Origin of the sequence: Nocardia sp. CC227C (assembly GCF_030767025.1) — a bacterium.
Classification (GTDB): domain Bacteria; phylum Actinomycetota; class Actinomycetes; order Mycobacteriales; family Mycobacteriaceae; genus Nocardia.
Genome location: NZ_JASITE010000006.1, coordinates 287213 through 342966 on the forward strand (window position 1 = coordinate 287213; position 55754 = coordinate 342966).

General features: G+C 70.4%; 57 protein-coding genes (2 of these 57 running past the window's edge). 28 read left to right on the plus strand and 29 right to left on the minus strand.

Features of this window, described 5'->3' with window-relative positions:
- The 3 genes from QMO76_RS14840 to mshC form a co-directional block, all read left to right on the plus strand.
- A protein-coding gene (locus tag QMO76_RS14840; protein ID WP_306361862.1) for a DUF3090 domain-containing protein crosses the window boundary here: on the plus strand, positions 1 to 141 show its 3' end. Its footprint begins 444 nt before the window's first position; only the last 141 of its 585 coding nucleotides appear in the window; its start codon lies off the left edge, out of view; it ends in the stop codon at positions 139 to 141.
- 4 nt (positions 142 to 145) lie between these two features.
- Positions 146 to 919 (plus strand): SCO1664 family protein, encoded by a 774-nt coding sequence (locus QMO76_RS14845; RefSeq protein ID WP_306361863.1) that lies wholly within the window; start codon positions 146 to 148, stop codon positions 917 to 919.
- A 160-nt stretch (positions 920 to 1079) separates the two neighbouring features.
- Positions 1080 to 2318: a cysteine--1-D-myo-inosityl 2-amino-2-deoxy-alpha-D-glucopyranoside ligase gene (mshC, locus tag QMO76_RS14850; protein ID WP_306361864.1), complete on the plus strand. Its 1239-nt coding sequence runs from the start codon at positions 1080 to 1082 to the stop codon at positions 2316 to 2318.
- 57 nt (positions 2319 to 2375) lie between these two features.
- Here the strand turns inward: mshC and QMO76_RS14855 are convergent, their stop codons facing one another.
- Complete coding sequence (locus QMO76_RS14855) at positions 2376 to 2954, minus strand: NADPH-dependent F420 reductase (protein ID WP_306361865.1); 579 nt, start codon at positions 2952 to 2954, stop codon at positions 2376 to 2378.
- Positions 2955 to 3147: 193 nt separating this feature from the next.
- Here QMO76_RS14855 and QMO76_RS14860 point away from each other — a divergent pair, with 193 nt between their 5' ends.
- Positions 3148 to 6111, plus strand: coding sequence for a crotonase/enoyl-CoA hydratase family protein (locus QMO76_RS14860; RefSeq protein WP_306361866.1), 2964 nt, complete (start codon positions 3148 to 3150; stop codon positions 6109 to 6111).
- A 198-nt stretch (positions 6112 to 6309) separates the two neighbouring features.
- A complete protein-coding gene (locus tag QMO76_RS14865) occupies positions 6310 to 7206 on the plus strand; it encodes an alpha/beta fold hydrolase (protein ID WP_306361867.1) in 897 nt (298 codons plus the stop codon).
- Between the two features lie 207 nt (positions 7207 to 7413).
- Here QMO76_RS14865 and QMO76_RS14870 read toward each other — a convergent pair whose 3' ends face one another.
- From QMO76_RS14870 to QMO76_RS14885, 4 genes are all read right to left on the minus strand, one after another.
- Complete coding sequence (locus QMO76_RS14870; RefSeq protein WP_306361868.1) at positions 7414 to 8070, minus strand: enoyl-CoA hydratase-related protein; 657 nt, start codon at positions 8068 to 8070, stop codon at positions 7414 to 7416.
- 10 nt (positions 8071 to 8080) lie between these two features.
- A complete protein-coding gene (locus QMO76_RS14875; RefSeq protein WP_306361869.1) occupies positions 8081 to 8683 on the minus strand; it encodes a TetR/AcrR family transcriptional regulator in 603 nt (200 codons plus the stop codon).
- 107 nt (positions 8684 to 8790) lie between these two features.
- A complete protein-coding gene (fadD11, locus tag QMO76_RS14880; RefSeq protein WP_306361870.1) occupies positions 8791 to 10608 on the minus strand; it encodes a fatty acid--CoA ligase FadD11 in 1818 nt (605 codons plus the stop codon).
- Positions 10609 to 10778: 170 nt separating this feature from the next.
- Positions 10779 to 12308: a catalase gene (locus tag QMO76_RS14885; RefSeq protein WP_306361871.1), complete on the minus strand. Its 1530-nt coding sequence runs from the start codon at positions 12306 to 12308 to the stop codon at positions 10779 to 10781.
- A gap of 206 nt (positions 12309 to 12514) precedes the next feature.
- Here QMO76_RS14885 and QMO76_RS14890 point away from each other — a divergent pair, with 206 nt between their 5' ends.
- Positions 12515 to 12811: a plasmid stabilization protein gene (locus QMO76_RS14890; protein WP_306361872.1), complete on the plus strand. Its 297-nt coding sequence runs from the start codon at positions 12515 to 12517 to the stop codon at positions 12809 to 12811.
- A 218-nt stretch (positions 12812 to 13029) separates the two neighbouring features.
- On the opposite strand, the gene QMO76_RS14895 is transcribed toward QMO76_RS14890, so the two are convergent.
- Genes QMO76_RS14895 through QMO76_RS14905 form a run of 3 tightly spaced genes read right to left on the minus strand, consistent with a single transcriptional unit; the run spans position 13030 to position 15197 of the window.
- Positions 13030 to 13689 carry a GntR family transcriptional regulator gene (locus tag QMO76_RS14895; RefSeq protein ID WP_306361873.1) on the minus strand — a complete coding sequence of 220 codons (660 nt, stop codon included), beginning with the start codon at positions 13687 to 13689 and terminating at the stop codon, positions 13030 to 13032.
- Entirely contained in the window at positions 13676 to 14428 is a 753-nt protein-coding gene (locus QMO76_RS14900) for a maleate cis-trans isomerase (RefSeq protein ID WP_306361874.1), read from the minus strand. Before QMO76_RS14900 ends, QMO76_RS14895 begins: the two co-directional genes overlap by 14 nt.
- Positions 14429 to 14456: 28 nt before the next feature.
- On the minus strand, positions 14457 to 15197 hold the full coding sequence (locus tag QMO76_RS14905) for an Asp/Glu/hydantoin racemase (RefSeq protein WP_306361875.1): 741 nt from the start codon (positions 15195 to 15197) through the stop codon (positions 14457 to 14459).
- A 133-nt stretch (positions 15198 to 15330) separates the two neighbouring features.
- On the opposite strand from QMO76_RS14905, the gene QMO76_RS14910 reads away from it, so the two are divergent.
- Positions 15331 to 16296: a D-2-hydroxyacid dehydrogenase gene (locus tag QMO76_RS14910; RefSeq protein ID WP_306361876.1), complete on the plus strand. Its 966-nt coding sequence runs from the start codon at positions 15331 to 15333 to the stop codon at positions 16294 to 16296.
- 11 nt (positions 16297 to 16307) lie between these two features.
- A complete protein-coding gene (locus QMO76_RS14915) occupies positions 16308 to 17702 on the plus strand; it encodes an amidase (RefSeq protein ID WP_306361877.1) in 1395 nt (464 codons plus the stop codon).
- 211 nt (positions 17703 to 17913) lie between these two features.
- Here the strand turns inward: QMO76_RS14915 and QMO76_RS14920 are convergent, their stop codons facing one another.
- Positions 17914 to 18411 carry a DUF3830 family protein gene (locus QMO76_RS14920; RefSeq protein ID WP_306361878.1) on the minus strand — a complete coding sequence of 166 codons (498 nt, stop codon included), beginning with the start codon at positions 18409 to 18411 and terminating at the stop codon, positions 17914 to 17916.
- Positions 18412 to 18530: 119 nt separating this feature from the next.
- Positions 18531 to 19772, minus strand: a complete 1242-nt coding sequence (locus QMO76_RS14925) for an aspartate aminotransferase family protein (RefSeq protein WP_306361879.1) — start codon at positions 19770 to 19772, stop codon at positions 18531 to 18533.
- A gap of 240 nt (positions 19773 to 20012) precedes the next feature.
- Between QMO76_RS14925 and QMO76_RS14930 the strand changes: the two genes are divergently transcribed.
- Positions 20013 to 21485: an NAD-dependent succinate-semialdehyde dehydrogenase gene (locus QMO76_RS14930; protein ID WP_306361880.1), complete on the plus strand. Its 1473-nt coding sequence runs from the start codon at positions 20013 to 20015 to the stop codon at positions 21483 to 21485.
- A gap of 83 nt (positions 21486 to 21568) precedes the next feature.
- A complete protein-coding gene (locus tag QMO76_RS14935; protein ID WP_306361881.1) occupies positions 21569 to 22624 on the plus strand; it encodes a tartrate dehydrogenase in 1056 nt (351 codons plus the stop codon).
- Positions 22625 to 22652: 28 nt separating this feature from the next.
- Here the strand turns inward: QMO76_RS14935 and QMO76_RS14940 are convergent, their stop codons facing one another.
- Positions 22653 to 23525, minus strand: a complete 873-nt coding sequence (locus tag QMO76_RS14940) for a hypothetical protein (protein WP_306361882.1) — start codon at positions 23523 to 23525, stop codon at positions 22653 to 22655.
- A gap of 777 nt (positions 23526 to 24302) precedes the next feature.
- Between QMO76_RS14940 and QMO76_RS35365 the strand changes: the two genes are divergently transcribed.
- Positions 24303 to 24722 (plus strand): endonuclease VII domain-containing protein, encoded by a 420-nt coding sequence (locus tag QMO76_RS35365; protein WP_372341981.1) that lies wholly within the window; start codon positions 24303 to 24305, stop codon positions 24720 to 24722.
- Between the two features lie 85 nt (positions 24723 to 24807).
- Here the strand turns inward: QMO76_RS35365 and QMO76_RS14945 are convergent, their stop codons facing one another.
- Positions 24808 to 25164: a hypothetical protein gene (locus tag QMO76_RS14945; protein ID WP_306361883.1), complete on the minus strand. Its 357-nt coding sequence runs from the start codon at positions 25162 to 25164 to the stop codon at positions 24808 to 24810.
- A 52-nt stretch (positions 25165 to 25216) separates the two neighbouring features.
- Positions 25217 to 25624 (minus strand): hypothetical protein, encoded by a 408-nt coding sequence (locus QMO76_RS14950; protein WP_306361884.1) that lies wholly within the window; start codon positions 25622 to 25624, stop codon positions 25217 to 25219.
- Positions 25625 to 25854: 230 nt separating this feature from the next.
- On the opposite strand from QMO76_RS14950, the gene katG reads away from it, so the two are divergent.
- Positions 25855 to 28083: a catalase/peroxidase HPI gene (gene katG, locus QMO76_RS14955; protein WP_306361885.1), complete on the plus strand. Its 2229-nt coding sequence runs from the start codon at positions 25855 to 25857 to the stop codon at positions 28081 to 28083.
- Positions 28084 to 28155: 72 nt separating this feature from the next.
- Here the strand turns inward: katG and QMO76_RS14960 are convergent, their stop codons facing one another.
- Positions 28156 to 28692: a hypothetical protein gene (locus tag QMO76_RS14960; RefSeq protein WP_306361886.1), complete on the minus strand. Its 537-nt coding sequence runs from the start codon at positions 28690 to 28692 to the stop codon at positions 28156 to 28158.
- Positions 28693 to 28777: 85 nt separating this feature from the next.
- Between QMO76_RS14960 and QMO76_RS14965 the strand changes: the two genes are divergently transcribed.
- Positions 28778 to 29572 carry a DUF2470 domain-containing protein gene (locus QMO76_RS14965; RefSeq protein WP_306361887.1) on the plus strand — a complete coding sequence of 265 codons (795 nt, stop codon included), beginning with the start codon at positions 28778 to 28780 and terminating at the stop codon, positions 29570 to 29572.
- Positions 29573 to 29757: 185 nt separating this feature from the next.
- Entirely contained in the window at positions 29758 to 31629 is a 1872-nt protein-coding gene (locus QMO76_RS14970) for a serine/threonine-protein kinase (protein WP_306361987.1), read from the plus strand.
- 65 nt (positions 31630 to 31694) lie between these two features.
- On the opposite strand, the gene QMO76_RS14975 is transcribed toward QMO76_RS14970, so the two are convergent.
- Complete coding sequence (locus QMO76_RS14975; protein ID WP_306361888.1) at positions 31695 to 32423, minus strand: hypothetical protein; 729 nt, start codon at positions 32421 to 32423, stop codon at positions 31695 to 31697.
- A 263-nt stretch (positions 32424 to 32686) separates the two neighbouring features.
- On the opposite strand from QMO76_RS14975, the gene QMO76_RS14980 reads away from it, so the two are divergent.
- Positions 32687 to 33397, plus strand: a complete 711-nt coding sequence (locus QMO76_RS14980; protein WP_306361889.1) for a metal-dependent hydrolase — start codon at positions 32687 to 32689, stop codon at positions 33395 to 33397.
- 87 nt (positions 33398 to 33484) lie between these two features.
- Positions 33485 to 33979: a phosphoribosyltransferase gene (locus tag QMO76_RS14985; protein WP_306361890.1), complete on the plus strand. Its 495-nt coding sequence runs from the start codon at positions 33485 to 33487 to the stop codon at positions 33977 to 33979.
- A gap of 92 nt (positions 33980 to 34071) precedes the next feature.
- Here QMO76_RS14985 and QMO76_RS14990 read toward each other — a convergent pair whose 3' ends face one another.
- From QMO76_RS14990 to QMO76_RS15020, 7 genes are all read right to left on the minus strand, one after another.
- Positions 34072 to 34563, minus strand: a complete 492-nt coding sequence (locus tag QMO76_RS14990) for a peptidylprolyl isomerase (protein WP_306361891.1) — start codon at positions 34561 to 34563, stop codon at positions 34072 to 34074.
- 188 nt (positions 34564 to 34751) lie between these two features.
- Positions 34752 to 35564 carry a VOC family protein gene (locus QMO76_RS14995; protein WP_306361892.1) on the minus strand — a complete coding sequence of 271 codons (813 nt, stop codon included), beginning with the start codon at positions 35562 to 35564 and terminating at the stop codon, positions 34752 to 34754.
- Between the two features lie 215 nt (positions 35565 to 35779).
- Positions 35780 to 36766, minus strand: coding sequence for a fructosamine kinase family protein (locus QMO76_RS15000; RefSeq protein WP_306361893.1), 987 nt, complete (start codon positions 36764 to 36766; stop codon positions 35780 to 35782).
- Positions 36767 to 36772: 6 nt separating this feature from the next.
- Positions 36773 to 37564 (minus strand): helix-turn-helix domain-containing protein, encoded by a 792-nt coding sequence (locus tag QMO76_RS15005; RefSeq protein ID WP_306361894.1) that lies wholly within the window; start codon positions 37562 to 37564, stop codon positions 36773 to 36775.
- 93 nt (positions 37565 to 37657) lie between these two features.
- Positions 37658 to 38509, minus strand: coding sequence for an RNA polymerase sigma factor (locus QMO76_RS15010; protein WP_306361895.1), 852 nt, complete (start codon positions 38507 to 38509; stop codon positions 37658 to 37660).
- On the minus strand, positions 38502 to 38798 hold the full coding sequence (locus QMO76_RS15015; RefSeq protein ID WP_306361896.1) for an antibiotic biosynthesis monooxygenase: 297 nt from the start codon (positions 38796 to 38798) through the stop codon (positions 38502 to 38504). Before QMO76_RS15015 ends, QMO76_RS15010 begins: the two co-directional genes overlap by 8 nt.
- 98 nt (positions 38799 to 38896) lie before the next feature.
- On the minus strand, positions 38897 to 39766 hold the full coding sequence (locus QMO76_RS15020; RefSeq protein ID WP_306361897.1) for an NAD(P)H-binding protein: 870 nt from the start codon (positions 39764 to 39766) through the stop codon (positions 38897 to 38899).
- 268 nt (positions 39767 to 40034) lie between these two features.
- Here QMO76_RS15020 and QMO76_RS15025 point away from each other — a divergent pair, with 268 nt between their 5' ends.
- Positions 40035 to 40871: an SDR family NAD(P)-dependent oxidoreductase gene (locus tag QMO76_RS15025; protein WP_306361898.1), complete on the plus strand. Its 837-nt coding sequence runs from the start codon at positions 40035 to 40037 to the stop codon at positions 40869 to 40871.
- A gap of 69 nt (positions 40872 to 40940) precedes the next feature.
- Here QMO76_RS15025 and QMO76_RS15030 read toward each other — a convergent pair whose 3' ends face one another.
- Positions 40941 to 41507 carry a sugar O-acetyltransferase gene (locus QMO76_RS15030; protein ID WP_372341975.1) on the minus strand — a complete coding sequence of 189 codons (567 nt, stop codon included), beginning with the start codon at positions 41505 to 41507 and terminating at the stop codon, positions 40941 to 40943.
- Between the two features lie 264 nt (positions 41508 to 41771).
- Here QMO76_RS15030 and QMO76_RS15035 point away from each other — a divergent pair, with 264 nt between their 5' ends.
- From QMO76_RS15035 to QMO76_RS15045, 3 genes are all read left to right on the plus strand, one after another.
- Positions 41772 to 42575 carry an SGNH/GDSL hydrolase family protein gene (locus QMO76_RS15035; RefSeq protein WP_306361900.1) on the plus strand — a complete coding sequence of 268 codons (804 nt, stop codon included), beginning with the start codon at positions 41772 to 41774 and terminating at the stop codon, positions 42573 to 42575.
- A 226-nt stretch (positions 42576 to 42801) separates the two neighbouring features.
- The gene (locus QMO76_RS15040; protein ID WP_306361901.1) at positions 42802 to 43701 is read left to right on the plus strand and encodes a TIGR03619 family F420-dependent LLM class oxidoreductase; all 900 of its coding nucleotides are present in this window, start codon (positions 42802 to 42804) and stop codon (positions 43699 to 43701) included.
- Between the two features lie 59 nt (positions 43702 to 43760).
- A complete protein-coding gene (locus QMO76_RS15045; protein WP_306361902.1) occupies positions 43761 to 44150 on the plus strand; it encodes a nuclear transport factor 2 family protein in 390 nt (129 codons plus the stop codon).
- Positions 44151 to 44160: 10 nt separating this feature from the next.
- On the opposite strand, the gene QMO76_RS15050 is transcribed toward QMO76_RS15045, so the two are convergent.
- Both QMO76_RS15050 and QMO76_RS15055 read right to left on the minus strand, forming a co-directional pair.
- Complete coding sequence (locus QMO76_RS15050) at positions 44161 to 45984, minus strand: DUF4153 domain-containing protein (protein ID WP_306361903.1); 1824 nt, start codon at positions 45982 to 45984, stop codon at positions 44161 to 44163.
- A gap of 71 nt (positions 45985 to 46055) precedes the next feature.
- Positions 46056 to 47108 carry a cell wall metabolism sensor histidine kinase WalK gene (locus QMO76_RS15055; RefSeq protein WP_306361904.1) on the minus strand — a complete coding sequence of 351 codons (1053 nt, stop codon included), beginning with the start codon at positions 47106 to 47108 and terminating at the stop codon, positions 46056 to 46058.
- A 48-nt stretch (positions 47109 to 47156) separates the two neighbouring features.
- On the opposite strand from QMO76_RS15055, the gene QMO76_RS15060 reads away from it, so the two are divergent.
- Positions 47157 to 47345 carry a hypothetical protein gene (locus tag QMO76_RS15060; protein ID WP_306361905.1) on the plus strand — a complete coding sequence of 63 codons (189 nt, stop codon included), beginning with the start codon at positions 47157 to 47159 and terminating at the stop codon, positions 47343 to 47345.
- A 130-nt stretch (positions 47346 to 47475) separates the two neighbouring features.
- On the opposite strand, the gene QMO76_RS15065 is transcribed toward QMO76_RS15060, so the two are convergent.
- Positions 47476 to 48162 (minus strand): response regulator transcription factor, encoded by a 687-nt coding sequence (locus QMO76_RS15065; protein WP_306361906.1) that lies wholly within the window; start codon positions 48160 to 48162, stop codon positions 47476 to 47478.
- A gap of 118 nt (positions 48163 to 48280) precedes the next feature.
- Between QMO76_RS15065 and QMO76_RS15070 the strand changes: the two genes are divergently transcribed.
- The gene (locus tag QMO76_RS15070) at positions 48281 to 49114 is read left to right on the plus strand and encodes an SGNH/GDSL hydrolase family protein (RefSeq protein WP_306361907.1); all 834 of its coding nucleotides are present in this window, start codon (positions 48281 to 48283) and stop codon (positions 49112 to 49114) included.
- Positions 49115 to 49119: 5 nt separating this feature from the next.
- Here QMO76_RS15070 and QMO76_RS15075 read toward each other — a convergent pair whose 3' ends face one another.
- Positions 49120 to 49794, minus strand: coding sequence for an arsenate reductase ArsC (locus tag QMO76_RS15075; protein WP_306361908.1), 675 nt, complete (start codon positions 49792 to 49794; stop codon positions 49120 to 49122).
- A gap of 34 nt (positions 49795 to 49828) precedes the next feature.
- Entirely contained in the window at positions 49829 to 50524 is a 696-nt protein-coding gene (locus QMO76_RS15080; protein WP_306361909.1) for a helix-turn-helix domain-containing protein, read from the minus strand.
- Between the two features lie 100 nt (positions 50525 to 50624).
- On the opposite strand from QMO76_RS15080, the gene QMO76_RS15085 reads away from it, so the two are divergent.
- From QMO76_RS15085 to QMO76_RS15100, 4 genes are all read left to right on the plus strand, one after another.
- The gene (locus QMO76_RS15085; protein WP_306361910.1) at positions 50625 to 51167 is read left to right on the plus strand and encodes a hypothetical protein; all 543 of its coding nucleotides are present in this window, start codon (positions 50625 to 50627) and stop codon (positions 51165 to 51167) included.
- Positions 51168 to 51323: 156 nt separating this feature from the next.
- Positions 51324 to 51884, plus strand: a complete 561-nt coding sequence (locus tag QMO76_RS15090; protein ID WP_306361911.1) for a copper chaperone PCu(A)C — start codon at positions 51324 to 51326, stop codon at positions 51882 to 51884.
- Positions 51853 to 53082, plus strand: coding sequence for a Dyp-type peroxidase (locus QMO76_RS15095; protein WP_306361912.1), 1230 nt, complete (start codon positions 51853 to 51855; stop codon positions 53080 to 53082). Before QMO76_RS15090 ends, QMO76_RS15095 begins: the two co-directional genes overlap by 32 nt.
- A gap of 180 nt (positions 53083 to 53262) precedes the next feature.
- Positions 53263 to 53598 carry a YnfA family protein gene (locus QMO76_RS15100; protein WP_306361913.1) on the plus strand — a complete coding sequence of 112 codons (336 nt, stop codon included), beginning with the start codon at positions 53263 to 53265 and terminating at the stop codon, positions 53596 to 53598.
- A 29-nt stretch (positions 53599 to 53627) separates the two neighbouring features.
- Here QMO76_RS15100 and QMO76_RS15105 read toward each other — a convergent pair whose 3' ends face one another.
- Positions 53628 to 54209, minus strand: a complete 582-nt coding sequence (locus tag QMO76_RS15105; protein ID WP_306361914.1) for a TetR/AcrR family transcriptional regulator — start codon at positions 54207 to 54209, stop codon at positions 53628 to 53630.
- Between the two features lie 170 nt (positions 54210 to 54379).
- Between QMO76_RS15105 and QMO76_RS15110 the strand changes: the two genes are divergently transcribed.
- On the plus strand, positions 54380 to 55075 hold the full coding sequence (locus QMO76_RS15110; RefSeq protein ID WP_306361915.1) for an SGNH/GDSL hydrolase family protein: 696 nt from the start codon (positions 54380 to 54382) through the stop codon (positions 55073 to 55075).
- A gap of 282 nt (positions 55076 to 55357) precedes the next feature.
- Positions 55358 to 55754, plus strand: the start of a protein-coding gene (locus tag QMO76_RS15115; RefSeq protein WP_306361916.1) for an oxygenase MpaB family protein. 497 nt of this gene lie beyond the right edge of the window; only the first 397 of its 894 coding nucleotides appear in the window; its start codon is at positions 55358 to 55360; the stop codon falls past the right edge of the window.

Sequence of the window (55754 nt, forward strand, 5' to 3'; positions counted from 1 at the left end):
CGGTCGGCGCGGGTGATCGCCGCCGGACGGCCGCCGTGCCCGCTGTGCGGGGAGCCGCTGTCCCCGCAGGGCCATATGTGCGTACGCACCAACGGCTACAAGCGCGGTGACATCTTCGGCGCGACCGAGGCCGAGGACTGAGCCCATGACCGGCGACCCGTTCCGGACCGCCGACCTGACAGTGGTCGGGCGGGTGACCACGGCCAGCAATGTGACGCTGGTGTGTGAGGCCGACGACGTGCGGGTGGTGTACAAGCCGGTGCGCGGGGAGCGCCCGCTGTGGGATTTCCCGGACGGCACCCTGGCCGGGCGGGAGGTGGCGTCCTACCGGGTGTCGGAGGCGCTGGGCTGGGAGCTGATACCCGAGACCATCCTGCGCGACGGGCCGGTGGGTCCGGGCATGGTGCAGCGGTGGGTCGATCAGACCGAACCGGTCGACGGGCGGCCGGAGCTGGTGGATCTGTGCCCGGCGGGGCAGGTGCCCGACGGGTTCCGCGAGGTGTTGCGCGCGCTGGACGGCTCGGGGCGTCCGGTCTCGCTGGTGCACGCCGACGATCCCCGGCTGCGGCGGCTCGCCGTCCTGGACGCGCTGCTCAACAATGCCGACCGCAAGGGCGGGCACGCGCTCGACGGCGCCGACGGGCGGGTGTACGGGGTGGACCACGGCATCTGCCTGCACACCGATCCGAAGCTGCGGACCGTGCTGTGGGGATGGGCCGGGGAGCCGATCGAGGACGAGTTACTCTCCGACATCACGGTTTTCGTCAAAGCACTGCCGGGGGAGCTGGGCGACGGGCTGGCGGAGTTGATCACCGACGCCGAGATCGACGCCCTGGAGACGCGGGCGCGGGCCCTACTCGACGATCCGCGGCTGCCGCTGCCCGACAACAACCGGCCGATTCCCTGGCCCGCCTTCTGAATCTCATGCCGCGTTTCGTTGCGTACATCATGATTCCAAGGGTTGACGTCCGCACCCAGCGTGCTTTCATGCAGGTCCGCGCATATCGCCGTGGGTGGTGCGGGTCTCGTCGCGCGGGGGCGGCGCGGAGCTGCCTCGATCGTCCCTTTACCCTCGAATCATGCAGTCCTGGTCCGATACCGCTGTCCCGACCGTCCCCGGATCCGGACCGGCGTTGCGCTTGTACGACACCGCCGACCGGCAGGTGCGCCCGGTAGCGCCGGGGCGGACCGCCACCATGTACGTCTGCGGCATCACCCCCTACGACGCCACCCACCTCGGCCACGCCGCCACCTATCTGACCTTCGACCTGGTCAACCGGATCTGGCGCGACGCCGGGCACGAGGTGCACTACGTGCAGAACGTGACCGATGTGGACGATCCGCTGTTCGAGCGGGCGGAGCGCGACGGCATCGACTGGCGGGAGCTGGGCAGCCGCGAGATCGACCTGTTCCGCGAGGATATGAGCGAACTGCGGGTGATCCCGCCGCGGCACTACGTGGGCGCGATCGAATCGGTGCAGGAGGTCGTGGAGCTGGTCGACAAACTGCTGGCCTGCGGCGCGGCCTATGTGGTGGACGACCCGGACCATCCCGATATCTACTTCCGCCACGACGCCACCGAGCAGTTCGGCTACGAGTCCGGCTACGACCGCGCCACCATGGAGCGTTTCTTCGCCGAGCGCGGCGGCGATCCGCAGCGGCCCGGCAAGCGGGATCCGATCGACCCGCTGCTGTGGCGGGCCGAGCGCGCGGGCGAACCGTCCTGGCCCGCGCCGTTCGGCACGGGGCGGCCCGGCTGGCATATCGAGTGCGCGGCCATCGCGCTCAACCGCATCGGCACCGAATTCGATGTCCAGGGCGGCGGCAGCGACCTCATCTACCCGCATCACGAGTACTCCACCGCGCACGCCGAGGCGCTGGTGAAGGGCCGCCGGTTCGCCCGCCACTACGTGCACGCCGGACTGATCGGCCTGGACGGCGAGAAGATGTCCAAGTCGCGCGGCAACCTGGTGTTCGTCTCGGCGTTGCGCCGCTCGGGCACCGATCCGGCCGCCATCCGGCTGGGGCTGTTCGCCGGGCACTACCGGCAGGATCGGGAGTGGTCGGATGCCGTTCTCGCCGAGGCGTTCTCCCGCCTGGACCGCTGGCGGGCGGCGACGGCGCTGACCTCCGCCCCGGCCGCCGAGGACACCGTGGCCCGGCTGCGCCAGCATCTGGCCGACGATCTCGATACGCCGAAAGCGCTTGCCGCCGTGGACAGCTGGGCGCAGCAGGCGGTGAACTACGGCGGCTCCGACACCGCCGCGCCGGGACTGGTGCGCGACGCGGTGGACGCACTGCTGGGAATTCGGCTCTAACGCGGGCGATCACGCCGACGGACTGCGGGGCGGGTACGCGCCCCGCAGTCGGACGCGCTATTCGCCCGCGTTCTTGGACTGGGCCAGTCCGCCGCCGTCGACGGGATGGAACCCGGCGTCGCGGATGAGCGGCACCACCGTGGCGGCGGCCTCCCGGTCATCGCTCCAGTACCACATATCGGTGGTCTCGCCGGTGCGCTGGCCGCGCAGCCCGTCGGCGAGCAGGTCGGCGGCGAGACGGTCGCCGAAGCTGCGCACCAGCCGTACGTTCCCGAGGCGCTTCAGCTGGTATTCCGGACTGGTGAGCCCGTCGGGGATGGGAACCGGCACCACCTGGCCGTCGCGTTCGGTGAGCGGATTGCTGGTGTCGATGACGATCTTGCCCTGGAGCGCGTCACCGTAGTCGCGGGCCAGCGTCTCGAACGCCTCCCACCAGACGGCGATGACCACCACATTGGTGGCGGCGAGCATCTCCTCGGGCGAGGCGGCGGCGGTGGCCTGCGGGCCGAGTTCGGCGGCCAGGGTCGCGGGGCCGTCGGGGTGGGCGGCGCTGAGGATGACGTGGTCGCCGCCGGCGACCAGCAGTCGCGCCAGGGTGCCGCCGATGCGGCCGGTGCCGATGAATCCCACACGCATGGTGCGCTCGCTTCCTGCCGATGGAACGGACGACGAGACGACGACACAACATCACCGAGGGTAACCGAGACATTGCCCGATTGGTCGCGTTTGTCACCGCGCGGCGGCGCCGCCGGATCGACCCTCCCGCTGGCACGTAGATGGCGATACGGTGAGTCTCCAAGGCTCTCACCCTCGATGAGGAGGTAGGACGGTGACGGCGGTGCCCGGATTCGATCGGTTCCGTATGGTGCGCAGGCAGATTCGCGCGGGCGGCGAACTGCTGGGGGCGGTGCGCAGGGATCCCCGCATCGTGCGCGACCTGGTCGCCGGGTTCACCGGGAAGGGGGCGCAGCCGCAGCCGCCGGTCGCCGACGGCGCGTACTCGCCGCCGGACGGGCTGGCCGACTACGCGCGCACCGCCCAGGCCCGGCAGTCGGTCGAGGTGCCCGCGCGGCAGGCGCTGGACTACCTGGTCCAGCTCGACCGGCTGCCGGAGTGGATGTCGTTCCACGCGGGCTGGCGCGGCGATCCGCCCGGACCGGCCGAGCCGGGCCTGGAGTTCACCCAGCAGGCACGGTTCATGGGCATTCCGGCCGATCTGGACTGGACCGTCGCCGCGGTGACCGACACCGGGGTGGAACTGCGCGGCACCGGGCCGCAGGGGCTGCGGCTGGCGTTCTGGGTGAGTGTCGTGCCCGCCGGGGACGGAGCGCTGGTGGCGGTGGACGCCGGGCTGGCGGGGCCGCCCATCGACGGCCCGCTGGGCGGGTCGGTGGCGCGCAGTCTCGGTGACGCACTGCGGGATTCGCTGGGCGCGCTGCCCGCCATCCTGGCCGACGCGGCACCCGCGAAGCCGCGCGTAGCGCGGAAGGCGGTGCGGCACCAGGCATCCGACACCGTGCTCGCGCCGTCCACCCCGGTGCTGGTGGGTGTCGGTCAGATCGTGGCGCGCACCCCCGATCCGGCGTACCGCGATCCCGCGCATCTGGCCGTGCGGGCGCTGCGCGAGGCCGCCGCCGACGCGGGCCCGGGTGAGGCGCTGCTGCGGCAGGCCGACGCGGTGTTCGCGGTGGCGTCCACCTCCTGGCAGTACCGGGATCTGGGCGCGCTGGTGGCCGCTGCGGTGGGCGCGGGCGAGGTGGACACCGTGCAATCCAGTCCGTTCGGGGGTGACGGCGGGCAACTGGTGCTCAACGAGGCGGCCGCGGCGGTGGCCGCCGGGGAGTACGACGTGGTGCTGGTGACCGGCGCGGAGGCCGGGGCCACCCAGGCGGCCGCCCAGCGCGCCGGGGTCGAGGTGGACTGGCCGGTGCAGGGTGAGCAGGTGCGCCCGACCCGCACGGTGGGGGTGGACAAGCCCGCCAACAACGCGCCCGAGACCACGGCCGGGCTGCTCGCGCCGATCAATATGTACGCGCTGCTGGAGTCCGCGAACCGGCACCGGCTGGGCCGCGGCCCGGCCGAGCACGCCCGCGCGGTGGCCGAACTGTGGTCGCGGCTGTCGGCGGTGGCGGCGCGGAACCCGCACGCCTGGCAGCCGCGCGAGTACAGCGCCGAGGAGATCGCGACCGTCACCGCCGACAACCGCATGATCTCCGCGCCCTACACCAAACTCGAATGCGCGAACCTGACCGTCGATATGGCCTCCGGCATCGTGGTGTGCAGTGCCGCCGCGGCCGAGGCAGCCGGAATCCCACAGGACAAGTGGGTGTTCCTGCACGCGGGCGCGTCCGGGCACGACGAATGGTTCGTGAGCGAGCGCGCGGAACTGGCCGCCTCCCCGGCCATCCGGACACTGGGCGCGGCGGCGCTCGACCATGCCGGGATCACCGCCGACGATCTCGCGCACGTGGACCTGTACGCCTGCTTCCCGGTGGCGGTGCAGATCGCCGCGCGCGAACTCGGCCTGCCCGTCGACGATCCGAAGCGGCCGCTGTCGGTGACCGGCGGGCTCACCTTCGGCGGCGGGCCGGGCAACAACTACGGCGGGCACGCGGTGGCGACGCTGGTGCAGCGGTTGCGCGCCGAACCGGGCAGCTTCGGGCTGGCGACCTCGCTGGGCTGGTACCTGACCAAGCACGCGGTCGGCGTGTACTCGACGACCCCGCCACGCGCCGGATACCGGCATCTGACACCCGTGATCGACCATCCGCCCGCCCGCCCGGCCCGCACCGGCTACGACGGAGAGGCCGTGGTGGAGGCGTACACGCTGCCCTACGACCGGGACGGTCGGCCGGAGGCGGCGATCCTGTCGCTGCTGACGCCGGAGGGGGCGCGGGTGCTGGTGCGCTGCACCGATTCCGCACTGCTCACCGACCTCACCGACGGGGATCTGCTGGGGTTGCCGGTCACCGTCTCCGGCGACCGGGTGCGCGTCACCGACACCACCCGGGTGGCGCTGCCCGCACCGCCGCCCGCGCCGGTGCTGGTGGAACGGCGCGGCCACATCACCGTCATCACCATCAATCGGCCGCACGCCCGCAACGCCATCGACCTGGCCACCGCGCTCGGCATCGAACGCGCCCTCGACGCCTACGAGGCCGACCCGGACGCGCGTATCGCCGTTCTCACCGGGGCGGGCGGATTCTTCAGCGCCGGAATGGATCTCAAGGCGGCCGCGCGCGGCGAGGTACCGGTGACCGAACGGCGCGGCATCCTCGGCATCGTGGGCCGGCCACCGGTCAAACCGCTCATCGCCGCCGTGGAGGGTCCGGCGCTGGCGGGCGGCTGCGAACTCGCGCTGTGCGCGGATCTCATCGTGGCCGCGCGGGATTCCGTCTTCGGCATTCCGGAGGTCAAGCGCGGCCTGGTCGCCGTCGGCGGCGGTGTGCTGCGCCTGCCGCAGCGCATCCCTCGCGCCGTCGCCATGGAGATGGCGCTGACCGGCGACCCCATCACCGCCGCCCGCGCCGCCGACCTCGGCCTGATCAACGAGATCGCCGCACCCGGCCACGCCCTCGACACCGCGCTGGCCCTGGCGGAGCGGATCGCGGTCAACGCCCCGTTGAGTGTGGCCGCCTCCAAGCGGATCATCGACGAGAGTCCCGACTGGCCCAGCGGCGAGGCCTTCGACCGGCAGGGGCGGATCGCGGCCACGGCGCTGTCCAGCGAGGACGCGGGTGAGGGCGTGCGCGCCTTCGCCGAGAAGCGCCCGCCGGTGTGGCGGGGCCGCTGATCGCGCGCCCGCGCCGTCGGTGCTCGCGGGTCGACCGCGTATCAGGCGCCGGGGCCGCGCGGGACCCGGCGCACCCGTATCGTTCCTGGCTCGGTTGGGGGCCACGAACTTCTCCGCCGTCGGCGGGCCGGTGGTCCGTCGGCGGCGTTCCCGGCCGCGCTGTCCGGCGGCCGGGGCGTTTCGATGAGAGGTTGGTTCATGGCATCGTCCATCCCCGAGAGCACCCTGACGCTGCGCCGTGACGGCCTGGAGCTGTCGGCCCGGCACGCCGGGCCCGACAGCGCGCCGCTGGTGCTGCTGCTGCACGGATTCCCCGATACGCCGCACACCTGGGACGGTGTGGTTCCGGTCCTGGTGGACGGCGGCTTCCAGGTGCTCGCACCGTGGCTGCGCGGATACACCCCGGGTTCGGCGGCGCGGACGGCGCGTTACGACCTGATGGCGGTGAGCGCCGATATCGCCGCCTGGTACGGCGCGCTGGGCGCGCCGCGCACCCATCTGGTCGGGCACGACTGGGGCGCGTTCGTCGCACTGGTGCTGGCGAAACAGCATCCCCGCCGGTGGCTTTCCCTGTCGGTGCTGGCGATACCGCCGTTCGGCGGCGGGTTCGCCGCGCGGTCGCTGCCGCTGCTGCCGCGCCAGCTGCTCATGTCGGCCTATATTCCGCTCATGCAGTCGGGTGCGTCGCCGCGCCTGCTGGTCCGCGACGACGCGGCGTTCGTGCGGCGGCTGTGGCGACGCTGGTCGCCGGGCTGGGATTTCAGCGCCGCCCAGTTCGCGCCCACCGCACGGGTTTTCACCGACCCCCTGCTGGCCTGGGCGGCGACCCGCTACTACCGGTCGCTGCTCACCGTGCACCGCGCCGCCACCCGCGAATTCCACCGCCTGCTGCTCGCCCCGCTGCCCACCCTGCCGACCTTGGCCCTGGCCGGTGCGCGTGACGGCGCGCTGTCGGCGGACCTACAGCGGGTACTGGCCGAACGGGCCGGGGTCACCCACGCCGTACTGCCGGACTGCGGGCATTTCCTGCATGCCGAGAAACCGGACGCGGTGGCCGCGCAGCTGCTGCCGCACCTGCGCGCCGCCACCCCCTGATCACGGGCTCGGCCCGACCGACGCACGGCCGCATCTGTGGGGGAGGCCATCAGCCGGGTGCGTCGCCGCGCCTGCTCGTCCGCGACGACGCGGCGTTGGTGTGGCGGCTGTGGCGATGCCGGTCGCGGGGCTGGGGTTTCCGCCGCCGACGCGGCAGCACGGGCGCACACCGGCAACGGGCGGGGCGGATCGGGTGATGCGTCGCGACTACGGGGTGGTGAGGGCGGCGACGGCGGCGGCGAACATGACGTTCTTGATCGCGCCGAGCGTGCCCTGGTCCTTCTCACCGAGCGGGGTGAGCAGCGCGGCGGCGGTGTCCACGATCTCGCCCTCGGGGGCGGTGGCGTCGACGATGTCGTACGCGGCGGCGTCGGTGCCACCGAAGCGGCGGCCGGTGGTCATGGACGCCACCGCCGCCTTCGGGGCCAGTTTGGCCTGGATGAGCGCCGCCATGCCGCGGGTGAAGGGGATGCGGATATCGGCCTCGGGGAAGCAGAAGTAGCCGCGGTCGGCGCGCATGACGCGGAAGTCGTGGGCCATGGCGAGCATGGCTCCGGCGCCGAAGGCATGGCCCGGCAGGGCGGCGGCGGTGGGCAGCGGCAGGGTGAGCACGCGGGCGAACAGGGCGTGCACCTGTGCCACGTACCAGTCGGTGCGGTCGCCGTTGGCGGTCAGCCACTCCAGATCCAGGCCGTTGGAGTAGAACTTGCCGCCGCCGGTGGTGATCAGCGCGTGCGCGCCGTCGGCGACCACGGTGTCGAGGTGGGCGTTCACCGCGGTGAGGAAGTCGGGGGAGAAGCGGTTCTCGTCGCCGCCGAGATCGAGCACGGCGATCTTGTCGCGGTAGGTGAGGGTGGTGGACATCGGTGTCCCTTCATCGGTGGGTGGGGGCGGGTCCGACCGCGAGGACCGCGCGCACGGCGGCGCGCAGCTGATCGCGGGCGGTCGGGTCGGTGAGCCGGTCGCGGTGCAGCAGCACCGCGGTGGGCAGATCGACCAGGCACAGGGTGATGGCGTCCACGGCGCGGGCGTCCTTGCGGTCCCACAGCCGCACCGCGAGGTCTTTCATCAGCTCGACGAGGGCGCGGTCGAGGCCGGTGAGTTCGGCGCGCACCGGTTCGGGCAGGTCGCCGCCGAGCAGGTCGCCACGGCGCACGGTCAGCAGCAGTGTGGAGGAGTGCGGGAAGCGTTCGGCGAGGACAGCCGGTGTCTCGGCGGCGGCGATGACGGCCTCGACGCCGTCGCCGTCGGCGGCCACCGCCTCGGATTGCATGTCCAGGAAGCGGCGGGCGGCACGAATCCAGGTGCGGCCCAACAGTTCCGCGCGGGATCCGAAGGTGTGGTAGATCGCGCCGTTGGAGACGCCGGTGGCGGCGGCGACGGCCCGGATGGTCACCGCGGCCGCGCCGCCGGACGCCGCCAGGGATTCGGCGGCGTCGAGCACGGTGTCGGGGTCGTGCGTGCGGGGTCGCGGCATGACCGGAACGGTAACAGAGCAGATGCTCTGTTACCCGTGGACGTGACGCACGCCACCCGCCGCTCCGGACGGACGGCGCCGCCCACGGCGCTGGTTCGCCTGTGCGCCTACGGCGTGGCGTCCCCGTGGGTGTCGGCCGGTTCGTGGACGTGCTCGGCGAGCTCGTCGGCGTAGAGCCGTTCGATCTCGCCCGCGTATTTCTCGGCGATGGGGGTGCGGCGCAGTTTCATGGTGAGGGTGATCTCCTCACCGCCGGGCTCCCAGAAGCTGGGCAGGATGGTGAACCGCTTGACCTGTTCGACGCGGGACAGTTTGGCATTGCCCGCCGCCACCCCGCGGGCGATGTCCTCGATGACGCCCTTGTCGACGGCCAGCGCCGCCGCCGAGGCGTCGGTCAGGCCGCGCCCGGCCGCGTAGGGCCCGGCGGATTCGGCGTCCAGCACGATGAGGGCGGTGTTGTAGGGCCGGTTGTCGCCGATCACCGCCAAGGCCCCGATGAGCGGGGTGGCGGCCTTGACGGTGTTCTCGATATTGGCCGGGGACATGTTCTTTCCGGCCGAATTGATGATGAGTTCCTTCTTGCGGTCCACCACCCGCAGATATCCCTCGTCGTCGACGGTGATGATATCGCCGGTGTGCAGCCAGCCGTCGGCGTCGAGCGCCTCGGCGGTCTTCTCCGGTTCGTCGCGGTAACGCTTCATCACCAGCGGTCCGCGCACCAGGAATTCACCGTCCTCGGCGACGCGCCCCTCCAGACCCGGAAGCAGTTTCCCGACCGTGCCCAGCCGCGCCTGTTCGGGCGGGCTCACCGACGCCACACAGGTCAGTTCCGACATGCCCCAGACCTCGGAGATGGGAATGCCGAGACCGTAGAAGAATCCGAGGGTTTCCGGCGGAATCGGCGCGGCACCCGACAGCGCCCACTTCAACTGGTCCAGGCCGAGTTTCGCGCGCAGTTTCGACAACACCAGCTCATCGGCCTTCGCCCATTCCGCCGCCTGCACCTCGTCGAGGGAGGTGCCCGCCAGCTGGGCGGCGGCCTTGCGCCCGGCCACCTCCAACGCCCACGTCAAGGCCGCCCTGCGGGCGTCGTCGGTTTCGCTGGCCACCGAGAACTCCACGGCCGCTTTGAGTTTCTCCCACACCCGCGGCACCGCGCCCCAGATGGTCGGATGCACGTCGGCCAAGGCGGCGGGCAGCTGGGTCCGATCCGGCACCACCGTGATCTGGGTGCCGCGGAATTCCTGGAGGTACAGCGCCGTCACCCGATCGGCCATATGCGCGGTCGGCAGATACGAGGTGATCCGGTCGCCGAATTCGATCGGCATGACCGACGCGTAGGTTTCGCATTCGAACGCCAGATTCGCGTGCGTGATCTCCACGCCCTTCGGATTGCCGGTGGTGCCCGACGTGTAGCAGAGCGTGACGATATCGTCCTCGCCCACCGCCCGCCAGGTGGCGTCGAAATCGAAATCGGCGCGCCCCGACGCCATCAATTCCGCGACCCCGACGGTTCCCTCCGGGGCCCCGTCCACGCACACGATGGTCTCGATCTCCACCCCCGACGCGCGCACCCGCTCCACATACTGTTCCTCACAGATCACCACCCGATTGCGCGCATTGGCGAACACGTACGCCAGCTGCTCGGCCGACAGGGTGTTGTACACCGAGAACGAGGTGGCCCCGGTGTGCTGCGCCCCCACCTCGAGCGGATAGAACTCCACCCGGTTGGCCATCATCAGCGCGACGGTGTCACCGCGCCCGACGCCGAGCGCGCACAGTCCCGCCGCCACCGCCCGCACCTGCTCGGCGTACTCGCGCCACGTCAACGTCTGCGTCCCGCCCACCGAACGCACCGCCACCGCCTCCGGATCGATGGCGGCCACCCGCTGGAACGCGGCACAGGAGGTCTTCGCTTCGGCCATCACACATCTCGCTTCGCTCGGCCCGACTTTCCCTGACGGTAAAGCGAGCCCGGCCCCCGCGTGACCGATTTGCGCACATCGGCGATCGTCCTGAGGATCGGTCGGAACACGGCGACGCCCCTCCCACCGCGGGTGCGGATCATGCGGCGCGCCGCCGTGTCCGGCCGGGTTCAGGCTTTGCGCTGCGCGGACGAGCGCGCCGGATTGGCCTGCTGTCCGGCCTTGGGGTCCTTCTCGCCCTGTTTGGCGCGTACCCCGGATTCCACCCGGTCGCCGAGATCCTTGTCGACATTGCGCCAGTAGTCGAAGGCGCGCATCAGCACCGGTTCGGTGACGCCATTGAGCAGATGGCCGACGATATTGTTCACCAACCGGTCCCGTGCCGCGTCGTCGAGCACCTCGCGGACCATGGTTCCGGCCTGACCCCAATCGTCGTCGTCGCGGCGACGCGTGTACGCCTGACGCACCATCTCACCGTCGGTGTGCCAGACCGCCTGCGGCCCGGCCAGTTCCGGATCGGCGTGCGGTCCGCCCTTCGAATTCGGCACGTACACCGGATCGCCCGGATTGTGGTGCCGCATATGCCCGTCCTTGCTGTAGGAGTGGCGCGGCGACCGCGGGGCGTTGACCGGCAGTTCCTTGTAGTTCGCGCCGATGCGGTACCGATGCGCGTCCGGATAGGAGAACCAGCGGCCCAGCAGCATCTTGTCCGGGCTCGGCCCGGTACCGGGCACGGCGTTGCTGGGTTCGAACGCGGCCTGCTCGATTTCGGTGTGATAGTCGGCGGGATTGCGGTTCAACGTCATCCGGCCCACCCGGTGCAGCGGATAGTCCCCGTGCGGCCACACCTTCGTGAGATCGAACGGGTTGAACCGGTAGGTCTTGGCCTCCTCGAACGGCATGATCTGCATGTACAGCGTCCAGGACGGGAACTCCCCGGCGTCGATGTGCTCCCACAGATCCCGGGTGTGGTAATCGGTGTCCATGGACGCCATCTGATCGCCCTCGTCCTGGGTGAAGAACTCGATGCCCTGATCGGTCTTGAAATGGTATTTCACCCAGAACTTCGCGCCGTCGGCATTGACCCACAGGTAGGTGTGGCTGGAATAGCCGTTCATATGCCGCCAACTGCGCGGGATACCGCGATCACCCATCAGCCAGGTCACCTGGTGCGCCGATTCCGGCGACAGCGTCCAGAAATCCCACTGCATATCGTGATCGCGCAGGTTGTTGTCGGCGCGGCGCTTCTGCGACCGGATGAAATCCTGGAACTTCATCGGATCGCGCACGAAGAAGATCGGCGTATTGTTCCCGACCATGTCGAAATTGCCGTGCCGGGTGTAGAACTTCAGGGCGAAGCCGCGCGGATCACGCCAGGTGTCCGGGCTGCCGCGCTCTCCGGCCACGGTGGAGAACCGCGCCAGCACCTCGGTCTTGCGGCCCGGCTGGAAGACGTCGGCGTAGGTGTAGGCGCTCACATCATCGGTGACCTCGAAAACGCCGAAAGCGCCGCCGCCCTTGGCATGCGGCTGCCGCTCGGGCACCCGCTCCCGATTGAACGCCGCCATCTTCTCGATCAGGTACGCGTCGTTGAGCAGAATCGGCCCGTCCGGTCCCACCGTCAGCGAATGCTCATCGCTGGGGACCGGGATACCGGCGTCGTCGGTGGTGTAGTTCTGCGCGGTGTCGTTCTCGGACATCTCACTCCTCTCCACGGAAACGTTCGTCGGAGGAACTACCCGGCATACCAGTCCACACTCCTCGCGACGCCCGACGTTGTAAAGCGACGCCGTCGGGCGCGGCGCGTACCGGCGCGGCCGCCGCCCGCTGGGCCGCGCCGGACGGCCCGCCGAAGCCCGCGTTTGCCACCGGGTCGCCCGGTTATATCCCGTGCAGGAGGTGTGCCATGCCGAAGGAATGGACCGACAAACAGGAACGTCAGTACGAGCACATCAAGAAATCCGAACGCGAGCAGGGCACCGGCGCGAAACGCGCCAAGGAGATCGCCGCCCGCACCGTGAACAAGGACCGGGCTCGCTCCGGGCAGACGAAATCATCCGGCGGCTCCCGTTCCCGCTCGGGCGGTCGCGGATCCAGCGGGCCGACCCGCGACCAGCTCTACGACGAAGCCAAGAAGCGCGATATCACGGGCCGCTCCCGCATGACCAAGGCCCAGCTGGCCAAGGCGCTGGGCCGCGCCTGATCCGGCCGAGCCGCTGCGCTCGTCGCACAGCCGGTACTCCAACGCCTCGACACCGTCCTGCCCGACACCGTCCTGCCCGACACCGTCCTGCCCGACACCGTCCTGCCCGACACGGTCCTGCCCGACGCCGATGACGCGGGCCGCCTGTCATGACCGGGAAGGTGGCCGTGACCGCGGTGCGGGCGCACTGCCGCGCCGACCGGACTCCCGGCCCCGAATCAGAATCGGGTGCGCAGCCGGGCGACCGCGTCCTCCATGTGGTCGAGCAGGAGGCGGCGGGCGTGTTCGGGTCGGCCGTCGCCGATGGCCGCGCGCAGGTCCTCGTGCTCGGCCACCTGCACGGCCAGATCGGCGTAGGTGCTCTGCAACGCGCCGATGCACATGCGGGTCTCGATGAGCAGCGTGTCGGCGGCGCGCACCAGCCGGGCACTGCCGCAGCAGGCGACCAGCGATTTGTGGAAGGCGTGGTCGGCGTCGGAGACCCCCGCCACGTCCCCGCGCGCGGCGGCCGCGCGCATGGCGGCCACGGCGGGCGCGAGCGCGGCCGCGGCCTGCTCGCGGCGGCCCTCCAGAATCAGGTCCAGCGCGCCGCCCTCGATGGCGGTGCGCGCCCGGTAGATGTCGACCACGTCGTCGAGGGTGAGGTCGATGACGAAGATGCCGCGGTGGCGGATGCTGTGGGCCAGCCCCTCCGACACCAGCCGCTGCATGGCCTCGCGCACCGGGCCGCGCGAGACGTCGAACTGGGCGGCCAGGTCGGCCTCCACCAGTTGGGTGCCGGGTTCCAGGGTGCCGTCGATGATGGCCGAACGCAGCCGGTCGGCGATCATCTCCGCCGTCGAGCGGCGGTCCACCGGCTGGAATTCAACGGTCTGCATAGGTCTTTCTCTCCGTGAACAGCGATCCCAGCAGCGGGTGGGGCGGTAGGTCGGCGAGCAGCCCCGCCAGCCGCAGGCCCTCCCAGATGGTGACCTGGTTGGCGGTCAGCACCGGTTTGTCCAGCGCCGCTTCGAGTTCGGGCAGCACCGCGAGGGTGTGCATGGCGGTGTCGGGCACCAGCACCGCGTCGGCGTCGGGATGGTCTTTGGCGGCCACCAGCGCGGTCACCTGCGCCGCGGTGAGCGTGCCGACCTCGGCGGCGGTGTCGATGCCGGCGCTGGACATGGACACCACCGTGATCCCGGCGGCGGCGAGGAAGTCGACGAACAGCCGCGCCACCTCGTCGGGGTAGCTCGCCACCACCGCCACCGTGGTCACGCCGAGCGCGTGCGCGGCGCGCGTGAACGCGAAGCTGGTGCTGGAGGCCGGCACCCCCGCCGCGCGGGCCAGCCCCTCGGCCTGGCCGCGCGCACCGTCGGGGCCGTAGACGAAACTGCCGGAGGTGCAGGCCCACACGACGGCGGCCGGACGGTGCGGTGCGAGCAGCCGTGCACCGTGTGCCAGTTTCTCCGGGCTGCCCAGGTCGAGCAGTTCGGGCACGGCGTGCAGATCGGTGCCGTAGATGTGGGCGACCGGCAGTTCGACGCCGAGCAGGGCGGCGGCGCGCGGATAGTCGTCCTCGGCGGCGTGGTCGGGGTAGACGAACCCGACGGTGGCGGGCGTGTGGTCTTCGGTCACGGGATACCTCGCATCAGTGAACGTCGCATCAGAAAACGTCTTGGAGCCATTTGCCGGGGCCCATCATGGGCAGTTTCATCCGCCCGAGACAGGCCCACATGGTGAGTTGGTTGGCGGTGAGCACGGGTTTGCCGAGCGCCCGTTCGAGCGGTTCGACGATGTCGTAGGTGGGCAGGTTGGTGCAGCTGACGAAGATGGCCTCGGCGTCGGGATCGTCGGCGAACATGATGCGTTCGGCGATGGTCCGATAGCTGACCTTCCAGATGCCGCCGCCGAGCCCGAGGTGATCGGACCGCACCACCTCGCAGCCGGTCTCGCCGAGGAACTCGTGCAGTTTCCCGGTGAGTTCCTCGTCGTAGGGGGTGATGACCGACAGCCGGGTCAATCCCAGTTTGGCGATGGCCTCGGCGAGCGCGCCGGAGGTGGTGACCGCGTCGCGGGCACCCGCCCGGCAAATGGTGCGCCGCAGCGACTTCTCGTAGGCCAGTCCCTTGATGAAACTGCCCGAGGTGCACAGGTAGGCGACCACCTCGGGCTCCACGTGCAGCACATCGCGGGTCGCGGACGTCAGATGGACGGCGTCCGAGACCAGTTCGGCCATCGCCAAGGAGACCGGCACCGGTTCGTACGGCGTCCGGGCGAGATGCAGGCTCACCTCCAGTGGTACCCAGCGCCACAATTCACGTTCCAACGCGAGGTCGAAGGGGGCGATGATCCCGATGCCACGTTGCGCCACCGGCCCCTCGAACTCGGGGAGAAACAGTTCCACGACGGCCCCTCTCGCCGGCGGTGCAGAACCCTTTCTGCCGGGAGCGACGCGCCCGGCAACCCCCGAGCGAGACTCCAGGGGTGTACACACTCGGATTGTTGACAATCGTACGATGACTTTCTAGCCTGTCAACGTGGAAAAGGGGCCAATTGTGACTGTTCTCCACGACGGCAACCTACCGGACCCACATCTCATGGCCCCGGTGGCCGAGCGCGCGACGATTCGCTACACCGAAGCCGACGGCCTCGAGACCGCGATCCGCGGGGCCGAGGTGCTGTTCGTGTACGACTTCCTCTCCCAGGCGATTCCGGGAGCCTGGCATGCCGCCGACCGACTGCGGTGGCTGCACATCGCCGCCACCGGCGTCGATCCGGTCATGTTCGACGAACTGATCGACAGCGACGTCGTGGTCACCAACACCCGCGGCGTATTCGACCGGCCCATCGCCGAATACGTCCTCGCCCAGATCCTCAACTTCGCCAAGGGCCTGCCCGAATCGCAGCGGCTGCAGGCCGACCACGAGTGGCGGCACCGCAACGGCGAGCGGATCGCCGGGGCCACCGCGCTGGTGGTCGGCACCGGGGCGATCGGCCGCGAGATCGCCCGGCTGCTGCGCTCGGTCGGCATGCGGGTGCGGGCGGTGGGCCGCCGCGCCCGCCGCGACGATCCCGACTTCGGTGTCGTCGACGACGACCTGCTCGCCGCGCTGCCGCACGCCGACTACGTCGTGGCCATCGCGCCGCTGACGCCGTCGACACGCCACATGTTCGATGCGCGTGCTTTCGCCGCCATGTCCCCCCGGACACGTTTCATCAACGTCGGTCGTGGGGAATTAGTGGTGACAGACGATCTGGTTGCCGCGGTGCGGTCCGGGACGATCGCGGGCGCCGCACTCGATGTGGTCGACCCCGAACCGTTGCCCGCCGGACACCCGCTGTGGGACCTGCCCGAAGTTCTCGTCACACCGCACAATTCCGGCGACACCGCGGGATGGCGGGAGGAACTGGTGGCAGCGTTCGCCGGCAACTTCGCCAACTGGATCGCGGGTCGGCCGCTGGACAATGTGGTCGACAAGGAGCTCGGGTACGTGCCCGCCTAAGGAGGCCAGCAATGTCGCACCCCGACATCCCCACCGATCCGTCCGCCATGACCGCGGTCGAGCTCGTCTCCGCCTATGCCGCGGGCGCGCTCTCCCCGGTCGAGGCGACCCACGCGATCCTCGACGCCATCGCCGAACGCGACGGTGACGTCAACGCCTACTGCCTGGTGGATCCCGAACGCGCACTGGTCCAGGCCAAGGATTCCGAACATCGCTGGCACAGCGGCCATGTCAAGGGCCTGCTGGACGGCGTGCCCATCTCCATCAAGGACATCTTCCTCACCGAGGGCTGGCCCACCCGGCGCGGTTCCAAGGCCATCGCCGCCGATGTGCCGTGGCCGGTGGACAGCCCCGTCTCCGCGCGGCTGCGCGAGGACGGCATGGTGTTCCTCGGCAAGACCACCACACCGGAGCTGGCGTGGAAGGCCACCACCGACAGTCCGCTCACCGGCATCACCCGCAACCCGGTCGACCCCACCCGCACCGCGGGCGGCTCCTCCGGGGGCAGCGCGGCCGCGGTGGCGGGCGGTATGGGGCCGGTGTCGGTGGGCACCGACGGCGGCGGCAGCGTGCGCATTCCCGCCGCGTTCTGCGGCATCGTCGGCTTCAAACCCACCCACGGCCGGATTCCGCTGTACCCGGCCAGCCCGTTCGGTCCGCTCGCCCACGCCGGACCCATGACCCGCACGGTCGAGGACGCGGCGCTGCTCATGGACATCCTGTCGCTGCCCGATCCCCGCGATCCGACCGCGCAGCCGCCCATGCTCACCACCTTCCGCGCCGAGATGCAGCGCGACGTGCGCGGATTGACCGTCGCGTATTCGCCCACCCTCGGCTACGTCGACGTCGACCCGGAGGTGGCCGACGTGGTCGCGACCGCGGTGCAGCGGCTGGCCGACGCCGGACTGCGGGTGGTCGCCGCCGATCCCGGTTTCACCGATCCACGCGAAGCGTTCGAGAACCTGTGGGCGGCGGGCGCGGCGACCATGCTGTCGAAGTTCCCCGACGGCAGCCGCGAGATCGTGGACCCGGGCCTGGCCCGGGTGTGGGAGCACGGCGAGAACCTCACCGCCATCGACTATCTCGACGCCCGCGCCACCGCCGCCGACGTCGGCATCGTCATGGGCGCCTTCCACACCGCCCACGACGTGCTCATCACCCCCACGGTCCCGATTCCGGCCTTCGACGCCGGACACGACGTGCCACCCGGCAGCGACCTGAGCAGCTGGCCGCAGTGGACCCCGTTCACCTACCCGTTCAACCTCACCCAACAGCCCGCCATCAGCATCCCGGCCGGAGTGACCGCCGCCGGACTGCCGGTGGGCCTGCAGATCGTCGGCCCGCGCCACTCCGACGACCTGGTGCTGGCGCTGGCCCGCTACGCCGAGGCCGTACTCGCGGCCTGAGAAGCTGTCCGGTCGGCAGCGGGAATCCGGGGCGCGGGCAGGCCGGGGGTCGGTTGGCGGCACGAGTTCCGCGAGCAGCTGACCGACGACTGATTCCCGCATGATCCTCGGTCCGGTCGGGCGGGGACCGCGATGATCCTTCGCCACCACGGCCCGGCACCCGCGTCGAGCGGGTGCCGGGCCGTGCTCGGACCGACAGCGAGCCGCGCGCTCAACTCGTGCGGGCGAAGGCCAGGGTCTCGCCCTCCACGCCGCGCAGCCACAGGGTGTTGCAGGCGGCGGCGATCTCGGTGAGGCCGTCCTCGATGGTGGCGAAGACATTGCCGGGCACCCAGCCCATATCGCCGTTGATGAGCAGGTTGTTGCGGCCGTAGAACAGGGCCAGGTCGGTGGCGCCCTGGCTGTGGTGGGCCGCCGAACCCGGCTCGTAGCCGTAGGCCGGGTTGCCGATCTCCCACGGCTCGAAGTCGAACAGGCACACGTCGCCGGGAATCGGGGTGACCGTCGGATTCTCCCGATGCGGGGCGGCGGTGATGCGGGGGAGCAGCGTGTAGACCTCGTTGCGGGCGTACTTGGCGTGGAAGGCGTCACCTTCCTGCGGTAGCGCGTTCCACACCGCCTCGCAGGTGTGCGGGGCCTGCTCGTCGAGCAGGCGGGCGCGGCAGCTCACCCCGGCCTTGGTGAGGGTGATGGTGATGTAGCGGGTCATGGGTTCAGCCTTCCGTATCGGTGGAGCGGAGTTCGGTGCACGGGACCGCGCGCCCGGCGGTCCAGATCGTCACGACCCGGGGCGCGCCGACCGGGACCGCCCGGGGTGTCGGCCGTGGGTCACAGCTCGGCCAGGACCGACTCCCAGATGTCGAGGCCCTCGCGGATCTGCTCGGCGGTCGCCACCAGCGCCGGGATCATGCGCACCACGTTCATGTGCGCGCCGCACGCCAGCAGCAGCAGACCCTTCCGCACCGCCAGCCGCCGCGCCTCGGTGGCCGCCGCCGTATCGGGTTCGCCCGCGGCCGTGGTGAATTCGGCCCCCACCATGAGCCCGAGACCGCGCACGTCGCCGATGCCGGCGGTGGCGCGGGCGCGCACCCCGTCGAGCAGTTCGCGACCGCGCAGCGCCGCGTTCTCGACCAGGCCCTCCTTCTCGATCACCTCGAGCGTCGCCAGGGCGGCCGCGCACGCCACCGCGTTGCCGCCGTAGGTGCCGCCCTGCGAGCCGGGCCACGCCCGACCCATCAGCTCGGCCGACGCCGCGATGCCCGAGAGCGGGAATCCGCTGGCCAACCCCTTGGCGATGGTGATGATGTCGGGCCGGATGCCGAAGTGCTGGTGGCCGAAGAACCTTCCGGTGCGCCCGAATCCGGTCTGGATCTCGTCGAGCACCAGCAGAATCCCGTGCCGGTCCGCGCGCTCACGCAGACCCTGCAGGAATCCGGCGGTGGCGGGCACGTAGCCGCCCTCACCGAGCACCGGTTCCACCACGAAGGCCGCGGTCTCCTGCGGGGAGGTGAGGGTGGCCAGGATGTAGTCCAGTTCCCGCAGCGCGAAATCGGTGGCCTGCTCCTCGCTCCAGCCGTAGCGGAACGCGGTGGGGAAGGGGGCCACGTGCACGCCGCCCATGAGCGGGCTGAAACCGGCCGAGAAACGGGTACCGGAGGTGGTCATGGTGGCGGCGGCGACGGTACGGCCGTGGAAACCGCCGTGGAAGACGATGACGTTCGGCCGTCCGGTGGCCTGGCGCGCCAACCGTAAAGCCGCCTCGACGGCTTCACTGCCGGAATTGGCGAAGAACAGCGAATCCAACCCCTCCGGCAGCACCTCACCGAGCTTCTCGGTGAGATCGAGCAGGGGCCGGTGCATGACGGTCGTGTACTGGCCGTGCACCAGCTTCGCCACCTGCGCCTGCGCGGCCTCCACCACGCGCGGGTGACAGTGACCGGTGCTGGTGACGCCGATCCCGGCGGTGAAGTCCAGGTAGCGGCGGCCGTCGGTGTCGTACAGGTAGCAGCCCTCGCCGTGGTCGACGGTGACGGGGGTGGCCTGGAGGAGGACGGGGGACAGGGCAGTCATGGGTGATCGCCTCCGGAACGGTCCGGCGCGGGCGGAGAGTTCGGACATCATCCGGCGGGCCGGACGGTGGGGAACTCGAGGACAGCGTCGGCGCGATTGTCTATTGTCGGATGTCTATTGTCGGATTGTCGACAATATGCATAACATGTGCGGCAGCACGGCGGCAATGGACTCGGCCGCGGAAAGCGGCACAGGACTCGGCCGCACGAACATGCGGCCACGGCGGGAGGAACGGGAGCCATGCTCACCGAGACACAGCTGACCCAGACGGAACGCGACGCCATCGACAGCATCCCCGACGGACTGTTCATCGACGGCGACTGGCGGCCCGGCACCGGCACCATGCCGGTCACCGACCCCGCCACCGGCGACATCCTGCGCACCGTCGCCGACGCCGGCCCCGACGACGGCCTGCGCGCCCTCACCGCGGCCACCGCCGCCCAGGCCGACTGGGCGCGCACCCCGGCCCGGCAGCGCAGCGACATCCTCATGCGCGCCCACCGGCTGCTGCTCGACGACGTCGAACGCCTCGCCCTCGTCATGACCCTCGAAATGGGCAAACCGCTGGCCGAAGCGCGCGGTGAGGTCGCCTACGCGGCGGAATTCCTGCGCTGGTTCGCCGAAGAGGCGGTACGCCTCGACGGCGGCTACCTGCCCGCACCCACCGGCGGCTCCCGCTTCCTGGTCACCCGGCAGCCGGTCGGCCCCAGCCTGCTCATCACCCCCTGGAACTTCCCGATGGCCATGGGCGCCCGCAAGATCGGCCCCGCCCTCGCCGCCGGCTGCACCTGCGTGGTCAAACCCGCCGAACAGACCCCGCTGTCCATGCTGGCGCTCGCCGAGGTGCTGCACCGCGCCGGAGCGCCCGCGGGCGTGGTCAATGTGCTCACCACCTCCGACCCGGCGGCACTCATCGGCCCGATCATCGCCGACGGCCGCGCCCGCAAACTCTCCTTCACCGGCTCCACCGCCGTCGGCAAACTGCTGCTGGAACAGTGCGCGCGCACCGTCATGCGCACCTCCATGGAACTCGGCGGCAACGCCCCCTTCCTGGTGTTCGACGACGCCGACCTCGACGCCGCCGTCGACGGCGCCATGCTCGCCAAGATGCGCAATATCGGGCAGGCGTGCACGGCCGCCAACCGCATCCTGGTGCAGCGCGGCATCGCCGACGACTTCGCCACCCGCCTGGCCGACCGCATGGCCGCGCTGCCCATGGGCCGCGGCACCGAACCCGGCGTGGTGGTCGGGCCGCTCATCGACGCCGACGCCGTCGCCAAGGTCACCGACCTGGTCGCCGACGCCCGCCGCCGCGGCGCCACCGCCGTCACCGGCGGCGAACCCCATCCCGGGCCCGGAAACTTCTATCCCGCGACGGTTCTCACCGACGTGCCCGCCGACGCCCCGATCGGGCACACCGAGATCTTCGGCCCCGTCGCCGCCCTGTCGGTATTCGACACCGAAGCCGAGGCCGTCACCCGCGCCAACGACACCCCCTACGGGCTCGTCTCCTACGTCTACACCGAGAATCTGCGCCGCGGCCTGCGGGTCAGCGAAGCCCTCGACACCGGCATGGTGGGCTTGAACCAGGGCGTGGTGTCGGATCCGGCCGCACCGTTCGGCGGCGTCAAGGAATCCGGGCTCGGCCGTGAGGGCGGCTTGGTGGGTATCGACGAATTCCTGGAAACCAAATACATCCGGGTCGCGCTGTGACCCCGCGCGGGCTGTGATCCGCCGCAGGCTATGACTCGGCGCGCCCCCGTGACTCGACGCCCCGTACTCGACAAGGAGACACCGTGACCTACCGCATCGCCACCATTCCCGGTGACGGGATCGGCGTGGACGTGACGGCCGAGGCCGTCGCCGTGGTCGACGCCGTGCTGCCCGGGATCGAATGGACCGCATTCGACTGGTCGTGCGAGAACTATCTGCGCACCGGCGCCATGATGCCGCCCGACGGACCCGAGCAGCTGGCCGGATTCGACGCCATCCTGCTCGGCGCGGTCGGCTTTCCCGGTGTGCCCGACCATATTTCGCTGTGGGGGCTGCTCATTCCGCTGCGCCGCGCCTTCGCACAGTACGTGAACCTGCGCCCGGTGCGACTGCTGCCCGGCACCGAATCCGCGCTGCGCGACCGCACCGCCGCCGACCTCGACATCCTCATCGTGCGCGAGAATTCCGAGGGGGAGTACTCCGAGATCGGCGGCCGCCACAATCCCGGCCGCCCCGACGAATTCGTGCTCCAGGAGTCGGTGTTCACCCGCGTCGGCTGCGAACGCATCATCCGCTACGCCTTCGACCGGGCCCGCGAGCGCGACCGCCGCCTGTGCTCGGCCACCAAATCCAACGGCCTCATCCACTCCATGCCGTACTGGGACAGCATCGTCGACGAGGTCGCGGCCGACTACCCCGACGTCACCGTCCGCTCCATGCACGTCGACGCCCTCGCCGCCGAAATAGTCCTGCACCCCGACCGTCTCGACGTCATCGTCGGCTCCAACCTCTTCGGCGACATCCTCTCCGACCTCGCCGCCGCCGTCACCGGCGGCCTCGGCCTGGCCCCCTCCGGCAATATCAACCCCGCCCGCGACACCCCCTCCATGTTCGAAGCCGTCCACGGCAGCGCCCCCGACATCGCCGGCCAAGGCATCGCCAACCCCGTCGCCCAAATCCTCGCCGCCGCCATGATGCTCGACCACCTCGGCGAATCCGCGGCCGCCACCGCCATCGACACCGCGGTCTGCGCGGTCCTCGACGAAGGCCGGGTACTCACCCCGGACCTGGGCGGCACCGCCACCACCACCGAACTGGGCAAGGCCATCGCCCAGCGGGCGGCGGACCTGGTGGGCTGACACCGAATCGTCAGCACCCGACCGGCCGTCACCCGCCGAATGTGGCGAGCCAGCCGTGGAAGTCGTCGGTCGGGTAGATGCCGACGCCGCCGTCGGTCCTGACGGCCATGGCGGCCAGATCCACCTGCCCGTTACGCCACATGTAGACGTGCGGGCTCACCGGCCACGGCTGCTCGGCGTGCGCCATGGTCGCGAGACGGGCGAGGACGGCGGTGGCGCGAAAAGCGCGGTCCATGGTGTCGGCGGGACATGCGTATACGCACCGCTTCGATGGCACGATGGCAATGGCGCCCCGTTGGCCGTGCACGGGATACGCACCCAGCCAACGCAGGTGTGTGGTGATGTACTCCGGCCCGGTCAACAGCGAAATCGACAGTCCCTCGCCCATATCCACGCCGTCGAAGGGCAGGGTGCTGATCTCGGGTGGATCGTCGCCGCGCACATTGGCCTCGGCGAGCGCGAACAAATGATGCTCCCCGATCGGCCAGCGCGCCAGCATCGCATACGTGACCGGACGGACGGTGTGCACCGCATCCAGCACCACCCGCTGCACCAGACCCGGTGCGAGCACCCGACGGACCGCATCCGCGGCAATGTCATTGCTGGAGTACAGCCGAGTCCGGATCAGCATGCGGATGGTCGAGAAATCGCCCTCGTCGAGTGGTGCTTCACGATCGATCTCGCACTCCACCATCCCGCTGACCAGGTAGTCCTCCACCAGCGCGGGCCATTGGTCGCGAGACTCCGCCGCCAGCACCCTCCGCAGATCCGACAGCGACATCGTGAAACAGCCGCAGACCCCCGCCACCGCGACGGTATCCGCCGCGATGCGCCGACAGGACAACCCGCGCCGTGCCGCCCGGTCCACCAAGACGGCAAGCACATCCGCTACCGCGGCCATCGCCGCACCCTCCTCCCGCGAGACGGCACCAGCGCGTCCCCGGACACTCCACGACGCCGATAGATTCGATAGATCCGATTGTGCCCGGCGGCACCGACAGATTCGGCTCGGTCACGCGAACCAGCGCGGCGAATCCATATCGTCACAGTGACGAATAGAAGTCGAATGGCCGGAGGCATGCACCAGGGGAGTGCCGGGCGAGTCGCCGCCGCGAATCACCCGGGCGCACCAGCCGCAGCCCGAGCCGCTCGTCGGATCGCCACCCGACGACATGCCACCCCACAATCAATGACCGATCAATATGTCACAGTGACGGATTGACGCCATGGAGCCCGAAAGGGGGAGTACGCCCACGAATCCCGATATCGACGACGACTGCCAACCTCGTTCGACCAGCCTACTGGGATCCGGAATTTTTCCGGCGATTGATCGGATACACGAAATTTTCCACACCGGCCACCGGAGGCACCCCGAACACCCGCCATGCCTGCGCACCCGAACGGCGAGCAGCCGAGGGAATCCGCAGCCGAACGTCACGCCGAGCAACACGAAACAGCATGTCGCACAGCAGGTTCGCAGGCAACGGCCCAGGCCGTATAAACGCCGATAATCTACACTATGTAAACCTGAAGCCCGGAGACCGGGCCATTTCACACACGCACCAGGGTTGTCAGTGCCCTATGTCACATTTGCATCGTGACCGATACATCGACTCCCCCCGACTTGATTCGATGCTGTCCGACCAAGGGGTGTGGCGAATGGAAGCCGCGATCTTTGATGGCCCAGCCCGGACCTCAGTCGCCCCTCTGCTTCGCCTGCTATCAACGGGCTAGAAGGCGGCGGCAGGGCCCCGAAACCGCCCGGCGGGCGAATCTGTGGGCGAAGTATCGCATCAGGCCGGAGCGATATGACGCACTACGGGAGGCGCAAGACTATCGGTGCGCAATCTGCGGCATCCACGAAGAGTCGATCGATCGTTCACAGGTGGGTGGACGACCGAGAAAGGATGGCACCGAACTGGTGAAGACTCCTTTGGCGGTCGACCACGACCACATCACCGGCGCGATACGGGGACTTCTCTGCCCATCCTGCAATTCCGGGCTCGGCAAGTTCGCTGACGACGTCAGCCGCCTACTCGCCGCAGTCGACTACCTTCGAAAACACTCCTCCTCCGCACCGGCCGCCGCCCGTGAATAGGCACATCCCTCACCATGGAGGTGGACTTCAAACCTATAGGCTCACATCAGGTGGCACCTGTCGATCCTCATCTTCCTTCCATCGCTCAGCGTTGGAGCGTCAGCGTGATGGAGCCGACTTCTACCCCACCCAGGTACGCCGGGCCCGCGTAGCCGCCGTGTCCGTCGCTGATGAGTACGACTCGGTGGCCGGGAAACAGGTCCACGTAACCGCCGTCGGGTGTCGGATGGATCGGGTAACGGCCTATCAAGACCAGGTCTCCGCCCTCGACGCGCGCGTCGCGTTGCAGGAGCACGATGCCGGACGACCATGTCGTGGACGTGTAGGCGCCGGGTTCGACGTCGGCGGATGCTTGGCCGGCCGCGCCGATGAGGGTGGCCGCGCTCGCGGCCACGGCGATCGTGGCGGCCCGGACCATTGCCGGTGTGGCGCATATGGACATCGTCAACCCCTCTCGCCTCGGGTTGACAACTTTACGCTCGCTGATGCCGCCTTCACATCGCAATCGGCCGCATGATCAGCGTTCCGGCATCGTCGATACCGATATCGCACGCGGTGATGCTTCCGCGGATATGTCGTAGCGGCCGGCTCGCAGCCGTCGTGTCCACCCGGATATCACCATTGACGGCCCACAGTCGGTCGTCGAGCGGGCCACGGACGCGGGCTATGCGCATCACCATGGCGCTGCGCCCCCATTCACCCAGGTCGATGGCGGTGACCGGAATCAGTTTGCGCGCGGTGGCGGCGCGTAGTCGTGGCGGGACGAGCGAGCCGGTGAAGGTGCCGACCAAACCGTCTCCCCCGACACTGGTCCAGATGATGGATTTCCAGAGGCGCAGGAAGCGGCGTTCGGCGATAGGTGGGATATTCGTGGTCAGCAATGCTTCCGACACCGTGTCCAAGTGCGGCTCCCCTCGCCGTCAGCCGCATAGTTGTGCGGCGCTCACCCTGATCTACAACCTGTCAGCAATCTATTGGCTATCAATGTAGTCGGGTGCCGGCGCATGTGATGCCCGGTTAGCGAACTATTTTCGCCATTCGCTCGCGAACAAGACTTGATTAAGTCATAATCTTGATCGACTCCACTTAGCTGGATGTGTACGACCATGCACGAACTCGAAAGGAACCGCCAGTGGCTCAGGAACATCCGCCCGTCGGAGAGGCCAATACCGAACCCGCAGCAGGCGGGTGCCCCATGGCGGCCGGTCGCCTCAAGTACCCCACCGAGGGCGGCAGCAACCGGGACTGGTGGCCGAACCAGCTGAATCTGAAGATCCTGCAGAAGAATCCGGCCGTCGCCAATCCGATGGACGACGGCTACGACTACGCGGCCGAGTTCGCGACCCTGGACCTGGCGGCGGTGAAACGCGACATCGTCGAGGTCATGACGACCTCGCAGGACTGGTGGCCCGCCGACTTCGGGCACTACGGCCCGTTCTTCGTGCGCATGGCCTGGCATGCGGCGGGCACCTACCGGATCAGCGACGGGCGCGGCGGCGCGGGCGCCGGCATGCAGCGCTTCGCTCCCCTGAACTCCTGGCCCGACAACGCCAGCCTGGACAAGGCGCGGCGGCTGCTGTGGCCGGTGAAGAAGAAGTACGGCAAGAAGCTGTCGTGGGCCGACCTCATCGTGTACGCGGGCAATGTGGCACTCGAGGATATGGGCTTGCCGACCTTCGGGTTCGGCGGCGGCCGCGTCGACCAGTGGGAACCCGAGGAGGACGTGTACTGGGGTCCCGAGCAGACCTGGCTGGGCGGCGACGGGCGCTACAGCGGCGAACGCGACCTGGAGAACCCGCTGGCCGCGGTGCAGATGGGTCTCATCTACGTCAATCCCGAAGGCCCCAACGGCAATCCGGATCCGCTGCTGGCCGCGGGCGATATCCGCGAGACGTTCCGCCGGATGGCCATGAACGATGTGGAGACCGCGGCGTTGATCGTCGGCGGCCACACCTTCGGCAAGGCGCACGGCGCCGGACCGGCCGATCACGTCGGCCCCGAGCCGGAGGCGGCTCCGCTCGAGGAGCAGGGCCTGGGCTGGAAGTCCAGCTTCGGCAGCGGTGTCGGCAAGGACGCCATCACCTCCGGACTCGAGGTCACCTGGACCCCCACCCCCACGACATGGGACAACTCCTTCCTGGAGATCCTGTACGGCTACGAGTGGGAGCTGACCAAGTCCCCCGCCGGCGCGCACCAGTGGGTCGCCAAGAACGCCGAGGCCATCGTCCCCGACGCCTTCGACGCGTCGAAGAAACAACTGCCGACCATGCTGACCACCGACCTGTCCATGCGGATGGATCCGATCTACGAGCGGATCACCCGCCGCTGGCTCGAGCATCCGCAGGAGCTGGCCGACGAGTTCGCCAAGGCCTGGTACAAGCTCACCCACCGCGATATGGGCCCCAAGGCGCTGTACCTGGGTCCGGAGGTGCCCGCGGAGACCCTGCTGTGGCAGGACCCGATCCCGGCGGCCGACTACGAGACCATCGGCGCGGCCGAGATCGCGGATCTGAAGCAGCGCATCCTCGCCTCGGATCTGACCATTCGGCAGCTGGTATCCACCGCGTGGGCGGCGGCGTCCTCGTTCCGCGGCAGCGACAAGCGCGGCGGCGCGAACGGCGGCCGGATTCGCTTGCAGCCCCAGATCGGCTGGGAGGTCAACGAACCCGATGCGCTGGCGGTGGTGATCCGCGCCCTGGAGGGCATCCAGGAGGCGTTCAATGCCGCCCAGTCCGGGGGCAAGCGGGTGTCGTTCGCCGATCTGGTGGTGCTGGCCGGCGCCGTCGCGGTGGAGCAGGCCGCCAAGCACGCCGGGGTGGAGATCGAGGTGCCGTTCCGTCCGGGCCGTGCCGACGCCACCCAGGAGCTCACCGATGTGGAGTCCTTCGCGGCGCTCGAGCCCACCGCCGACGGCTTCCGCAACTATGTGGGCAAGGGCAGCCGTCTGCCCGCCGAATACCTGCTGCTGGACAAGGCGAACCTGCTGACGCTGTCCGCCCCGGAGATGACGGTGCTGGTCGGCGGCCTGCGAGTGCTCGGCGCGAACTACCAGCAGTCCCCGCTGGGCGTGTTCACCGCCAACCCGGGCGCGCTGACCACCGACTTCTTCGTCAACCTGCTCGATATGGGCACCAAGTGGGAGCCGTCGCCCGCCGATGACGGCACCTATGTGGGCACCGACCGGGTGACCGGTGCGCCGAAGTGGACCGGCAGCCGCGTCGACCTGGTGTTCGGGTCGAACTCGCAGCTGCGGGCGTTGGCCGAGGTGTACGCCGAGGACGATTCGAAGGAGAAGTTCGTGCGCGACTTCGTCGCCGCGTGGACCAAGGTGATGGAACTGGACCGGTTCGACCTGGCCTGATCGCGCCCGGCTGAACCGACGGTGCCCCGCGAACCACACCGGTTCGCGGGGCACCGTGCCGCGCGCCCGCGCTCAGAACACCAGGGTCGCGCCCCCGGCCCGCACCTTCCCGAAGAAGCGCTTGTCGATATCGGAGCCATCGTGGTTGTAGGCGTTCATGATGTCGGTGAGTTCGTCGGCGAGCGCGCGCAGGGCGGGGCTGACGGTTTCGATGCCGTCCTCGGTCACCCACCCCCACTCGTAGGGAATGCCGTTGATGGTGATCACGATGGTGCCGAAGTACGGTGTCTCGACGATGTAGTCGATCTCGGCGGGCGCGTCGGCGATGGGACTGCTCACCGCCACCTCCCCGGGTGCGCCCGCGTTCGAGAACACCACCCGGGCCAGCGCGATATCGGCGCGGATCAGCTCGGCGACACTGTCGAGGCTGGCGTGCCGCCCGACCCGCCAGTACCGCGAGCCGTAGGAGCGGTCCCCCGCCGCCTCCGGCGTGTGCTTCTCCAGCAGCCGGTCGAGCATGCGCTGCGCCGCCGCCCGTTCACTGTCCCCCGTGCGCGGATGTTCGATGAGATTCCGCAAACGAGATATTCGCAGACTCGCGTTGCTCACCTTCGCAGCGTAACCCGGCTTCCGGCGGGCTGGTCCGACCGACGACACCTCCATCTTCGCCGGCTCGCCGCGTACCTTCTCAGGTATGACTCTCGATCACGGTGACCCCGGCGACGCGCCGTCCATTCCGCCCCCGCTGACACCGGTGGCCGACGACACCCGGCCGTCGGCCGCCGAGGAGGCCAGAACCGTTGCGGCCGCGACCAATACCGCGACCCTGGCGAGCCTGAGCGAGGACGGCGGCCCGTGGGCGTCGCTGGTCACCTACGGGCTGCTGGACGGGCAGCCGGTGCTGTGCGTGTCCCGGATGGCCGAGCACGGCCGCAACCTGCTCACCGACCCGCGCGCGAGCCTGGCGGTGGCGTCACCCGACGCACCGGCCGATCCGCTCGCCGGCGCGCGGGTCACCCTCGCCGGAGTGGTGGAACGCCCCGCGGCCGCCGAGGCGGCGGCCGCGCGCGACGCGCATCTCGCGGCGGTCCCGTCGGCGAAGTACTACATCGACTACAGCGATTTCACGCTGTGGGTCCTGCGGGTGCGGCGAGTGCGCTGGGTGGGCGGTTACGGCCGCATGGATTCCGCCACCGCCGAGCAGTACGCCGCCGCCGCACCCGATCCCGTGATCCCGCACGCCGGACGTGCCATCACCCACCTCAACGACGACCACGCCGACGCCCTGCTCGCTATGGCGCGCGCCTTCGGCGGCTACCCGGACGCCGACACCGCCACCTGTGAACGCGCCGACCGCTACGGTCTCGATCTGCGCGTCACCACCCCACGCGGTACGGCGGTCACCCGGGTCGGCTACCTCTCCCCCATCGATTCGATCGGCGAACTGCGTGCCGCCACCGTCGAATTGACCCGCCGAGCCCGGGGCTGAGACCCCGGGTCGCTCCGGCCCAGCAGGCCCACCGCGAGAGCGGCGGGAGGCGGCGTCGGATACGCCCGTGATCGCTACGGTACGCCCGCGCGAGCCGCCGCAGCGCGACCGGCATCGCGCAAGACACGAGAAATAGGGGCCGACGCACCCGTAACCCGACCCCGAGGTTTCGTGATGTGCCTTACATGCTCGCCGACAATGCGCTCACCGACGACCGCGCCGGCTGCGAAGACGCCACCCTGGCGTTCACGCGCCCGGGAGGCGGTGACCCGCTCGACGAGATCGACGCCGGAACCACCGTCGACGAATTCGATCTGGTGCGCCCGCTCGGGAAGGGAGCGTTCGGGAAGGTGTTCCTGGCGCGCCAGCACGCCATGCAACGGTATGTGGCGGTGAAGATCTCGCGGGACAACAGCCGCGAATCCCAGACCCTCGCCCAACTCGACCACGACCACATCGTGCGCGTCTTCGACCAACGCCAACTCGGCGACACCGGGCTGCGACTCATGTACATGCAGTACGTGCCCGGCGGCACCCTCGAGCAGGTGCTCGCCCGCATGCAGCGGATACCCGTCGACAAACGGTCCGGCACCATCCTGCTCGACGCCGTCGCCGCCGCCGCGCGCACCGAACCCGGCGAACCGGCCACCCGCGCCGAACCGCAGCGGCTCAGCTGGCCCGAAACCGTCGCCTGGCTCGGCGCCCGCCTCGCCCGCGCCCTCGACCACGCCGACCGCTGCGGCGTCCTGCACCGCGACATCAAACCCGCCAACATCCTGCTCACCGCCGACGGACAACCCAAACTCGCCGACTTCGGCATCAGCTTCAACCGACTACTACCCGGACACAGCCCCGTCGCCTACTTCGGCGGCTCCCTGCGCTACATGTCCCCCGAACAACTCGAAGCCTGCCACCCCGACCTGCACGCCGACCCCGGCCGCCTCGACACCCGCAGCGACCTCTACGCCCTCGCCGTCGTGCTGTGGGAACTGCTCACCGGACGCCTCCCCTTCGACGACGAACCCCGCTACGGCGAAACCGGCACCAGCCTCGACCGCATGATCACCCGCCGCCGCGCCCCCATCGACCCGCGCTTCGAAGCCGACCTGCCCGCCGACTGCCCACCCGTGCTGCGGCACGCACTGCTCACCTGCCTCTCCCCCGACCCCGACAACCGATTCCGGAGCGGCGCGGAATTCGCCCACCAACTCGACCTCGCCCTCGACCGCACCGCCCGCGACCTCGTCGACCCGCCCGACAGCAGTATCCGCGCCCGCTTCCGCATGCGGCCACTGCCCGTGGTCACCCTGTCCAGCGCACTCGGCCAACTGCTCGCGGGGTACTACCTGTACACCCACAACACCGCCGTGCTCGCCCACGACCTCGACCCGCGACAGCGAGAACAGCTGGTGGACCTGGCGTTCCTGCTCGGACTCATCGTCTACCCGGCCGGTATCGCGATCCTGCTGTACCGGTGCCGCCGCGTCATCCAGATCCCCCACGGACTGCGCCGCGGCCGCCACTACGACGACGACACCCTCGCCCGCGCCCGCGCCGACACCCTCGCCTGCGGCGACCGCATCGCCGTGGTCAACTTCGCCGGCTGGGCCATCGCGCTGCTCATCCTGCTGGCCCGGCTGCTCACCACCGCCGAACTGTCCACCGGGACACTGCTCAACGTGGCCTGCTCCAGCATCGTCACCGCCGCGGTCGCCGTGTCCTACACCTATTTCCCCGTCACCTTCTACGTGCTGCGCTGGTACTACCCCGGGCTGCTCGAACGCGGCCATACCGCCCCCGACGACCGCGCCCGGCTGCGGGTACTGGCCCGACGCAACCGCACCTACCTCGCCGCGGCCGCCACCGTACCGCTGCTCGGGACCGCCGCCGGGCTGGCCTTCCTCGAACCCGCGCAACAACAGGCCGTCGTCGGATCCGTTATCGCACTGTGCGTCGGCGGCTGCTTCGGCGTCGCGGTGTCGCTGAGCATCTTCCACGCCCTGTCCGCGGACCTGGACACCTTCGACCGGCTGCTGACGCCCACGACCGAGCACTGACGGGCAGCGCGCGCAGCCCCGGAGACCGCGCGCGGCCACCGCCGACAGGTTCGGCGGACATCACCTCAGCGCCCCGCGAAAACCACTCGCTCACACGCCCGCACCAACGTCACCAACTCCGCGCCCCGCTCCGCGCCGAGCACCGCGAACGCCGGGTCGATCAGCTCGTTCGTCAGCGCCTCCGCCCGCTCCCAGCGCCCCGCCACCTCCGGGGCGATCTCCTCGTACGGCCCCTCCCAACCGAACCAGACCGCCTGCTGCGAGCCCGCATTCAACGGCGACCCCTTGACCAGCACCGCCTGCAACGGTGTCAGACCGCTCGCGAGCACCGCCATCAGATGCAGACCGCCGCGCAACTCCCGCAGCGCATGCGTCAAATGCAGCACCCGCGCCGGCGCGTCCGCCGCCAGCGGCATCGCCCGCCAGCCCGCGAACAACGCCGCCCCGGCCGGATCCGCCGCCACCACAACCGCTTCCAAGAGCTCCGCCAGCCGCTCCGACTCCGCGAACCCGGCCAGCTTGCGGCGACCGAAATCCTGACAGGCCACCAAATAGCCCTCCGCGGCCTCGGCGGCGGGCAGCGCCGCCGTGGACTCCCACGCCCGGCGCAGATACCCGGGCTCGAAGAACCCGAACGCCGCACTCACCACATCGGCGTCCACATCACCCAGCACACCGCCCCGCCCCCGCGTGTACGCACCGAGGAAGTCCGTCACACCGGCGTTCGCCGCGAATTCGCGAGCCTCCCGGGAGAACATGAATCCCCCACCGATCCGCTGAATATCATCGCTCACCGCGGCCGCCACCGACATGCTCGTACCCTTCCGATCGGACAGCGCATTACCTCCCCGCACCCTAATCCACGACCGCTCCCGCCCATCCAGCACCCGTCCCACCCAGTGCGCACCATGGCGCTGTATTGCGAAAGATTCGCCGCACCAACCGGTTTCACCACTATAGGCTGGAATTGCGGCCGGAATCGCCTGCCGCGCAACGTGCTTGCCCTCACACGGCGGCATCACCCCCAACAGCAATTAGATCGGCTAACCTTCTCGCGGTGCTAGGACATTCACACGCCACCAGCGGCGCGCTGGCGTGGGCCGCCGCCGCCGCGGCGCTACCACTGACCGTCATCACCTATCCCGCAATGCAATCCGGGACCATCGGCTCCGTCGACCTGGTGATGGGCACCTTCCTCACCGCCGGTGCCGCGCTGCTCCCCGACGCCGACCACCCCAGGGGCACCATCTCCCACGTGCTCGGCCCCATCACCCACTACGCGTGCAAACTCATCTCCGCCATCTCCGGCGGACACCGCGGCGCCACCCACTCCTTCGCCTTCGTCGCCCTCGTCACCTACGGCACCTGGGCCGGCGAACACTGGATCGGCCGCTACTTCACCCTCGCGCTGGTGTTCTTCCTGCTCGCCCTGGCCGTGCGCGCCCTCAACCTCGCACCCACCGGCGACAGCGTCAAAGCCTGGGGCACCGTCGTCGTGCTCGCCACCTGCGGCACCTTCGCCATCGACCACTGGATCAGCGACAAACCCGCCTGGCTGCCCTTCTCCGTCGGACTCGGCGCCCTCGCCCACGTCCTCGGCGACTGCCTCACCGACCGCGGCTGCCGCCTGCTGTGGCCCTTCGACGTCCGCATCCGATTCCCCATCATCGACCGCACCGGCAACAAGGTGGAAACCCTCATCCTCGTACCGCTTTTCGCCGCGGGCACCCTCGCGCTGCTCTGGTACACCATCACCAACCACCCGTAGCAATCAGGGCATGCGAGCCCCATGACCGCACCCCGGTGCCATATCGTGTAGCGGCAACCGACAGCGACAGCGAAAGACGAGGAACGGATGGCGGAGCGGGAAGAACTCACCTGGGAGCTGTTCGGCGACGCCAGCCGAGAACTGGCCACCACCATCGCCGACGACGGGTTCGAACCCGACCTCATCCTCTCCATCGCCCGCGGCGGCCTGTTCGTCGCCGGAGCCCTCGGCTACGCCCTCGACGTGAAGAACCTGCACGTCATGAACGTGGAGTTCTACACCGGCGTCGACCAGCGCCTCGACATGCCCGTCATGCTGCCGCCGGTCCCCGCGCCCATCGACCTCGCCGGAGCCACCGTCCTGGTCGCCGACGACGTCGCCGACACCGGCAAGACACTCGAGCTCGTCCGCGACTTCTGCGCCAACCACGTCCAGGAGGTGCGCTGCGCGGTCGTCTACCAGAAACCGCACTCCCTGGTGGACTGCGAATACGTGTGGAAGCGCACCGACAAGTGGATCAACTTCCCGTGGTCGGTGCTGCCGCCCGTGGTCCAGCGCGAGAAGCAGGTGCTCGACGCCTGAGCGCACCGCTCGAAACATCGAAGCGGCCCGGAACCTGATGGTTCCGGGCCGCTTTCGCGTCGAGGCGTCGACGCCGCGTCAACCGACGATCGTCAGACCAGCTCGGCCGACAGGATCGTGATGGCCTCGGTCGGCACATCCTGATGCCCGGCCTTGGAGCCGGTGCGCACACCCTCGATGGCATCCACCACGTCGGTACCCTCGACGACCTTGCCGAACGAGGCGTAACCCCAGCCGTCCTGGCCCGGGTAGTTCAGGAACTCGTTGTCATTGGTGTTGATGAAGAACTGCGCGCTGGCCGAATGCGGATCCATGGTCCGCGCCATCGCCACGGTGTACTTGTCGTTGCGGAGACCGTTGTTCGCCTCGTTCTCGACACGGTTCGGCGCCGGCTTCTGCGCCATATCGGCGGTCATGCCGCCGCCCTGGATCATGAAGCCCCGGATCACCCGATGGAACACGGTGTCCGTGTAGTGGCCCGCCTTGACGTAGTCGACGAAATTCGCGACGGTCTTGGGCGCCTTGGCCTCGTCCAGTTCCAGGGTGATATCCCCGGCGGAGGTCTTCAGGAGCACTTTGGTCATGCAGGCCATCCTATGGGAGGCGACCCTCCCCTCTCGCCGGGGCCGCGAAAGTGCTTGGGCTGGAATGCGCCGGACGTTGTTCGGTGAGTTCAGGAGATATGAACGTAGACTAAACATGTATAGATGCGCATATTTCCATTTTAGAATTCTCAAGCCGCCGACCCTACGGCGCATCCCGCCCAGCCGAATCAGGAGACATTGCCTCCGATGCTGAAATGCGCGCCCGTCGGATCGGCGACGCCGGCCATGCGCCCGAACGGAGTATCCATGACGGGCGCGATCACCGAACCGCCCAGCTCCACCACGCGCCGCACCGCCTGCTCGACATCGTCGGCCCCGAAGTAGACCCGCCAGCCGCCGGGCGAATCCGGCGGCAGGAAGGCGTGCGCGTCCATGACACCGCCGAGCATCGGCGTCTCGGAATGGATGGTGGTGTAACCGATATCGCCCTCCCCCGGAACCGCGACCCGGAAGGTGTCCTGCCAGTCGAACACCTCGGTGTAGAAGGTCAGCGCCTTGTCGTAGTGCGGCGTCTGCAACTCGAACCAGGACGGCACGCCGACGTGCCCGCTCCAGTGACCACCCGACGCGATGCCGATCGTCTCGAATCCACGGTGCGCACCCGGTTGCCACACCCCGATCCCCGCGCCGGACGGATCTCCGAGGATCGCCATCACACCGAGGTCCGCGACATCCATGGCGGGCGCCACGATCGAACCGCCCTCCCCCACGGCTCGTTCCGCGGTCGCCCGCGCGTCGTCGGACCGGAGGTACACCGTCCACTGATCGGGCCCCTGGATCCCGTCCGCGGTCTTGCCCACTCCCCCGGCCACCGCCTTCCCGTCCTTGCGGAAGGTGATGTAGCCGCCGAACTCCTCCGCGGCCCGCTCGGCCGTCCAGCCGAAGAGGTCGCCGTAGAAGGCGACGCTGACATCCGGATCGGCGGTAAAGAGATCGATCCACACCGGATCGCCCACCCGGAAGGTCGGCACAGTACTCATGACACGCTCCTGAAGGTTTGAAGGACACTCCCCCGTGTAGACGAAGCGAGCCGTCGAATCTCATCGAGAGTCGACCCTTTTCTGTTCTGTGCGTCTTTTGCCGTCGTGCTGACCGCAGCCTCCCCTGCGACACGAGGGCAATACATAGTTAGATGCGCATATTTCCATGTAGGTATTTTTCATATTGGCAGGCGCGGGTGGGCAGGGTCCGGTTCCTACGCTCGGAGTGCGGCCACCGCGGCGTCCGCCGCCATCGCGCCGTACGCGCCGCCGAAGAGCACGACGTGGACCAGCAACGGATGGAGTTGGTGCAGCGGAATGCGCTGCCGCCAGCCCTCTCCCAGCGGTGCCTGCTCGTCGTACGCGGCGAGGATGCGATCCAGGTGCGGTATGCCGAAGAGGGCGAGCATGGCGAGGTCGGTTTCCCGGTGACCGCCGTGGGCGGCCGGGTCGACGAGCATCGCGTGGCCCCCGGTCCAGTGCACATTGCCCGACCACAGGTCGCCGTGGATACGGCCGGGCGGTTCCGCGGGTCCGGCGAGATCGCCGATGCGGTCCATGACCGCTTCGATCAGGCGGACGCCGTCGCGGCCCAGGTGGGGTGCGGCGGCGGGCAGGTAGGGCGCGAGACGGCGCTCGGCGTACCACGGACCCCACTCCCCCGTCGTCGGCGTGTTGTCCAAGGGCAGGGTGGCGATGCGGCCGGGCCACGGCGCGCCGAAGCATTCCGGTGTGGCGCCGTGCAAGGCGGCCAGGTCGCGGCCGAAGCGTTCGGCCGCCGCCGGGGACGCCGATTCCGCTGGCAGCCACGGCAACACGAGGACGCGGTCGTCGGCGGCGAGCACGGCGGGAACGAGATCGCCCGGATCGGCGGCGGCGAGCCAGCGCAGTCCGGCCGCTTCCGCGTCGAAGACCCCGCTCCCCTCCCCCACGCCCGGACCGGTCGCGCCGTCGCCGCGGGCGTCGCAGTCCGGAACTCCGGCGTCGACGGCGGTGCCGCCTGCGGCCTCATCGACGACGGTACCGCCCGCGGCCTCATCGACGGCAGTGCCGTGCGGGGCCTGGCCGTCGAGGGCTTTGACGAAAACGGCTCGGCCGTCGGCGGTTTCACCGCGGTACAGACTCCACGCGTGACTGTGCCCGGTCCGCCGCAGTGCGACGGATACCCGCAGGAGGTCGGCTACGTGCGCGGTCACGTCCATGGTGAGTCATTGTGCGGCGACGGCGACGCGTTCGCGCAGCAGGGTGGCGGTGGCCGGGTCGGCGGGGAAGAAGGCTTCGATGGCGAGTTCGGCGACGGTGACGTTCATGGGCGTGCCGAAGACGGTGGTGATGCTGATGAGCGACAGGTCGTGGCCGTCCAGGCGCAGGCGCAGCGGGACGACGGCCTGGTCGGGGTCGGGCAGGTGGGGGTGTTCCTCGCCGCCCGGGTAGGCGCGCAGTTCGTCGCGCAGCGCGGTGAGTTCGGGTGATCCGCTGACGTCGATCTGGCGTTGCAGGCGTTCGAGGATGTGGCCGCGCCACTCGGGCAGGTTGGTGATGCGCGGGGCGAGGCCGTCGGGATGCAGGCTCAGGCGCAGGGCGTTGACGGGCTGGGTGAGCAGCGCCGGGTCGACGCCGTCGAGGAACAGGGCGATTCCGGCGTTGGCGTCGACCATGTTCCAGTTGGCGTCGACGGCGAGGGCGGGGTGGGGTTCGTGGCCGGTGAGGAGCTGGCGGAGCACGGTGCGGACCGGCGTCATGGCCGGGTTGTCGAGCGCCGGTTCGGTGTAGACGGGGGCGTATCCGGCGGCGAGCAGCATGCGGTTGCGTTCGCGCAGCGGGATGTCGAGTTCATCGGCGAGGTGCAGCAGCATGGCACGGCTGGGGGTGGCGCGGCCGGTTTCGATGAAGGAGAGGTGGCGGGTGGAGGTTTCGGCGCGGCCCGCCAGTTCGAGTTGGCTGAGGCGGCGGGTGGTGCGCCAGTGCCGGAGCAGGTCGCCTGCGGTCTGCGTTGCCATGGGTTCGATCGTACGAATCGGTAGATGGCGCAACCATGACCCGACGGGTGATGCGGGTGGGTGACGCCGCGCCCGCCCCCACCCGCTCCCGGGTCAGCGGGTGAGGGCGGGGCAGGCGCGTTGCAGGGTCTCCCAGACTCGCTCGGGTGCCCGGAAGCCGGGGTCGGAGCGGTAGATCTCGGCGATGGCAGTGGCGGTGTCGAGTTGGCGGGCGGCGGTGTCGAGGGTGTCGGCGGGGATGGGCGGGTGCGCGCCCGGCAGGGTGCTGAAGGTCGGATGGGCGGGGTCGAGGATGCCGTAGTCGATGCTGGAGTCGATCTGGCGGTCGCAGCGGCAGGGGTTGGCGCGATCGACGAGTCCGCAGCGGCGGGCGATGATGGTCCGCATGGTGCGGCGGGCTCGGGCGAGGCGCTGCCGGTAGGCGGCGCGGGTGATGCCGAGGGCTTGTGCGCCCTCGGTGTCGGGGAGGCCGATGAGGTCTCCGAGCAGGTAGGTGATGCGCAGGTCGCGGGTGAGGGCGAGCAGCATGCCGTAGGTGCAGGCGAGCCGGACCTCGCCGGCGAGCAGCCGGAAGGTGGCTTCGTCGAAGTGGTCGGCGGGGGCGGGGGCGAGGTTGCGGTCGATCCAGTCGGCGAAGGGTTCGGGCCCGGCGACGCTGAGTTCGATCGGTCCGCGCACGGTGCGCAGCAGGTAGCGCGAGGCGATGGTGTACGCCCAGGTGGTGAGTTTGGAGCGGCCTTCGAATTCCGACAGGTGGGTGACGACGAGGATGAGGACTTCCTGGGTGGCGTCGGCGGCGGCTTCCGGGTCGGAGCTGAAGCGCAGGGCGAGCCGGTAGATCAGGTCCTGGAGTTCGCGGCAGAGTTGTTCGAGGGCGTCGGCGTCACCGGCGACGGCCCGGGCGGCCAGACCCTCGAGGTCCGGCCGCCCCGCCGCCTCAGGCATCGGCGAACTCGACGGTCGCGTGTTCCATCGACACCATCTCCTTGATGAATGCGAAGGCGGCGGCGCATTCGGGTACCGCGCCGATTCCGGCCGCCGCGGCGTCGGCGGCGGCGCGGTCTCGCCATTCCACCACATCCATCCAGGTGCGCTCGTCGAGCCGGACGAGGCGCAGTGCGATGAAGCCGTCGAAGTTCTTCCGCAGGGCGTCGAGCATGGCCGGGCGGGCTGCCAGCATGGGGTCGACGTCGGTGGGGTCGACGGTGAAGCGGGCCAGTTCCATGACGGTCATTCGGGTCTCCTCGGGTGTTGTGTTTCGGACACAAGGTGAGAGACCGGGTGGTGGCCGGGTGTGACAGCGGTCAGCGGGTGACGGTGGTCACAGCGGTGTCAGTGGGAGCGGGTGCGGTGGGCGGCGTAGTCGGCGAGGGTGGTGGGCGGGTGGCCGCCGTACCGCTGGATGGACGGGGTGATCCGGTAGAGGCCGGTGCCTTCGCCGAGCAGGCGGAAGATCTCCCAGAGTTTGGTGAGGTGGGCGGCGGCGTGTGGGCTGCCGTAGAAGTCGAGGGCCCAGCGCTGCCAGGCGTCGGGGTCGGTGTCGCGGTAGGTGCGGCCGAGCGTGCGGGCGGCGTCGCCGATGGTTTGGATGTCGCCGGTGAGGAGGATGACCGGTTCGGCCTCGGCGGTGGGGTCGGCGAGCAGTCCGGCGGCGACGCGGGCGACGTCGGCGGCGGCGACCAGGGGCAGGGTGGTGGTGTCGGGGCCCATGGGCAGGGTGAGCAGGTCGCCGTCGCCGGTGTCGGCGATGCGGGCGAGGTTCTCGTGGAAGACGGCGGCGCGCAGGTGGATGGCCCCGATGCCGGCCCAGTCCAGGATTTGTTCGACGACCCAGTGTTGGCGCATGCGCGGGGTGAGGGCCTGTGGTCCGGCGGCGAGTTGGGAGACGGCGACGACGCGTTCGACGCCGGTTTCGCGGGCGGCGACGGCGAAGGCGCCGGCGGCGTCGACGAAGCCGTCGATGACGGGGTAGGTGAAGTAGGCGGCGCGGATGCCGTCGAGTGCGGTGCGGACGGTGTCGAGGTCGCGGAGGTCGCCGACGTGGACGTCCGCGCCGAGGGCGCGCAGTGGGGCGGCGCGTTCGTCGTTGGTGTGGACGAGGGCGCGGACGGGGACGCCGCGGCCGAGCAGTTGTGCGGTGAGGTGCCTGCCGGTGGATCCTTGGCGTCCCCCGGCGGCACCGGTGACCAGTACCGGCTCCATCGTTCTACGGTACGGCCGGGCTCGGGACGGGCGGGACGTTTCGGGTAAGGGGCCGGGTGGGGCGGCACGTCGCTGTCGGCTCCCGGCCGGGCGGTGGCACGCGGCGCATGGGTCACGCGATTGACCGATCCCGCCGCGTCGAGTGCGGGCGCTCTCCCCCGCTGTCGCGTTAGAGTGTTGTGGGGCAATCATTTTCGCAATGGCGCGGCTACGGAGTGCTACCGCGGTAGGAAGACAGCGCGGCGTCGATATGGCAGGGTGGGCGGGCATGAAAACGATCCTGATCACAGGGGCTACGTCAGGGATCGGTCTGGCTGCGGCGCGGCAGCTCGGCTCCCAGGGGCACCATCTCGTCCTCGTCGGCCGCAATCCCGAGAAGCTTTCCGCGGCAGCCGCGTCGGTGCGCGAGTGCGGGGCGGGCGCGGTCGACACCCTCGACTGCGATATGGGCAGTCTGGCGCAGGTGCGGCGGTTGGCGAAGACCGTGCAGGCCAACTATTCCCGGCTGGATGTGCTGGCGAACAATGCGGGTGGGTTCCAGCTGCGGCGCACCGAGACCGAGGACGGTATCGAGACCACGTTCGCGGTCAATCATCTGGCCGGTTTCCTGCTCGCCGAGCTGCTCATGGATCTGCTGCTGCACTCCTCCCCCGCGCGGATCCTGTTCACCTCCTCGGTCATGCATTACGGCTCGCAGGTGAAGCTCGACGATCTCGGGCTGGAGCGCGGGTATTCCGGCGCGCGGGCGTACGGGGCGTCGAAACTGGCGAACATCCTGTACGTGCGGGATCTGGAGCGGCGGCTGCGGGGTACGGGCGTGACCGCCAACGCGTTCCATCCGGGGGCGGTCGCCACCCATATCTGGGATGAGGCGCCGTGGTTCGTCAAGCCCGCCATGGAGTTGGTCAAACGCATCTTCATGATCACGCCGGAGCAGGGGGCGGAGGCGCTCACCTATCTGGCGACCGATCCGGATGTGGCGGCGGTGTCGGGCTGCTATTTCCAGCGCAACCGGGTGAAGGCGCCCTCGCGCGCCGCGCAGGACGACGCGATGGCGCGGGAGCTGTATCGGGCGTGCGCGGAATTGGCCGGACTGGCGGACTGAGTGTGCCGAGGGCCGGGTCCCGGGCGTGCGCAACCGGGACCCGCGCCACTTCGGTGCTGAGCGGCGGCCTCAGAGGGTCCGGATGACGCGGCAGGGGTTGCCCGCGGCGAAGACGCGTTCGGGGATGTCGCGGGTGACGACGCTGCCCGCGCCGATCACGCTGTTCGCGCCGATGCTCACCCCCGGGCAGACGATGACGCCGCCGCCGAGCCACACATTGTCGCCGATGGTGATGGGCGCGGCGGTCTCCCAGCGTTGGCGGCGCAGTTCGTGGTCGGCCATGGGGTGCAGGGCGGTGAGCAGTTGCGCGCGCGGGCCGATCGACACGTCGTCGCCGATGGTGACGGGTGCGCAGTCGAGGACGATGGCGTCGTAGTTGAGGAAGCTGTTCGCTCCGATGCGGATGAGCGAGCCGTAGTCGCATTGGAAGCGCGGCATGATCCAGGAGCCCGCGCCGATCTCGCCGAGCAGGTCGGTGAGCAGTGCGCGGCGGTGCTCGTCCTCGTCCGCGCCGGTGGCGTTGAACGTGTCCAGCAGGCGCTGGCAGTGCCGGCGTTCGGCGACGAGTTCGGGATCGCTGTCACGGTAGAGCTCCCCGCGGAGCATGCGTTGTCTGTGGTCACTCACGTCCGTCATCCTGCGTGCCGCGGCGGGGTTTCGCCGAAACCGCCGCACAGGATGCATGCGTGCGGGCGGTGCCGATGCGGTGGCGGTGCGAATTCCCGCGCGCCGGTGGGGTCGGTCGCCGGTGTCGCGCAACGACTCTCACTGTCGATGGCGGGCGGGGCCGGGAACGCCGCGGGGGCGCGCACTTGCGTATCCGGGCACGGACCGTCAGGCTGCGGGATTGGTCGGGGTTGGGTTGTCGAGGGAGTGCCCGGCCGTGAGATGAGGTGACGGATGTTCGAAGAGGCGGCCCGCAGGACCGGGGCGTGGCGTGGGAGGAACTATGTGGCGCTCGGCAGTTCGTTCGCGGCCGGACCGGGGATCGCGCCGCGCGCCCCGGGTGCCTCACGTCGGGTGGGGCGTTCGCGCGGGAACTATCCGCATCTGGTGGCCGCGGCGGCGGGGCTGGAGTTGACCGACGCCACGTGCAGCGGGGCCACCTGCGAGCACGTGCTGCGGGATTCGCTGTTCGGCTTGCCGCCGCAGTTGACGGCCGTGCGGCCGGACACCGATCTGGTGACGGTGACCATCGGCGGCAACGATATCGGGCTGACCCGGTACCTGCTGGCGCGGCGTGCGCCCGCCCCGCTGCGACTGCTGCCCGCGGTGGCGCGCGCCGCCGATGCCGAGGCGGCGCTGCGGCGGCTCGACGGTGTCGAGGACCGGATCGTGGAGGTGCTGGAGGCGGTGCAGGCGCGGGCGCCGTGGGCGCGGGTGCTGGTGGTCAACTATCTGTCGGTGGTCGGGCCGGAGTCGGCGCGCGACAGCGTGGTGGACCGCACCTATCGGGTGCTCGGCGAGGAGTTGGCGGCGCGCACCGAGGCCGCGGCGGTGCGGGCCGGGGCCGAGTCGGTCGATGTGCGCACGCCGAGCCTGGAGCATCCGCCCGGCTCCGCGGACGCGTGGACGATCGACTTCTATGTGCCGTTGCCCGGTCGGCGCTATCCGGGCGCGCCGTGTCATCCGACGGCCGCTGGGATGGCGGCCGCGGCGGCGCTGGTGCTCGACCGGCTCATTGCCGTTCCGCCGGTGCGCTGAGCGGACATCGGGGCGCCGCCGGGCACACGGATCGCCGAGCGCCGGAACTCGGCAGTGGATCGCGGGGAACCTGAACCGGACGGGAACTCCGAAACCGCTCCGAAACCGCACGGGAAGCCCGGCATCGGCGTGCGACGCCCTCGGCTGCCTTCCGGGTGGCTGTGCGGATGTCGAGGCGCATGTCGAGGTCGGGCTCGCGCGGCGCGGGCTCTGGTATGCAGGAGAGGTGAAAGTCGGCTTCGCGCTTCCCCAATACGGTCCGCTGGCACGGGAGGCGGCGCGGGTGACCGGGTTGGCGGCCGAGTTGGAGGCCGCCGGGGCGGACAGTCTGTGGGTGGGCGAACGGCTCATCGCCGCCACGAATCCGACGGTGGGGTACGCGGGCGCGGACACCATCCCGGTGGAGTTCAATGCGGTGCTCGACCCGTTCCTGCTGCTGGGCCTGGCCGCCGCGGGTACCGAGCGGGTGCGGCTGGGTACGAATGTGCTGATCGCGCCGCTGTATCGGCCCGCACTGCTGGCCCGGTCGCTGACCACCCTGGATATCGCCAGCGGCGGGCGGCTGGTGCCCGGGTTCGGGATCGGCTGGTCGCCGGAGGAGTACGCGGCGGCGGGGGTGCCGTTCGCGCGGCGCGGGGCGCGGTTGGACGAGATCCTCGACGCGCTGGAGGCCATCTGGACCACGGACCCGGCGAGCTATGCGGGACGGTATGTCAGCGTGCCGTCGCATCGCAGTGAGCTGCGCACGGAGCAGCGGCCGCGGCCGCCGATCTGGTTGGGCGCGTTCAGCCCGGAGGGGCTGGCGCGGATCGGGCGGCGGGCGGACGGCTGGCTGCCGGTGCTGCCGGTGCCGGGTCCGCCCGGCTGGGGTGCGCGGTTGACGAAGGCGCGCGGTGTGATCGAGCGGGCCGCCGCGGCGGCGGGGCGCGATCCGGCGTGCGTCGGGACGACCGTGCGGGTCAATGTGGCGGCCGGTACCGATCCCGAGCTCATCGTCCGAGCTGTCACGGAGGTCGCGGCCGTCACCGGGTTCGACGATTTCTTCGTCGATCTCATGTACGTCACCCGCTCGGTCGACCGGATGCGCGATTCCGCGCTGGCGCTGTTGGAGCGCCTGCGCGGGTAGCCGCGGCGGGTTCCCATTCGTCCAAGCCGGCGGGGCGCGTCCGCCGCGATGCTTGCCCGATGGATCCGACACGAGAATTCCAGTCGATCATGGACGAATGGGCACGCGCCATCGTCGACAACGACGCCGAGCGGATCGGCCGGTGCGCCACCCCGGATTGGCTGCTGCTGGGGCCGGAGGGCGGGATCGGGCACCGCGACCGGTTCCTCGCGCTGGTCGCGGCGGGCGATCTGGTCCACACCGCGATGGCGCTCGAGGTGCTGGAGGTGCGGGTGTTCGGCGATGCGGCGGTGGTCATCACGCACGGCACCAATGCGGGCACGTGGCAGGGGCGGCCGTTCGCGGCCGACGAATGGGCAACGAACGTTGTCGTGCGGCGCGACGGCCGCTGGTTGGGCTCGGTCACCGCGCTCACCCCGAATTACGCCGCATCGCCGCAGCACACCTGAGACCGGCGGGCTACCGGGCGCGGGCGCGGGACAGATTCCAGTCCCGCCAGGTGTCCTCGTCGAGCCGGATCAGAATCGACTCCACCACTTCGCGACGCAGCGCGTCCGGGAGCCGGTCGGCGGCGGGCAGCACATCGGCGGACAGGTCGTTCAGATAGTCGGTGTCCAGGGTCTTCCCGGCTTCCCAGCGGTCGATATTGCGGTCGGCGATGAAACGCTCCGGATTCATGATCGCCAATGCCAGCAGGGTGGCGGCGGCCGCGCCGACCGCCGCGCGGGGCAGCCACCCCTGGCGCAGACGTACCAGGCCGGCCAGCACCAGCAGGTACAGGGCGGCGATCCACAGTTCGAACACACCCACCAGCAGCCGCAGCACGGTGAAGCCGTATGCCTGCTGGTAGGTCCACATGCGCGACAGCGCCGACGCCACGATCACCAGGGTCAGCACACTGACCGCCGTCAGCGCGGCCCGCAACCAGGCGCGGTCGGCGACCGAATCGCGGGCGGCCCACCGCTGCACCACCGCGATCACGGCCAGGGTGAGGATGCTGACCACCGACAGCTGCCAGAATCCGCTGCGCGCGTACTCCGCGTAGGTGAGATCGGCGGTGCGCTGCACATAGTCGTCACCACCGAACAGCACCGCCAACTGGGTGCCCACGAACACGGCGAACAGGATGATCAGCGCCCCCACCGGCAGCCCCCACTCCAGCCGCGACAGCCGCCGCGCCACCCGCTGCCGCACCACCGCGCCCGCCGCCGGGGGCGGTGCCGCCAGCAGGTACAGCGCTCCCGCCGTCCCCAGCGCCGCGAGCGGGAACAACAGCCCCCACCGCCACGGCTCGACCGAGTCCATGCTGGGCAGCACGCCGTCCACCAGGGTCGCGAAGACCGCGTCCGCGCCCGCCAGCAGCGGTACGAACACCACCAACAGCGCGAAGGTCACCAGCGCCGACCACCACACGCGCTGCTGCGACGACATCCGCGCCCGCCGCACCCGGGTCAGCCCGTGATACAGCCACGGCATCGCGTGCAGCATGGCCATCAGCGGCACGGCCGCCATATCGAACACCACACCGTAGGCCGAGCGCCGCACCACCGCCAGGGAGGCGACCACACCGGCGGTCAGGACACACAGGACGAACAGCCACTCCGAGGCGCGGAACGCACCGACCGCCAGCAAGGACAGCGCGAGCGCCGACCACCACACCCGGCCCCCGAGCCGGGCGAGAGCAGGGGTTCCCCAGGCTTCGGACCGCGCACCGCCACGCGTCGGAATCATTGTGCGAGTGACGGTTCGGGCCGGAGCCGAGGAACCCACCGCTTCCTCGGTATCGCGCACGGATACACCGCCGGTCGGTGGCACTGCGGCCGACTCGCTCGCCTCGAAGTCGACGTCCGATGACGCTACCCCCGAAGTTTCGGTTCGTTCGGTCCTGGCCGGGACCCGCGCGGCGGCGAGTTCCGCCGAGCGCCGCGCCGTGTAGTCCACCGCGACAATGGCGGCGGCGACGATCACACCCGTGAGCAGCCAGCCGATGCCGGGACGGACATCCGGGAGCAACAGTGCCGCCGCCACACCGCTGAGGGCCGTGGCGGACAGGACACCGCGCGGGAACGCCACCCGGGCGACGGTCGGGGTGTGCTGCGCGGCGGCGGAGTGGTTCGGCTGCTGTGCGGCCACCGGCTCCGCCGCGGTCGGCCCGTCGGGCGTGGGCGGCGCGGTCGCGGGTGTACCGGTCGGCTCGATGGTGGGGCCATCGGTACCGGGCGTGGTCGAATCATCTTGTGCGACGGGTGTTTTCGATCCGTCGTCGGCTGGGTTGACCGGCATGGAGATTCCCTCCCATGGGTGTGCGGGACCGCCCCGGACGCGTGGTGCGCCGGGTCGCGGTCGGGGGCGGGTCAGTGGGGTGTGAGGGGATGGGGGTCGGGCAGGGTGATGCGGATGCGGGATCCCGGGTCGGCGACGGTGATGGTGCCGCCGTGCAGGTCCACGATCCAGCGGGCGATGGCGAGGCCGAGACCGGTGCCGCCGCCGTCGGTGGCGCCGCCGCGGGTGAAGCGTTCGAAGATGCGGGAGCGCTGCGCCGGGGGGATGCCGGGGCCGTCGTCGCGGACCTCGATGATGAGCTGGTCACGGCCGGGGCGCGCGCTGACCTGGACCTCGCCGCCCACCGGGCCGTGGCGGATGGCGTTGTCGCACAGGTTGATCAGCACCTGATGCAGGCGGGCCGGGTCGGCGAGGACGGTGAGGCCGGGGTCCACGTCGACGGTGAAGCGGGTGTCGCGGTCGACGGCGGCGGCGACCACCTCGGCCTCCGCGACGACCTCCTGCACCAGCGGGGCGAGCGCGACGCGTTCGACATCGAGCCGCAGCGCGCCCGCCTCCACGCTGGACAGGGCGAGCAGCTCCGAGACCAGCAGGCTCAGCCGCTCGGTCTGGGCGAGGGCGGTGCGCAGGGTCGCCGGGTCCGGATCGGCGACGCCGTCCACCAGGTTCTCCAGCACCGCGCCCAATGCCGTGATCGGGGTGCGCAGTTCGTGCGACACATTGGCGATGAAGTCGCGGCGCTGCTGGTCGGCGGCGGCGAGATCGGCGGCCATCTGGTTGAACGCCTCCGCCAGCTGCCCCACCTCGTCCCGGGAGGTGGCGCGTACCCGCCGCGAGTAGTCGCCCTGGGCCATGCGTTTGGCGGCGGCGGTCATCTCCCGCAGCGGGCGGGTCATCCCGTGCGCCAGCAGCTGCGACAGCGCCAGCGCCATGAGGGTCGCGGCGATGGTGGTGCGCGGCGGCAGCCAGCCGATGCGCACGGCGAAGAACCCGAACGCCACCGCACCCGATCCGACCATCAGGATGGCGAGCTTCAGTTTGATCGACCGCACCCGGTCCAGCGGTCGCGGCAGCCGCTCGCCCAGCCGGTCGGTGAGTTCGCGCACCCGCGCCGCGCGACTCACGCCCGCCCCCGGTGCCGGCGCGGGCGCGCGCACACCCGCGATGCCTCGGTGCGGCGGGGCGCATCCGCCGTTTCGGGGTCGGTGCGCCGGGCCGGTGCGCACGCGGCGGCGGCACTGTCGGCGCGGTGGGCGCTGTCGGCACTGGCGGCACTGGCGGCACTGGCGGCACTGGCGGCACATTCGGTGCTCTCGGCACTGGCGGCACTGGCGGCGCTAGCGGCACTGGCGGCACCGTGAGCACTGGCGGCACTCTCGGCACCGTGCGCGCTGTCGGCATCGGACCGGTAGCGCACGACGACCCGGCGGGTCACGCGCAGGCGGGCCGGGTCGACGCCCCACCCGGCCGCGCAGCTCGCGCCGATGCGGCTCATCGCGCCTCCAGCGCGTATCCGACGCCGTGCACGGTGCGGATGAGGTCCGCGCCGAGTTTGCGGCGCAGGGCCTTGATGTGGCTGTCGACCGCGCGGGTGCCGGAGGCGTCGGCCCAGCCCCACACCTCGCTGAGCAGGCGTTCACGGGCCAGGACGGCGCGCGGGCGGCGGGCCAGATGGACGAGTAGTTCGAATTCCAAGGGGGTGAGCTGGGTTTCGGCGTCCGCGCGCCACACCCGCCGCTGGTCGATGTCGATGCGCAGATCGCCGACCAGGATGGTCGCGCCGCGCTCGGCGGTGCGTTCCACCCGGCGCAGCAGGGCGTGCACGCGGGCGGTGAGCACCCGCATGGAGAACGGTTTGGTCAGGTAGTCGTCCGCGCCGACACCGAGGCCGACGAGCATATCGGTCTCGTCGGTGCGGGCGGTGAGCATGAGCACCGGCACCGGCCGCCGCGCCTGCACCCGTCGGCACACCTCCAGCCCGTCGAAGCCGGGCAGCATCACATCGAGCACGATCAGATCCGGGTCCAGTCGTTCGGCGCTGCTCACCGCGGCCGGACCGTCGTGGGCCAGATCCACGGTGAATCCCTCGGCGCGCAACCGCGCCGCGACGGACTCGGCGATGGTCGGCTCGTCCTCGACCACGAGGATGCGCCGCCCGCCCCGCTGCTGCTGTTCCATGCAGGTGACCCTATGCAGTCGCGGTGGAGATGGTTCGCGCCGGATGTGAAGATCTTGTGGAGACGATGACGCCCTCGCCTGCGTATCCTGTTCGCGCACCCGCTTCGAAGGATCGACGATGGACCGGACACTCCACGCGCCAACACCCTTCACCCGCTTCGTCGCATTGGGAGACAGCCAGACCGAGGGGATCGGCGATCCCGACGGCGCCGGCGGATTCCGCGGCTGGGCCGACCGATTCGCGACCCTGCTCGCCGCGAGCACACCCGACGTGCGCTACGCCAATCTTGCCGTCCGCGGTCGGCTGGCAGCCCGGATCCGCGCCGAACAACTCGGCCCCGCGCTGGCCCTGCGCCCCGATCTGGTCACGGTCATGGCCGGGATGAACGATCTGGTGCGGCCGTCCTTCGCGATGGACGAGACCCTCGCCGATATCGACGCCATGATCTCCGCGCTGCGGGCGGGCGGCGCGCACGTGGTCACCTTCACCTACCCCGATATCGGCGCGATCACCCCGATCGCGCGCCCGCTGTCGGGCCGGATCCGCGCCATGAACGCCGCCGTGCGCATGCTGGCCGCCCGGCACGGGGTCACCCTGGTCGACTTCGAACCGGTGGCCGCCACCACCCACCGCCGGGTGTGGGCCGAGGACCGCCTGCACCTGAGCCCGCTCGGCCACGATCTGGTCGCCCGCGCCCTCGCCGACACCCTGCGACTGCCCGGCGCGGACAGCACCTGGCGGGACCCGCTACCCCCCGAACGTCGCGGCGTCGACGCCCTCCTGGCCGCCGAATTCCGCTGGACCGCATACCATTTCGCCCCCTGGGTGGCCCGTCGCCTGCGCGGCCGCTCCTCCGGCGACATCATCACCGCCAAACGCCCCGACCTCACCCCGGTCCGCCCGCACCCGCCGGTGCCCCAGCGGGCGGGGGCACTCGACGCGGAGCGCTAGCGTCGTCAGCCGGTGACGGTGACGCCGAGTTCGCCGAGCAGGCGGCGCACCCGCTGTTCGATCTCGTCGCGGATCGGCCGGACGACCGTGACATCGGCGTCGGCGGGATCCGCGAGCACCCATTCCTCGTAGCGGCGGCCGGGATAGATCGGGCAGGCGTCACCGCAGCCCATGGTGACGATGACGTCGGCCGCGCGCACGATCTCCTCGGTCCACGGTTTGGGGAACTCGCCGGAGATGTCGATGCCGACCTCGGCCATGGCCGCGACGGCCGCCGGGTTGATCTCGTGGCCGGGTTCGGAACCGCCCGACCACGCGACGGCATGGTCACCGGCGAGCTGAGTGAACCAGCCCAGCGCCATCTGGGAACGGCCCGCATTGTGCGTGCACAGGAACAGCACGGTGGGTTTGCCGTCGGTGATCTTGCCCTCCACCCGGGCGAGCGCCCGCAGCCGTTGCCGCGCGAACCGCTCGGCGAGCAGGGGCAGGAAATTGACCACGGTCGCCTGCCCGGCGAACTGGTCGTAGGAGGAGTGCAGAAACCGTTCGATGGTCTCCACACCGAACACGGTGGCGAAATCGTCGTGTAGGCGGGTCGCCGCGGTTTTCAACGCCAACTGCTGGTCGATGGACAGATCCGCGCGCCGGTGCGTCGCGGCGGCGAGGGGTGATTCGGTCATGTTGGGCTCCGATGGTGAAGGGGTGAGTTGGACGTCAGGAGTGCGGATCGTCCGCGGCGGATGCGACGGTGTCGGCGATGCGCTCGATACGGTCGGTAATGAGGTCGAGCGCGTGGTCGAAGGCCGCGTCCGTGCCCGCCCGCACCGGATCGGGGATCGACCAGTGCAGGCGTTCGATCTCGGCGGGCAGTTCCTCGTGCGCGTTGTCGCAGACGGCGATGACCAGGTCGCCGGAGCGCACCAGCCCGTCGACGCCACGCGGCGGTCGCGGTCGCAGCGGCAGCCGGTGCCGCCGGGCCGCGGCCACCGCGCCCGGATGCACCCGCTCGGCGGGATGAGTCCCCGCGGACACCACCGGCACGGTGCTGCGCCGCGCCCATGCGGCCGCCGCCAGCTGTGACCGCGCCGTATTGCGGCTGCACACGAACACGACCCGTCTCGCCGCGTACCCGCCGCGCGGCAGCAGCTTCCCTTCGAACCCGGGGACCAGTCGCAGATAGGTGCGCCGCCGATCGCCCTCGGATCGGCCGCGTTCGAGCAGTTCCGCCCGTTCGAGCACTTTCAGGTGATGCGCCATCAGGTTGGTCGGCACGGACAACATCCCGCACAGCTCCGACGACGACATATCCCCGGCGGCCAGCGCGTCCACGATGCGCAGCCGGGTGGCGTCGGCCAATGCGGCGTGCACATCGGCGCGCCGCTCCACCGACCACGCTAGCTCAGTACTCATTGAGTCAATACTCGTTGAGATAAATGACCGTGTCAAGGCGCAAGCGATGGGAAGCGGACTGCGACGCGAGCGGCATTCGGGACGTCGGTAGCATGTTCGGGTGCTGTCACCGACCGATCACGCCGCGCGCCTGCGAGGCGCTGCCGTCGGTGCGGCGTCGGGGGCGGTGGCCGTGGCCGCGCACGGGCTCGGGGGCGGGAGCACCGATATCGGGGGGTCGGCGCTGGCGCTGCTGATCGTGGCGTGCGGTTTGATCGGCGTGGTGGTGGCCTCGGTGCGGCCGCGCGCCGGGGTGCTGTCGACCATGGGGATGCTGGCGGTCGGGCAGAGCGTCGGGCACGAAGCGCTGTCGATGGCCCCGCAGCATCAGCACGGGCTGAGCGCGGCCATGGTGGCGGCGCATCTGGTGGCGATTCCGGTCGGCGCGTTCGTGATCCGGGCGGCCGAGGTGGGGTTGCGCCGGGCCGTCACGAGTGTCCGGCGGTTCATGGTCGCCCTCGATCCGGCGCCGGTGCCGCCGGGCCGGGCGCTGCCGGAGGCTCTCGATCAGCGTCCGGTGGTGACGCGACTGCTGGTGAGCTCCGGGGTCGGACGGCGGGGGCCACCGCGACGCGGAATTCTCCCCTCTCTCGCTCCCGCGTGATCACGCGGTCCCACCCCGGGTTCGGATAACCCGCGCCGACGGCCGGCCGGCCTCGCCCGCGCTCGCGCGACGGCGGCCGGGTCGTTCCGCGCCGGATGTGGCGGTGCGTCTCCCGCCGGAGCGAATCACTTCTCCCACGACGATCGGAGTTCCGTCATGTCCGTATTCCCCCCTGCCCGTACCCGGGCGACCGGTGTGGTCCGCCGCCTGGGCGCGGTGGCCGCCGTCTCCGCGCTGGCCCTGCTGCCCCTGGGCTGTTCCTCGTCCTCCTCCGACACCCCGGCCGCGTCGGCCGATGCGGTCCGCATGAGCGATCAGTGGATCAAGGCCGCCGACAGCGGCATGTCCGCCGCGTTCGGCGTACTCGAGAACCCCAGCGATCAGGACGTCACGCTGGTGGCGGCGTCCAGTCCGGCCTCGAACACCGTCGAGATCCACGAAGTGGTCGCCGACGCCCAAGGCGACAAGACCATGCGCGAGAAGGAAGGCGGGCTCACCATTCCCGCGCACGGGTCGGCCACCCTGAAGCCGGGTGGTGAGCACCTGATGTTCATCGGGCTGAAGGAACCGCTGCGCACCGGCGCGGAAACGCCGATCACGCTCACCTTCGCCGACGGTTCCAGCACCACCGTCTCCGCGCAGGTGCGCGACTTCGTGGGCGGCAAGGAGAACTACGAGCCGTCGGATGAGACCACGGCCCCGGCACACGGTGGCTGAGCGGCCGCTACCGCACCCCGCCCGGCTCTCGCGGCGACGGCTGCTCGGCGGCAGCGCCGCGGCGGCCGGCGCGGCCGGGCTCGGGTGGGGTGCGGCCACGCTCACTCATCGCGAACACCACGACGATCCGGCGACCGCGACGGAGCCGTTCTTCGGCGTCCACCAGGCCGGTATCGCCACCGCACCGCAGGATCAGGCGGCGTTCGTGGGATTCGACCTCGCCCCCGGGGTGGACCGTGACGACATCATCGGCCTGCTGCGGATCTGGACCGACGACGCGCACCGTCTCACCCAGGGGCGGCCCGCGCTGGCCGATACCGAGGCGGAACTGGCCGCCCGGCCCGCCCGGCTGACCATCACCGTCGGCTTCGGACCGGGCCTGTTCACCGCCGCCGGGCTGGAACACCAGCGGCCGGAATGGTTGAAACCCTTGCCGCCGTTCACCATCGACCGCCTGGAGGACGCGTACACCGGTGCGGACCTGCTGGTGCAGATCTGCGCGGACGAGGCCACCACGGTCTCGCACGCGGTGCGGGTGCTGTGCAAGAACGTCACCTCGCTGGTGCGGGTGCGGTGGGTGCAACGCGGATTCCGCAACGCGTCCAAGGGGCAGACCATGCGCAATCTCATGGGGCAGGTGGACGGCACCGTCAATATCGCACCCGGCGTCGATATGGACCGCCTGGTGTGGGACGACGGCGCGCGGCGGGCATGGCTGGCGGGCGGCACCTCCATGGTGCTGCGCCGCATCGCCATGAACCTCGACACCTGGGACGAGCTCGACGACGACGCCCGGGAGCTCACCGTCGGCCGTCGTGTGTCGAACGGCGCGCCGCTCACGGGTACCCGTGAATTCGACGAGGCCGATTTCGCGGCCGTCGACGACACCGGCATTCCGGTGATCCCGCCGTCCTCGCATATCGCCCGCGCCCATCACACCCATGACGGCGAACGGTTCCTGCGTCGCGGCTACAACTACGACGACGCGCCCGCACCCGGAACCGTCTCGAATTCGGGTCTGCTGTTCGCCTGCTTCCAGCGCGATATCGACGCCCAGTTCCTGCCGGTGCAGCAGCGACTGGCCGAATTCGACGCGCTCAACCAGTGGACGACGCCGATCGGGTCGGCGGTCTTCGCCATCCCGCCGGGTGTGCCCGCGCCCGGCGGATATCTGGGGCAGCCGCTGTTCGAGACGTGAGCTAGGTCGCCGCACCCACTGCCATCGTGCAGCGGGTGCGGCGAACGCCCGGGTCTGAGGCCGCGGTCACGATGCGCCGATCCCATCGCGCCGCGCGGCGGCCGCCCGGCGACCTGGCCCGGCCCCCCACGCTCGCACGCACACCCGGCGCTTCGGCGTCGGCAGGTACAGTGCGTGATCATGACCGTGATGCGTTCGATCCTGCTGTTCGGCCTGGCGGCGATCGCCGAGATCGGTGGCGCGTGGCTGATCTGGCAGGGTGTGCGCGAACATCGCGGCTGGGTGTGGATGGGGGCGGGCGTGCTCGCGCTCGGCCTGTACGGCTTCGTCGCCACCCTGCAACCGGATGCCAACTTCGGTCGCATCCTGGCCGCCTACGGGGGCGTCTTCGTCGCGGGATCCCTCGCCTGGGGGATGGTGGCCGACGGCTACCGCCCCGACCGCTGGGATATCGCGGGCGCGCTCATCTGCCTGATCGGCGTGGCCGTGATCATGTACGCCCCGCGCGCCGCCTGACCGGCGCGGGCACACCGGCCGCGGCGACGTCACCGCTCCGGTGTCGCCCCGAGCAGTTCGTCGATGATCGCGCGGGCGGTGGGGACGGCGGTCTCGTCGCCGAGTCGGGCGGCCACATTGGCGGCGCCGACGAGCGCGTCGAGCTGGAAGGCCAGCCGGTGCGGGTCCCGCCCGGTCACGTACCCCTGTTCCTGGGCGCGCCGGATCTCGTGTTCCAGCACGGTGAACCAGTCGGCGCGGTCGGCCTCCAGCGCGTCGCGGACCGGGCCGGGCCGGGAGTCGAACTCCACGGTTCCGGCCACCCGGAAACAGCCGCCGGGGAAGACCGGTTCGTCCACGTAGTCGAGCCAGTTGCCGATCAGGGCACGCAGGCGCGGCCAGCCCTCGGGTTCGGATCGCGCGGGCCGCACGACGGTATCGACGAACACCTCCCGCGCGGACCGAACCGCCGCCAGCTGCAACTTCTCCTTGTTGCCGAACAGCGTCGCGACCCCGCTCTTGCTCAGCCCCAGATCGCTGGCCAGCCGTCCGAGGCTCAATCCCGTCAGCCCCTCCGCCGACGCCACATCGGCGGCGTGCCGCGCGATGGCCGCCCGTGCCCGCCTCCGCACGGAAAGGTCACCGCCATGACCGATGTCTCCGCTCGATCCGCCGAGACACCCGCTCCCCCACCCGCCGCCCGGCGCGCCCCCGCGCCACCGGGGTCGCCGACCGGCACGGCGGCGGATTGCCCGATTCGCTCGACACCCTCGCAATACCGCGCCACGAAGGAGGCCATCCGATGAATCGACACGTGACGGCAGAATCCCGCACCGAGGCAGACGACCCCATGGTGCTGTCCGCCGAGGCCATCCGCGATCTGCTCGCACCGCTGCCGTGGCGGCGGTTCGCCGTGATCGGCGACTCCACCGCGGCGGGCACCGGCGATCCGTGGCCCGGCTACGACACCCTGCCGTGGCCGGAGCGTCTCGCACGGGCGCTGCGCGCGGCTCATCCGGAGGCCGAGTACCTCAATACCGGGGTGATGGGCGCGACCATCCGGGAGGTCCGCGACGGCCAGTTGCGCCGGGTGCTCGACTTCGGGCCGGACCTGGTGCACGTCAGCTGTGGCGGGAACGATCTGTTCCGGCCCGATGCCGATCCGGCGACCATGGAAAGCGATCTCGACGAACTGTGCGCCGCACTGGCGGCCACGGGGGCGCGGCTGTCGCTGTTCACCCTCGCCGACGCCTTCACCGGCCGGTTGCGGCCGCTGCGGCCGCGTTTCGCGGCCTTCACCGAGATCACGCGTCGCGTCGCGGCCCGGCACGGGGCCATCGTGACGGAGTTCTGGGAGCATCCGGCGCGGCTGCGCCCCGACTGGCTCAGCGCCGATCGCATCCACCTCACCATGGCCGGACAAGCGGTGGTGGCGACCGAAATCGCCACCACCTTCGCCCGCCACCACCATTCGATCACGACCGAGAACGGCCGCTGACCTGGTAAGCAGGGTCGAGCCATCGGCCGGGGCCGACTGCGCCCGGCAGCCGCGGCGGCGATGCACACGGTGCAGCAATGCCGTTGGCGCACAACTGCATCGAGTCGGCTCCACGTGAAACACACCTGGCCCGCCGGTTCCGCCGCTGTCGAATCCCATGGCACCGCAGCGAATTCCACGAGTTCCGACACCCTCGGCGGCGGCCGGGTCCGCCTGCTTGACGCACCTCCACCCGTGAGAGATAGTGACAATAATTCTCTCATCCTCAATGTGGAGGTGCCCATGGACGCGGACGCACTGCGTTTCGGACCCGGATCGCTGCTGTACGAGACGTACGGCGACCGTCGCGGATACCTGCTCGCGCCCATGGAGGGCCTGCTGCAGCTCATGTACCCGTCGCTCGGCCGCGGCGTGGAGCAGCACTCGGACTTCTTCAACGAACCGTGGGAGCGGCTGTTCCGGTCGGTGCCGCAGATCCAGGGCATGATCTTCGACGGCCCCGAGGCATTGCGCACCGCCGCCCGGATCCGCGACTTCCACTCCGATATCAAGGGCACCATGCCCGCCGGGGAGCGCTACCACGCCCTGGACCCGCACACCTACTTCTGGGCGCACGCCACCTTCATCGACACCGCGTGGCGGGCCCGCGATCTGTTCGCGCGGCGGCCCTACACCCGGG

What these genes read in the sequence shown, in the direction of transcription:
- QMO76_RS14845 (WP_306361863.1), top strand. Translation starts at nt 146, where the DNA reads ATGACCGGCGACCCGTTCCGGACCGCCGACCTGACAGTGGTCGGGCGG.
- mshC (WP_306361864.1), top strand. Translation starts at nt 1,080, where the DNA reads ATGCAGTCCTGGTCCGATACCGCTGTCCCGACCGTCCCCGGATCCGGA.
- QMO76_RS14855 (WP_306361865.1), bottom strand. Translation starts at nt 2,954, where the DNA reads ATGCGTGTGGGATTCATCGGCACCGGCCGCATCGGCGGCACCCTGGCG.
- QMO76_RS14865 (WP_306361867.1), top strand. Translation starts at nt 6,310, where the DNA reads ATGGCATCGTCCATCCCCGAGAGCACCCTGACGCTGCGCCGTGACGGC.
- QMO76_RS14870 (WP_306361868.1), bottom strand. Translation starts at nt 8,070, where the DNA reads ATGTCCACCACCCTCACCTACCGCGACAAGATCGCCGTGCTCGATCTC.
- QMO76_RS14875 (WP_306361869.1), bottom strand. Translation starts at nt 8,683, where the DNA reads ATGCCGCGACCCCGCACGCACGACCCCGACACCGTGCTCGACGCCGCC.
- fadD11 (WP_306361870.1), bottom strand. Translation starts at nt 10,608, where the DNA reads ATGGCCGAAGCGAAGACCTCCTGTGCCGCGTTCCAGCGGGTGGCCGCC.
- QMO76_RS14885 (WP_306361871.1), bottom strand. Translation starts at nt 12,308, where the DNA reads ATGTCCGAGAACGACACCGCGCAGAACTACACCACCGACGACGCCGGT.
- QMO76_RS14890 (WP_306361872.1), top strand. Translation starts at nt 12,515, where the DNA reads ATGCCGAAGGAATGGACCGACAAACAGGAACGTCAGTACGAGCACATC.
- QMO76_RS14895 (WP_306361873.1), bottom strand. Translation starts at nt 13,689, where the DNA reads ATGCAGACCGTTGAATTCCAGCCGGTGGACCGCCGCTCGACGGCGGAG.
- QMO76_RS14915 (WP_306361877.1), top strand. Translation starts at nt 16,308, where the DNA reads ATGTCGCACCCCGACATCCCCACCGATCCGTCCGCCATGACCGCGGTC.
- QMO76_RS14920 (WP_306361878.1), bottom strand. Translation starts at nt 18,411, where the DNA reads ATGACCCGCTACATCACCATCACCCTCACCAAGGCCGGGGTGAGCTGC.
- QMO76_RS14925 (WP_306361879.1), bottom strand. Translation starts at nt 19,772, where the DNA reads ATGACTGCCCTGTCCCCCGTCCTCCTCCAGGCCACCCCCGTCACCGTC.
- QMO76_RS14930 (WP_306361880.1), top strand. Translation starts at nt 20,013, where the DNA reads ATGCTCACCGAGACACAGCTGACCCAGACGGAACGCGACGCCATCGAC.
- QMO76_RS14940 (WP_306361882.1), bottom strand. Translation starts at nt 23,525, where the DNA reads ATGGCCGCGGTAGCGGATGTGCTTGCCGTCTTGGTGGACCGGGCGGCA.
- QMO76_RS35365 (WP_372341981.1), top strand. Translation starts at nt 24,303, where the DNA reads ATGGCCCAGCCCGGACCTCAGTCGCCCCTCTGCTTCGCCTGCTATCAA.
- QMO76_RS14945 (WP_306361883.1), bottom strand. Translation starts at nt 25,164, where the DNA reads ATGTCCATATGCGCCACACCGGCAATGGTCCGGGCCGCCACGATCGCC.
- QMO76_RS14965 (WP_306361887.1), top strand. Translation starts at nt 28,778, where the DNA reads ATGACTCTCGATCACGGTGACCCCGGCGACGCGCCGTCCATTCCGCCC.
- QMO76_RS14970 (WP_306361987.1), top strand. Translation starts at nt 29,758, where the DNA reads ATGCTCGCCGACAATGCGCTCACCGACGACCGCGCCGGCTGCGAAGAC.
- QMO76_RS14985 (WP_306361890.1), top strand. Translation starts at nt 33,485, where the DNA reads ATGGCGGAGCGGGAAGAACTCACCTGGGAGCTGTTCGGCGACGCCAGC.
- QMO76_RS14990 (WP_306361891.1), bottom strand. Translation starts at nt 34,563, where the DNA reads ATGACCAAAGTGCTCCTGAAGACCTCCGCCGGGGATATCACCCTGGAA.
- QMO76_RS14995 (WP_306361892.1), bottom strand. Translation starts at nt 35,564, where the DNA reads ATGAGTACTGTGCCGACCTTCCGGGTGGGCGATCCGGTGTGGATCGAT.
- QMO76_RS15000 (WP_306361893.1), bottom strand. Translation starts at nt 36,766, where the DNA reads ATGGACGTGACCGCGCACGTAGCCGACCTCCTGCGGGTATCCGTCGCA.
- QMO76_RS15005 (WP_306361894.1), bottom strand. Translation starts at nt 37,564, where the DNA reads ATGGCAACGCAGACCGCAGGCGACCTGCTCCGGCACTGGCGCACCACC.
- QMO76_RS15010 (WP_306361895.1), bottom strand. Translation starts at nt 38,509, where the DNA reads ATGCCTGAGGCGGCGGGGCGGCCGGACCTCGAGGGTCTGGCCGCCCGG.
- QMO76_RS15015 (WP_306361896.1), bottom strand. Translation starts at nt 38,798, where the DNA reads ATGACCGTCATGGAACTGGCCCGCTTCACCGTCGACCCCACCGACGTC.
- QMO76_RS15020 (WP_306361897.1), bottom strand. Translation starts at nt 39,766, where the DNA reads ATGGAGCCGGTACTGGTCACCGGTGCCGCCGGGGGACGCCAAGGATCC.
- QMO76_RS15025 (WP_306361898.1), top strand. Translation starts at nt 40,035, where the DNA reads ATGAAAACGATCCTGATCACAGGGGCTACGTCAGGGATCGGTCTGGCT.
- QMO76_RS15030 (WP_372341975.1), bottom strand. Translation starts at nt 41,507, where the DNA reads ATGACGGACGTGAGTGACCACAGACAACGCATGCTCCGCGGGGAGCTC.
- QMO76_RS15035 (WP_306361900.1), top strand. Translation starts at nt 41,772, where the DNA reads ATGTTCGAAGAGGCGGCCCGCAGGACCGGGGCGTGGCGTGGGAGGAAC.
- QMO76_RS15045 (WP_306361902.1), top strand. Translation starts at nt 43,761, where the DNA reads ATGGATCCGACACGAGAATTCCAGTCGATCATGGACGAATGGGCACGC.
- QMO76_RS15050 (WP_306361903.1), bottom strand. Translation starts at nt 45,984, where the DNA reads ATGCCGGTCAACCCAGCCGACGACGGATCGAAAACACCCGTCGCACAA.
- QMO76_RS15065 (WP_306361906.1), bottom strand. Translation starts at nt 48,162, where the DNA reads ATGGAACAGCAGCAGCGGGGCGGGCGGCGCATCCTCGTGGTCGAGGAC.
- QMO76_RS15070 (WP_306361907.1), top strand. Translation starts at nt 48,281, where the DNA reads ATGGACCGGACACTCCACGCGCCAACACCCTTCACCCGCTTCGTCGCA.
- QMO76_RS15075 (WP_306361908.1), bottom strand. Translation starts at nt 49,794, where the DNA reads ATGACCGAATCACCCCTCGCCGCCGCGACGCACCGGCGCGCGGATCTG.
- QMO76_RS15080 (WP_306361909.1), bottom strand. Translation starts at nt 50,524, where the DNA reads ATGAGTACTGAGCTAGCGTGGTCGGTGGAGCGGCGCGCCGATGTGCAC.
- QMO76_RS15090 (WP_306361911.1), top strand. Translation starts at nt 51,324, where the DNA reads ATGTCCGTATTCCCCCCTGCCCGTACCCGGGCGACCGGTGTGGTCCGC.
- QMO76_RS15095 (WP_306361912.1), top strand. Translation starts at nt 51,853, where the DNA reads ATGAGACCACGGCCCCGGCACACGGTGGCTGAGCGGCCGCTACCGCAC.
- QMO76_RS15100 (WP_306361913.1), top strand. Translation starts at nt 53,263, where the DNA reads ATGACCGTGATGCGTTCGATCCTGCTGTTCGGCCTGGCGGCGATCGCC.
- QMO76_RS15110 (WP_306361915.1), top strand. Translation starts at nt 54,380, where the DNA reads ATGAATCGACACGTGACGGCAGAATCCCGCACCGAGGCAGACGACCCC.